Source organism: Bradyrhizobium niftali, from assembly GCF_004571025.1.
Lineage (GTDB): Bacteria > Pseudomonadota > Alphaproteobacteria > Rhizobiales > Xanthobacteraceae > Bradyrhizobium > Bradyrhizobium niftali.
The window spans coordinates 1-57,671 of record NZ_SPQT01000029.1; the positions used below are offsets into that span (position 1 = coordinate 1).

Sequence of the window (57,671 nt, forward strand, 5' to 3'; positions counted from 1 at the left end):
GACGGTCGCCTTTGTCGAGGCCTCGGCATTGCTGCCTTCATCTGGCGCGTCAAATCGTGCAGTCACGAGACGGCCTCCTTATGCAGCGGTAAGGCAAACTGGAACGTCGCGCCCGGTCCATTTTTGTGGACCATCGACAGTCGTCCTCCATGAGATTCCACGATCGACCGGCAGATCGAAAGACCCATTCCAAGGCCAGTCGATTTGGTGGTGAAGAAGGGATCCAAGACGCGGTCCGCGTCGTTCTCGGCGATGCCGACGCCACAATCGGTCACGGCAAGGTGGACGTGCCCCACATCGTCCTTCGATGATTGAATCAGCAGTTCGCGCGTCCTGTCTGTAACTGCATCCATGGCTTCAATTCCGTTCATCACCAGATTGATGATCACCTGTTGTAGCTGAATCCGATCGCCGAGGATCCTAGGCAGCCCTGCCGTCAACTCGGTTCGTAACGTCACTCGGTGGCTCACCAGCTCTCTTGTTACCAGCGCAATGACGTCCTTAACGACCTCATTGATATCGAGCAGCACCATCTCAATCTCGCCCTTCTTCGCGAGCGCGCGAATACGACGGATCACTTCGCTTGCCCGGATTGCGTCTTCGATGATCCACTCCACCGAAGAGCGCGCGGCGGAAAGATTAGGCGCTTCCCGGCCCATCCAACCGAGGCACGCATCGGCGTTGCTGATAATAGCGGCGAGTGGCTGGTTTATTTCGTGGGCGATGGAGGTTGTCAGCTCTCCTAAAGTCGTTACACGCGTCACATGCGCAAGCTCCGACTGTGCCTTTCGTAGTTCTTGTTCGGCTTGATCGGCGCGAATGGTAGCGGTGATGTCAGTGCTGACGCCACGGTAGCCGAGAAAATTGCCCTTTCCATCGAAAAAAGGCTTGCCACTCGTGCGGACGTAGATCGGAGAACCTGTCCGATTTACGGTGCGGTAGACGAGATCCCGAAACGGAAGATGGGCCTCCAATGTCGCCCGATGCTGCCGCCACTTCTCGGGTTCCTCTTCGACGTCGCACGCAATGTCCCAGCGAAGCAGGCCGGTCAATCCTGTCGCCAAAATTCCCGCAGCGCTGGTGTGCTCGGATAAGCGAGTGACCTGATGATCCGGCCCGGTCTCCCAGAGCCAGTCGGAAGCTGTTTCGGCGTAGTCGCGAAAGCGCTGTTCACTTTCGCGCAGCGCGGCAAGTGTGTTTTCCAGGCGTTCCCTAGCTGCGTGTTGCTCGGTCACATCCATATGTGTTCCGATCAGCTCGCTGACGTTGCCATCGCTGCCAACCACCACGTGCGCAACGGAGTGTATGCGTCTTATCCCGCCATCTGGTAGAAGGATACGAAAATCATGTTCGAACCGCCGCTCCTTGTGTTCAATCGCCTGGCGCTGCAGCTCCTGTAGCCGCGGCAAGTCCTCCGGATGGATGCGCGATCGAATGGTCTCGATCGATACCGGCTCTTGTGGACTAAAGCCAAACAGACGATCGACCTCGGCGGACCGATATATGAAATCTAGACGGTAGACGTCCCAGGACCAACTCCCCGTGTGACTGAGATGCTGGGCCTCGGCCAGATAGGCCTCGCTGCGGCGCAGCTGCTGCTCTGCTCGCCTCGCCGCCGTAATATCCGTAGCGGCCCCAACAAACTCGATGTCACCAGAGGCTTTTCTCGTCGCTCGTGCCTGCGCATGGATGTGCTTTACCGAGCCGTCCGGTAGCAGGAGCCGGTATTCGTGCTCGAAATCGCTCGGGTCTCGCATCGCGCGATCGATAATTTCTTTAACCGAAGCCCTATCATCCGGATGAGTGCGCTCAACGACAAGCTGCGGCCCCGGCGGCACTGTGTCAGGATCTAATTGGAAAATGCGAAATGTTTCCTTTGACCAGAAGGCCTCGCCCGTAGTGGGGTTCCAGCTGAAGCTGCCTGTGTGACTCAACTCCTGCGCCTGGGCCAAATGTGCTTCGCTCCGCTGCAGGGCGAGTTCGGTCCGCCTTCGCTGCGTGATATCTTCGCAGGCGATAAGGACAATGGGCTGCTCATCGCCCCAGAGCATGGCTTTGGCGTTTTCACGTACCCACAACACCGAGCCGTCCTTCCTGACTTTCCGGACGTCCCACGTGCGCGTTTGTCCGACATCCTCAAGGCACGTCCGAACGCATTCGCGAACGAAAGCGCGATCCTCCTCGAGAAATACGTCCAGCACTGATCGAGCGACCAGTTCAGCACGAGCATAGCCGAGTCGTGTCGCGCCGAGCGTATTGACGTTGAGGACAATGCCGGCTTCATCGACCATGAAGTACATGGCCGGATTGTGCTCGAAGATGGCGCGCCAGCGTTTTTCGCGATCCTCCAAATCGGCCGCACTCTGCTGAAGCTTGGCCGCAACGACACGCGCAGCCTCTCTTTCCTGGCGGAGCTTTCCGATCAGGTGCGCTCCCACAATCGAGGCAATAAAGAATGCAACAACCACCGGCAGATCTTGGGGGTCATCGATACGCAGGCTGAACGCCGGCGGCGCAAAGTAGTAAGCGAGAGCAGCTATGGCTATGATGCAAAGCGCGGACGACGCGATGAAGCTGCCCATCAACGAAAACAGCAATACCACCAACAAATAGGCGAACGCCGTCGCGGCGAAATGGGCGTGAAGGTACAAGCCAGCCAGTGTTACCACGGCCAGCGCTATGCCGCCGAAGGTAAACTGAAGGGCCGAACGTTCTAAACTGCTGATCGGGCTACGCATTCTGATACCATCCGGCTGTTCTCCGGCGGGAGAGCTATAACATTTTAGGGCGCGTACTCATAAAGCCACGACAATACCGGGCCTCAGGTCAGTTGTCCGCGCAGTTCTGGTTGAGGTGATCAAGCGGGTTTGTGGCGCAACCATCCCTTCATTTTGAGACCGTCCCGCATGTTGAGAGCAAGAAGTGTAATGTTTGTTGCGCCCGCGACGAGCTCGATCACCTGCACAGCATAGAACGTGGCATCGAATTCTGCCGCCTGAGCCTTGGACGCAAGGAAGAGCGCAGACGGAATAAGAATCAGGATGCCGTTTCCTGCAATGAATGGCATGCGCTTGAATTTGGCCCCGATCAGTCCGGCCCGGCGCGCCTTTGCCAAGATGACACCTGTACCACCGGTCGCAGCGAGCGCCGGAATCAGCAACAAGAAGCCCCACGGTATGGTGCTCTTAACCGCCGCAACTGTGGCATGGGACGCGAACAGCTCGCTGAGTACCGTCGACAGCCAAAATGTGCCGATCGTTCCGATAGCCAAGGCGCCAGCGACAGGGTGGATCAACTTGATCATGAGTATCTTCCCTTCCTAAAAAGAGCAGGCCTAGGCAACGCAGATGCCGGGCACGGCAATTTTCTGGAACAGATGAGGGGAGGCTATCGCGGAGGCCGGATAGCTGGCGATTTTTGCTAGAAAGTCAGGATGGGTGAAGGCCGCGCGGAAGTGTGCGGTGGATTCCCAGACGGCGTAGTTCAGATAGGTCGAGCTGTCGCCGAGAGCTCTGTGCAGCTGAGTGGAAATGAAGCCCGGCTGTCGCTTCATGAACGCTGCGTCGTCCTGCCAGGTCTTGAGAAAAGCCGCCTCATCGGCTTTGTCGAGTGTGAATGGGTTCACCAGGACGACCGAATTTGCCTCAATAGCGATCTGGCGGTCGATCGGGAAAGAAGGGTCAAGTGGGCGTAGCAGCGACATGAGTGCCTCATTTGCTATTTGATATGTGATGTCTAATTGGTATTATGATGACATAACACTTTGACATCATGATGTCAATAGAAAACAATGGTGACAAATGAAAAGAGCCAAGCGAACTCCGGAGGGTGACGCCCTGACCGACCTTGTTCTCGATCTATTCAGGCTCGACAGCCTATTTCTGACGGCCGGCGACCGTCTGGTCGCCCCGCTTGGCCTAACAAGCGCACGCTGGCAGGTGCTTGGCGCCATTGTGTCCGCCGAACGTCCCCAACCGGTTGCTTGGCTCGCACGTGACCTCGGCGGCAATCGTCAAAACGTGCAGCGGATTATCAATGATCTGCACAGAGAGGGCCTCGTATCTTTTGAGGTCAACCCGCATCACCGACGGGCGCAACTCGTCGTGCTCACTAAGAATGGACAGCACGCCTTCGAAGCCGCAATGGAGTTGCAGGCTCCCTGGATCAACGATCTTTCAGAAGGGCTGTCGGTCAAGGATATACGGATTGTCCATCGCGTGATCACGGCCTTGCGAGATAAGCTTGAGGGCAGCCGTGAGGACAAGTCGGCCTGACATGGCAAAAGCATTGTGATTGGCCGGGCGCCCGTGATTCAAGCTCCCAAACTGGGGCGAATCAGGCGCCATGAACTAACGGACTACGAATGGGCAGCTATCGAGTCTATGCTACCAAACAAGCTGCGTGGAGCCCCTCGGGTAAAACGACCGACGCGTCCTCAATAGTATCTTCTGGATGCGGCGATCTGGTGTATGGTGGATTTAATGAGTCTCAACCTTAGTACGCGGTTCGCGCGCCGGTTGCCCTCAAGCCGCACGACCTCATCGCGCAGAACCGTCCTCGGGATATCGTGCGGACTTCGAGTGTACAAAGCATCTAACACTGATCTTGTTAAATCATGATTATCGAGAATTAGTGGGAGGTGTTTTGCTGCCGACCTAAGGTTGGCAGTTCATCTAGGAGCTGCCGAGTGCATCTTCCAGAATAGCCTGAAGCCGCGCGGCTCCCTTTACCAGCTCGCGATCCAGGTCCGCTTTGATGGCTACGGCATAATCGTTGCCGAACTCTACGGCGTGGCCCGAATCGTTGTGGTCCAGCGTTCCTGGGGCAGGAGCTGATAGGCTCTTATACCCAGGGCGTGCGTATCGTTCGCGCAAGCAGCAACTCGTGCTTCATCATAGGGCGGGGCTTCGACTGTCGGCAGCAGATCGGCATCCAGCGCATCAGTTTAACTCCCCCACGAATACGCCTGGAGATCGACGAGAGAGTCCTCACATATGCTGTGGAATGTCGGCGCGCGCGTATATGACGTGCCGTCGGATCGCTTTGCGTGCAAGATGACATGCAGTTTGTTACCGCCTTGATCGCCGTTATGTTCGCTTGCGTGCAACGCTGCTCCAGGGTCCCCAGCCAGATGGACAACGAGCTTTAGCGCGCGCAACCTTCTTCCTCAGAGCGCGAATTGTCTTTGAGGATCGCAATCGCCGCCGGAAGACCTTCGAGGATGCAAGTTCCCTGGTCGTGTTCATCCTTGCAATCAAGAGCGTCGTCATATGTCGGCCGATCGATGTCGATGTCGATGAAATGCCAGCGGTAGGTGTCCTTTCCTTCTGGCGTTGAATTTACAGTCGTCCGCCCAGTTTGAGATGGCGGCCAACGAAGTGTGCCGATCGGCTCCTTGAGCTTGGGCCTGCGCTGCCGGACTTAAGTGCCGCTACGCCAGTTCCGCAATGACAGAATGGCGTGGCTGTCCCCACACTAGGGCGGAAGATGTGCTGCCAACAGCAGCGGTGCAGATCGCAAGTATGGATCTGACTGGTTGCCCAATATTGATGAACTGCGTCAAGTCGTTTGCGGACAGAGGCAGGTGCCTGGGTTACGGCACGTCGACCGGGGGCATGGATGCCGTCGGGCGTGGCACGAAGCCATTTTGGTGCCGGTCACGTGCCGCCAACATGATCGTAAAAGCCGCGAGGAGGATTAGGAGAGCGCGCATACAACAAGGATTACTCGAAACGATATATCGGAATTATGAAACGACTCACACCGCGGGCCTTGGTGGAGGGGCGGCTCTTACGGGGCATCGACGGCCTATTGGCCAGCAAACACCCCACAAATCTTTGATACTCGTTCGTTCTCGCCGGCAGCCGCCGAACAGTGGGAGGATTGCGCTTAAAAAATGCTTCTTTCCCTTGAAGACTGCAGGAATAGTGCAGCAAAATTTGAGTAGGAATCCGGTGATTGGCTATTCACCACGAAAGCAGCCGCCCCCTCGTGCTGCTTCCGGGCGCCATGAAGGACGGTTCATGCGCATCATGACATTGTGTCCGGCAGCCTGTTGGCGCTGACCGCGGCTGGGCTTGCGCTGCTTTGCTCTAGCCTGCTCGCATTTGCTTTCATTTTGATCCCGCAGCCGACCTTGGTCGCGCTAGGATCCCTGCGAGACCTCACGCAAGATGGTACGCAGCTGGACAGGGACGCTGGTATGTTTTCCACGTATGGAGGCCCGGCGCTTGCAGATGATCAGCTCAGGCATCCGTAGGGATCCGCTTCCTCGGTTCGCGTCGTTTTCGCATGTAGTGCCCTTCTTTCTGAACGGCCGACCTGATCTCCTGGCTGGCCTTCGTGCAGTTGCCCACTAACAACGCAATTCCCCTCCATCGAACGATATAGTTAGTCTTATGATTGCGCTCGCATCACGCGTTTGTTGCGTGTGTTGCGCAGCATTTTTGCGCCAACTCAACTTCGACGCTACGACAACGGATCCTCGAACAATCAGGCACAGGACCGCTGGAAGCCTCACCTAGCAAATCCCCGACTCGCATTGCCTTTCGGTGAGGCGGCCCTCTCAAGAGCACAGGTATGAATGTGCTTCACGGGTAATCCCCTCTACCGGCCCTCATTATTTACCTCACCACCCGCAGCGCAGTGCGTTGCTCGCAAAAACCCTGATGCGATCAAGACCCGGCTTTGGGGACAACATTGCTGAAAACGATGCAGCGGGGGGTGCGGCTTGCGGCAGCTCTTGACCATCTTCTGCTATCGCGGCAACGAGAACAACGAAAGCAGATCGAGATGATGAGAGCGGGGTGTGGCTGTGACGGATCAATCCCAAGCATCGGAGTTGCCGCCGGTCCTGCAGAGACCGTCGAAAGGCTTTCGGCGGAGCTTTGCTCTTCTAGCCTTATTGCTCGTTCTTTGCGCCGGAGGAGCCTATTTTTTGACGAATATGAATATCGAAATGTTTGCCGAGGCGCCGTCGGCTCATGAAATCGTGCCTCCTACGTTTGGCTTGTCACCTGAGGATAGGGACGTCCTTTTAGGTATCCAATCAGGGCAGCAGAAGACGGCCGATGAAGTTGCCAAGCTCAATCGCAACGTCGACGCGCAGCAAGCCGAGCTAAAGCGGATCTCGGATCAGATCACAGCCCTGACCCAAAGATTCGAGGAGCTGCACAATCCGGCGCTTGTTGCCTCTCCTGCTCCTGCTGCTTCTTTCCCACCCGTGCGCACCACATCCAAGCCGGCCAAGAGAGACGTCCGGCCCTCGAAGCCGCAAGGTCCGGTTTCCGTCGGAGGCGCGCCGCTGACTGCGGAGCCGAGCACCGAACAGCGCTGATTGCCACAAAATGCCTGCCATATGACGCTGCGTCTTTCAACCAAGTCAGAAACCAACCGTCCACCATCTTGATGCGCAGGCCGAGCCTCTCATTGCTCCGCGCGGTTTCGGAAATCCTCCGTGAGTCGCAAGAAGTTCATAAGCAGGACGTGCCCCTGTGAGGTAAGTATCGACTCAGGATGGAACTGGACCCCATAGGTGGGATAATAGCCGTGCGTGAGGGCCATGATCTCGCCTTCCTCCGAACGCGCTGTCACTATGAGGTTCTGCGCACATGACTGATCAAGCTCGACGATAAGAGAATGGTAGCGTCCGACGTCAAGCGGGGTTGGCAGCCCCTTGAATAACCCTCGGCCGTCATGCGCAACGTATGAGCCCTGACCGTGCATGGGCCGATGCGCACGCGCCACCCGTCCTCCGAAAGCGCTCGCAATACACTGATGTCCAAGGCAGATGCCGAGAATTGGTACGCGTCCCGAAAGTTCGCGAACCACTGCTGTCGATATTCCTGCCTCAGTTGGAGTGCAGGGGCCGGGCGATATGACCACCGCGCGGGGCTTGAGACCAACGAGCTCGCCGATGCTGATAGCGTCGTTTCGGATCACTTCCGTTGCTTCACTGAGCTTGTGGAAATAGCGGGCAATGTTGAACACGAAGGAATCGTAATTATCGATGATGACAATCAAAATGCACCAGCTGGTTCAGAACCGAATGCATCAAAGATTCGCTCTGCCTTGGCGAGCGTTTCCTCGTATTCGGCCTCGGGCTCCGACAGGGCCGTTATACCGCCGCCCGCATGAAACACAGCCAGGTCACCGTCGATGGTGACGGTGCGGATCGCAATACTTGTGTCCATGTGCCCGTTGAAGCCGATGAAGCCGATCGCCCCACAATAGACCTCTCGCGCTATGCGCTCGATTTCTGTAATAATTTCCATCGACCGCAGCTTTGGCGCTCCCGTAATGGAGCCCCCGGGAAAGCAAGCTCGGAGCAGGCTAACGGCGTCTTCCCCTCCGGCCAGTTCCCCCGTAACGATCGACACGAGATGGTGCACCGAGGCATAGGACTCGAGACTGCACAGAGCCGGAACCTCGACCGAATGCGCAGTGCAAACGCGTGACAGATCGTTTCGCAAAAGGTCGACAATCATCGTATTCTCGGCATGATCCTTTTCGGAAGCGAGGAGAACAGCCGCACGGCGGTGGTCTTCATTGAAATCAGGCGAACGCGCGATCGTGCCCTTGATGGGTCGTGTCTCGACTTGTTGCTCGTTAAGCTTCAGGAATCGTTCCGGCGAACTTGATGCAATGGTCAGCTTTCCCCATCGCAGCAGGGCCGCAAAAGGCGCCGGATTCAATGATCGTAGCTGGCAATAGAAGGCGAGCGGATCAAACGAGGTCGGCAGGCGGGTGCTGAAACGCTGCGCAATATTCGTCTGGAACACGTCACCCGCCAGGATCAAGTCGATCACGCGTTGTACCGCCGCAATGTAGCCCTCGCGGCTGAAGTTCGAGCTCCAAGCGCCTGCTTTGCTGGCACAACCATTCTGTGGCGCCATTGGACGGTCAAGGAATGCTGCAAACTCGTCAGCTCGACGACGCGCTCGTTCGCTCCGTCGCGCGCGATCCTGCTCCGGCCATCCGGTCGAGACAATCCAGCATTTGTTATCCCGATGGTCGAAGCTGATGACCACGTCATAGAAATGCAGGATGGATTGGGGCAAACCCAGACCGACAATTGCCGGCGCAGACAATCGCTCCAATGTCCTGTTCATGTCGTAGGCAAGGTAGCCTGCCGCTCCTCCCTGGAACGGCGGGAGATCGGGACGATGCTCTTGCGGGTGCTTCGCGAGTAGCGTGCGAAGGACCTTCCATGGATCGGCCTCGAGAGTCAGACCGTTCCAACTGGCTTGGCCGTTCGCGACCCTATAGGTGCTGAACGGGTCACACGTTACATATGAGTAGCGCCCAAGCAGCTCGTGCCTTGCTGCGCTATCGAGAAACGTGAGATGCGGTCGATGCCCAAGACGTCGCATCGCTGTGACAGGTTCAATCCACTGCAACTCGCGAACGTACATCGGGTTATAGGTCACCGGCCGCTGACGTCGTGAAAGTGTCGTTCCATCTGTTGCCCCACCCGATGAGAGCGACGCCTGTCTGCGATGGCATGAAACTTGAGGCCATTGCCAAACTAACCCGGCGGTGGACTTTTTGCTGCCACAGCACCTCGATCATCCTGCCGTTGAGGCGAAAGGGGTATCTATTGATACATCGTAGTCGGCCGCGAACCGCAGCTCGCGGAGCGGTCGGACCCGTTTGATCGATTCCTGGTAGAGATGGTGCGCTTTGTACGCTGCGAGCTCCGTCTCGCTGTCGAACTCACCATAGACCACGATGTCAATATCATTGCCGAGCTGATCGGTCTTGCGGTTGCGGGCAACCTCAAGCCGGCGCGCATGTGGTATCGCGGTGAGACGCGAAAGACCGTCGATGATCTGGTCGATATGCGCCTTGTCCTTGGCGCTGAAGAAGACGATGTGACGAATCATGGCCGTCCGGAGATGTCGCTAGCGGGGGCATAACTAGCTGGGAATAGAACCCGTTGCAATGAGGCTAGTCACTTGCTGCATGCTCGTCGCTTGCGATCGTCAGCGATCCGCAATGAAGCTTGCCAGAGTTGCTCAGGACGCGGGAAGGGTAAGGCGCTCAATGGTTTGAATGTGCCGCGTCAGCAGATTACAGGCTTGATCGATATTGCGCGTTCGCAAGGCTTGCAGAATCAGGCGGTGATCTTGATTGGAGCGCGGTCGCCAGCCCACCGATCGCGCCATCGCGAATACCAATCGAGAATTGGCAAGCTGCAGTCCATCGAGGCTCGCGAGCAGACGCGGCATTCCGCACGGCGCGACCAAGGCTTGGTGAAAGGCGCGGTTGGCCATCTCAAACTCCTCGATCGTCTTTGCACTGTCTCCTTCGATCACGGTGAGCTCGATCCGAGCCAAATGAGCTGTTGTGAGCCTTGGCCCCGAATGGCGCAATGCCACCACTTCCAGCGCAGCGCGCATTTCGGCGATCTCCTTCACTGAATGGGTATCGAGCGGGGCAACCCGAACACCGCGGCGTGGCACAGCGACAACAAGATGTTGTGCCTGCAGCTGCCGAAAGGCCTCGCGCACCGGGACGTGGCTGGAATTGAATTCTCGTGCAACGTGATCCTGACGCAGTGGCGCGCCTGGCTCTAAGGCGCCGCTGATAATGCGCTCAGCGATTGAGTCCGCGATGCGCGCGACCATCGTCATGTTGTCAGCAGTGATCATAGATTATCTACCGCAATAACCGGTGCATTTGCGAGGCAGCTCGATTAGCATCTCTTCGAGAGCGGTGACTATAGATAATTCACACGATTATCTACAATTGAGCGGGATTGGATTATGGATGCTGCTGCGCAAGTCCGACGGAAGGGAGCAAGCAAAGGGGCGCAGGTTCGTCATCATTGGAACGTCGAACGGGCTAAGGCGCTCTACGACCTGCCTTTTGCCGACCTGATGTTTCAGGCGCAGCGCGCTCATCGCAAGAGCTTCGATCCAAACCACGTCGAAACCGCGAGCCTGCTCAGCATCAAGACCGGCGGCTGCCCGGAAGACTGCGGCTACTGCTCGCAAAGCGCGCATTACGAGACCGGCCTGAAAGCCACCCGTCTGATGCGTTGCCCAGATGTGATTGCGATTGCGCAGCGCGCGAAGGATGCCGGCGCCATGCGCTTCTGCATGGCCGCGGCCTGGCGCACGCCAAAAGATCGCGATCTTGATTCCGTCTGCCACATGGTCAACGCGGTCAAAGGACTCGGCATGGAAACGTGCGTCACGCTGGGCATGCTGACGCCGAAGCAGGCCGCGCGCCTCGCCGAGGCCGGCCTTGACTTCTACAATCACAACGTCGACACATCACCCGAGTTTTACAGCAAGATCATCACGACCCGTAGCCTGCAGGACCGCATCGATACGCTGGCGCATGTGCGCGATGCCGGCATCAAGATCTGCTGCGGCGGGATTATCGGGATGGGCGAGCACATCGAGGACCGCCTAGGTATGCTCGTGCTGCTCGCCAATCTTCCCAGCCATCCCGAAAGCGTGCCGATCAACCTATGGAACAAGATCGAAGGCGTGCCGGTGGAAGACACCGCGGAGCCTCCCGATCCGATCGCGCTGGTCCGCCTGGTGGCGACCGCGCGGATCATGATGCCAAGGAGTGTGGTTCGCTTGTCCGCCGGGCGGCAATACATGAGCGATGAATTGCAGGCGCTTTGCTTCTTGGCCGGCGCAAATTCGATCTTCATCGGCGACGTGCTCTTGACCACCAAAAACCCGAAAGTTGATCGCGATGCGGATCTCCTGGCCCGGCTCGGCATCACGTCCGGGCTCGCCTGACGAAAGCAGTGCGCGCAATATGTTGCCCCTACATCCAGCCTAGGTGAGAAATGCAGATAACTTTGATGAAGGGAAAAATCCATCGCGCCTCAGTGACCGAAGCTGATCTGCACTATGAAGGCTCGATCTCGATAGATCGTGCGCTCCTGGAGGCAGCGGGAATGGTGATCAACGAGCGCGTCGAAATCTACAATGTCGAAACAGGAACGCGCTTTGCCACCTACGTGATCGAGGCGCCGCCGAGGTCTGGCACGATAAGCCTGAACGGTGCGGCCGCACGGCTGGCGATGCCCGGAGACAAGATCATCATCGTTGCATATGCCTCATTCGACGAGGCCGAAGCAAAGATATTCAAGCCACGCATTGTGCGTGTGGACGGAGACAATCGCATCCTGGCAAGTTGAACCTAACGGGCCATCCTTCCTTCTTAAACGGCCAACGCATTTTCTGCGTAATTTGATGCGATCGGTGGGAGTTGTGAATGCGGTCAATTCAAACAGCTAGACTTAGTCCCTACGTCGCAGCGTTGAATGCCTTGAACGAAGATAAACGGCTGCGCTGCCTCAAGCCGCGCGTGGGGATCGATTTCGCATCAAACGACTATCTGGCGCTCGGGAGCGCCCCGCGCATCAAAAAGGCGATGGTCGCCGCGCTCGAGGCGGGCACTCCGGTTGGAGCCGGCGGGTCGCGGCTTCTGCGCGGCAATTGCGAGGAGCATGAACGGCTCGAAACGGAAGCTGCTCAGTTCTTTGGCGCGGAGGCAGCGCTTTTCTTTGGAGGTGGCTACATCGCAAATTTTGCCCTCCTGACAACGCTGCCGCAGCGCGGCGATCTGCTCGTTCTCGACTCGCTCGTGCACGCCAGTATTCACGAGGGGGCGCGAGCCGGCCGCGCAGAGTGCCGAATTCACGCGCACAATGATTCCCAGTCAATCGAAGACGCAATTCGCGACTGGCGAGCCAAAGGTGGAGCGGGCCGCGTCTGGATTGTGGCTGAAAGTCTCTACAGTATGGATGGCGACTTCGCTCCACTCGAAGAGCTGGTGGCAATCGCCGATCGCCATGATGCATTTCTGATCGTGGATGAGGCTCATGCCACAGGCGCTTACGGGCTTCAGGGACGAGGGCTCACAGCCCCTTATGACAGGCGCGACAATCTCATCGTCGTTCATACCTGCGGTAAAGCACTCGGTACGGCGGGTGCACTTGTTACGGCCTCCGGCATTCTGCGCGATTTCATGGTCAATCGCTGCCGTCCGTTTATCTTTGCCACGGCCCCATCACCATTGATGGCCGTTGCCGTTCGAGAGGCACTCCTCATCCTGCAGGAAGAGCCGGAGCGGCAGCAACGGCTGGCCAAACTTGTTTCGTTCGCGCATCGGCAGATCACCTCCCTTGGTTTGCACACGCCGTCGACCTCTCAGATCGTGCCGTACATAGTGGGTGACAATGCTCATGCAATGCGACTTGCCTCTGCTCTGCAGGCGCGCGGCTTCGACATCCGCGGAATTCGGCCGCCAACCGTCCCAGCAGGCACCGCGCGTTTGCGAATTTCGTTGACACTGAATGTTGGGGAAGCGGACGTGCGCGCAATGCTCGATGCGCTTGTTGAGGTGACAAGGGGCTCGTTTTGATGAATAAGCGGATCGTCGTGACCGGTACGGACACCGGGGTCGGCAAAACGGTATTTTCCGCAGGGCTCGCCGGCCTTCTCGGCGCGAATTACTGGAAGCCGGTCCAGGCTGGACTGGAACAAGAGACCGACTCCGCGTGCGTCCGCCGCCTCGGCGGCCTCTCGGCCGATCGGATTGTCCCGGAGCTCTATCAACTTCGGACGCCTGCGTCGCCCCATTACGCCGCGGAGATCGACGGCGTTCGCATAGACACAGAGACGCTTGGACTGCCGGACAGCGGCGAGCGGCAACTGGTGATCGAGGGCGCCGGCGGGCTCATGGTGCCGCTGACAGCGCGCACTCTTTACATCGACATCTTCGAACGCTGGCAGCTTCCCGTTGTGCTTTGCGCCAGGACGGGACTGGGCACAATCAATCACTCTCTGCTCTCCATAGAGGCTCTGCGGAAGCGTCAGATTCGAATCCTTGGAATTGCGTTCATTGGCGAAAGAAACGCGGAAACTGAAAGCGCGATTTGCGAGATCGGGAGAGTGCGTTGGTTGGGACGGCTCCCGTGGCTTGTTCCGCTCACGGACGAAAGGCTGCAGGCCGCTTTCAAAGACTCCTTTCTTGGCAGTGATTTCCTGAACCTATGAGGATAGCCAAGAGGTCGCCGATCTGGCACCCGTTCACGCAGCATGCTCTACAGCCGGACATGACGAAGGTGCTGCGGGGAGAGGGGGCTTATCTCTACACCGAAGATGGCCGACGCCTTATCGATGCAATCTCCTCCTGGTGGGTCGTGACCCACGGCCATTGCCATCCATGCATCGTGAACGCGATCCGAGAACAGGCAGGCAAGCTCAACCAGGTCATCTTCGCCGGATACACTCACGACCCGGCTGAGCAAGTTGCGACGGAACTATTGAAGCTCACCTGCCCGGCGCTCGAGCATGTGTTCTTCTCCGATAGCGGGTCAACCAGCGTCGAAGTCGCGCTGAAAATGGCGCTCGGCTACTGGCACAATACCGGAAGACAGCGAACCCAAATTGTGGTGATGCAGCACTCGTACCATGGCGACACGATCGGGGCGATGTCGGTAGGTAGCCGAGGCGTTTTCAATGCGGCCTACGGGGCGCTGATGTTCGAGGTGACCTCGATTCCGTTCCCGGCAAGAGATCGTGAGCAAATAGCGCTCGATGCGCTTGAAAACGCGTGTCGAAACGAACATCCGGCAGCCTTTATCGTGGAGCCCCTGATATTGGGTGCCGGTGGAATGCTGATGTATTCTCCCTCGGTGCTAAGAGAGATGAAGCGGATCTGCGAAGCCTTCGACGTCCTGTTCATTGCCGACGAGGTCATGACGGGCTGGGGCCGGACGGGTAGCTTGTTTGCGTGTGAGCAGGCCGATGTGACGCCCGATATTGCCTGCTATTCGAAAGGCCTCACGGCTGGGGCCCTGCCGCTCGCCGTCACACTCTGTCGTGCCGATATTTTCGATGCGCATTATTCTGAAGATCGCACGCGTACGTTTTTCCATTCGAGCTCATATACGGCCAATCCAGTGGCCTGCGCCGCCGCCAAGGCCAATCTGGACCTATGGCAGCAACAGGAATATCGCAGGCGGGTGGCATCCCTGGCCAGGATGCAAGAACAGGCACTCGCGCCATTTTGCGCCGATTCACGGTTCGCAAACGTCCGACGCACAGGAACAGTCACAGCGCTTGAACTCAACACGAGCGATGCCGGCTATCTGGCGGACATCGGGCCGAAGCTTTTGGCTTTCTTCCAAGCGCGGAATCTGCTGTTACGCCCACTCGGTAATACGATCTACGTGATGCCGCCTTACTGCGTTACGGCGGCCGACCTTGATGAAATCTATGCTGCCATCCGTGACGCTGCGGACTTGCTGATGTGAGGTGCCATAAAAGTTGCAATCGTCTGCAGTGACAGGATCTTGCAAGGCGAAAGTGTCCGTATTGCTGCCGTTTGATAGTGCAAGGAGGATGCTGCGCCTACGGCTAGCAGGCTAATCGTGCTTTAAGCACTTGCTTTAATCGTTCCTGATTCAACTCGCGCAGTAATCCTGCGGACTAGCTATGAAAGCGCAGCATTTAGCTGAAATGCCGGACGAATTGTCTCAATCACGATAGAGAAATCCACTATCTTGAGGAAATTCTCGGCGAAGCATTCTGCGGAAAGTACTGCTTCGCGAGGTAGCCGCACATCAGAGTCAAGGCTCTTTGATGGCTGCGAGACCAGGGAGACGGACCGCCGGGCGGCCGCACCGTTGGTGCGTGCGAGGTGCTGCCGTGAGGGGCAGCGGGGCTTCCCAAGTAGATGTTTGACAGGAGGCGAGAAATGCACGTTTGCTTCCGGAATTCCCTCGACGATTCAGCCGCATGCTGCGCGATATGCGGTGGAAAGTTTGGGCTGATCCGCCATTACTGGTGGCGAACGGCCCTTTGCTCCAAGAAATGCGTCAATCGCTTCAAGGCGCGACGGGAGGCCGATCAGAAATGGCTTCGATGGTTGCGAGCGGCTTAGGACTCGGCCGAGCTGTGCCGGTACCGCCCCGGTCAGACTTGTTGCGAATTCGAGTGGCCCTAGAGCGCGTGGAAATCAAGTGACAGAAGCATCGGCACAAATAATCGACTTCAGGGCCTACAGGGCCGGCAGGCTGGCTCGGTCTGAGCGCCTTCGCGACGACGTCTACTCGACCGCGGCTCTCGCTGCGTTCACAGCGGCCTGTCAGCTTTGGACGTTCCTGGCCTGCCATCCGTTCGCTTTGCTCGGCGCGCTAGCGCCGAAGCAGGAGCCTCACGAGTACCCCTAGGGGCAGGCACGGAGGTGGGCCCCCAAGACGGAGTCCCCACTGCGCGCATCTCCAGCTCGGTCCGGTCGAGCCGTCACCGTTTGGAGAGACTGCAATCAGCCCAGAAACGCGTGCAGATGGTGGCTCGTCGCGAGCGCCGCTCCTCGATCGCGGCTCCGGCCGGCATAGTCGCTGAAACTGTAGGGGAAGACGAGCCATCGGGTGGTGAAATCGCGATGAGGAAGGTCTTGGCTCATGGTTGCGCGACCATTGGACTGTTTTTGCGCTGTTCTCCAGTTTTAGAGAACTGGGATCTCCATCCTCAATGCCATTGACAGGCTTCTCCCGCCTTCTCTAGGAAGCGCCGACGGTGTGTGGGGAGCGGATTCAATATGAGCCACAGTTCAGAGCAGCCTCTAGAACGTGTCACGATTCCGGCACTGCAGCAGTGGAAGGATGAAGGACGTCGTGTCGTGATGACCACCGCCTACGATGCGGTTGCGGCGCGCATCGCGGATCCCATTGTCGATATCATCCTGGTCGGCGATAGCGTTGGAAACGTCTGTCTGGGATTCGACAACACGCTGCCCGTCAGCGTGGCCATGATGAATCATCACCTGGAGGCTGTTGCGCGCACGAGGCCTCATGCCCTGCTTGTGGCCGACATGCCCTTTCTGAGCTTTCATGTCGGTTCTGAGGATACGATTCGCAATGCAGGAGGTTTTCTGCAGCGTGGCGCCGATGCTGTGAAACTCGAGGGTGGTGCCAAACGCGTCGAGATGGTACGCGCCTTGGTCGATTGCGAAATTCCTGTGATGGGACATCTCGGTCTGACCCCGCAGAGCGTCAACGTCATGGGTGGATTCAGGGTGCAGGGAAGGACAACGGATACCGCCTTGCGGCTGCTCGATGACGCGCACCGTCTGCAGGAAGCCGGCTGTTTCGCTTTGGTCCTGGAGGGAATCCCTGCCGAGCTCGCGGCGCGAGCGACCCAATTTCTCACGATACCCACCATCGGGATCGGAGCAGGACCCGATTGCTCGGGCCAAGTGCTCGTGTTCCATGATGTTTTGGGGCTAACCGAAGGCCACCGCCCCAAATTCGTTCGTGCCTATACAAATGGATTCCAGCTGTTCCAGGAGGCGCTATCGCGCTGGGCTGCCGATATTCGCAAAGGTGCATTCCCGGGCTCAGAGGAGTGCTATCGGCTTCCTGATCAGCTTCGCGATGCCATCGCCAATTGGGTGCCCTCCAATTCAACCTGAAGCAAGGTAAGAAATGCAAGTAATTACGAAGCTCGCTGAGCTGCGTCGGGCCCTTGCAGACGTCCGCAACGCCGGTAAGCGCATTGGGTTCGTTCCGACGATGGGATACCTGCACGATGGCCACCTGTCCCTGATCTCGGCTAGCCGTGGGCACTGCGACGTCACTGTCGTTAGCATCTTCGTCAACCCCACTCAGTTCGGCCCAAATGAGGATCTCAGCAGGTACCCTCGCGACTTCGCGCGCGATGAAGCCTTGTGCCGTAATGCCGGCGTCTCCATCATCTTCGCGCCAGGTGCAGAGGAGATCTATCCGGCTCAGTTCGAGACCTTAGTCGAGCCGGGCGAACTCGCAAAACCGCTCTGCGGAGGTTTCAGGCCGGGACATTTTCGTGGTGTAGCGACTGTCGTCTGCAAGCTATTGAACATGGTGCAGCCGGACGTCGCGTACTTTGGACAGAAGGATTTTCAGCAATGCGCTGTGATACGCCGCATGACGGTTGATCTGAATCTTCCGGTCGAGATTGTCACCGTGCCAACCGTGCGGGAGCCGGACGGGCTGGCAATGAGCAGTCGCAACCGTTATCTCAGCCCGGAAGAGCGCGGTCGGAGCCTTGCGATCAGCCGTGGCTTGTTCGCCGCAGCGCAAGAGTTTGCCTCAGGGGAGCGCGACGCGGCAACGCTGATTGCGCTTGCAACAAAGCATTTGGAATTGGTCGATCGATTACAGTACCTTGAGCTTGTCGACGCTGGGACCCTCAGGATTGCCGAGAGCCCGCTGCGCTATCCGGCGGTGCTCTGTGTCGCAGCGTACGTCGGCTCGACTCGGTTGATCGACAATGTAGTCCTGAGCTAGCCCGTAGCCAGATCCGCAAGCGACTGCGCTCAGAAGCAGTCGAACCCGATCAGCTGGCCCTGAAATCCTCAACATCCTGAATAGAGCTCTCGAACACGATCCGAAACTGCTCCTTTGCGTCCTGAACGACTGCCCCACGCTCGAGCACCTGATGTCGGTTGATTGGCTCTGCCGCTGACAAGTGGAGCGTGACGGGGCCGCTCCACACTGCCGAGAGCAGCCAAGCGCGGGGTCGCTTTTCGTACTATGACTTCGGCGGCTCAACTAGACGTTCGGGGCCATTCTGACCGCTTTGCGCGCTTTCTACGACGTGGCGCAAAGCAATTTCAGAAAGTCGTACAACCAGCTGTTTGAGGCCCGCAATTTCCTTCCTGCAGCGCTCCAGCTCGTACTGTTCGGCCGTCATCACAGATGTTGTGCGACGTTGGCTGCTGCCAAGATGATTCATGTAGCTCCCTTTCCGATTCGACAAACACAGCAGAAAGTCTGAACAGCCCAGTCGCTTCTCTTCGCTGAACGTGGCGCCTCGCCGTCAGATCGAAGTTTTCACATGTAGCCCGCGGCGGGCTGGTTTGCTAGCTCACTCCCCTGCAAAGGGCTCACGCCCAGATCGCTGATGCGACCGCACTTTCGGCGACGCCATCTCGCTGGCTCATGCTCAGTTGCAGTAATGGCTCAAAATGTGGCCGTGGAATGTGCCGCCCTTCGGCTGCGTGTGATCGCTCTGGGCGGAACTGTAACAAAATCGCAATATCAAATAGTGCAAGGAGCCGCGCTCTCGCGATCAAATCCTGCATTACGGCGACGCCCCCGATGAATTTTCACACAACGTTCGCGTGCTCGTGCTGGGGTACTTCGGCTACACCAATGCGACTGCAAACGGGCATTGCCAAGGAGGCTCGCTCAAAATCGTGTGCTGCAACTACGTGCGATCAATCAATAGCCACACGCCCATGACCATGAGATTGCTGCACGATCGCGAAACGACCTCCCCAACCTGCATAAAGCCGAAGATCGCCAAGAGCGGCTAGGGGGCGAGTCACGGATCACTGTTCGTAGGTGTCGGATCTTGGCGCGATTTCGTCGTCAAACACGGGGCCGGCGCTGGTTTTTGGCGTGAAGATATGCGTCATCGCAACAATTGATCGCGATGTCCCTCTACAGTGCAAGAGGCGAAGCCTTCGGGCTTGGTTGGGCGCGGCGGGCGCGATAAGCGGCAAGAGGTCCGCAACCGAACTGGCAACCTACGAACACATTGGCCTGCCGCAGCCGGCCAACCAGTCCGGCGCCCAATAGAAGTCCCAGCACATCCTGCGTAATCGCAGGGCGTCGCGTTGGGGTCTGAGCTCTGCCAAACTTGTCTGTTAAGCCGGAGAGAAGCGACGAGAAGAGCAAAAGCAGGCCGATTAGGCGAGCTACCGCAATTGATTAGCGATCGCAGAGATGCTGGACATTGCACCGCCGTGAAAATCGGCTGACCCGCAGTCGCGAAGCCTCATACGATCTGATGTACTTGCGTTGCGGTCCAGCAAATGCCCATTATCTTCCTCGATGGGATGAGGGAGATCTCCCAATGCTCGACGGTGCCACGACCGCGCTCCTGCGCACGATCCTGGAGGAGGTTTGCGAGAGCGTCCCACCGTATGACGCCGGCGTCCGCGCCTACGTTGCCTCCAAAATCCTGGAGGCGGCCACCAGAGGTGAGACGCGCCCCGATCTGCTTAGACAGATCGGTCGGGAAGCTCTTTCCAAAGCGCCAACGATGTGGCGATACACCTAGGACCCGGCTTGTCATTGAGGTGAATTTACAAGTCGCAGTGCTGAAGATCCTGGCCCGTTCTCTAGTTTTCGCGCCGTCGCGCCGCCTGCGGCGTAGCGATCCGGCCAGCTCGCAGAGGTCTGTTGTGGTCGCAAATCGATGGCGGCCTACGTCACCCAAGACGCAGCGTCATCCGGTGGAGCATTGTCATGGCGCATCCTTTCGCGCGCAGCGGACGCGAACGGATCCGCGTATTGAAGTTCATTGTTCATGTCGTGGGCGACATTCACCAACCTGCGGCGGTCGGTTGCCGATTGAGAAACAGCGCGCGGTGTCCGTCAGCTGCGCGTCCAACGGAATCTTTGTACGATGGACACGGGCGCAGCGTCTCATCGTTGCGGTCGAGCGTTCCTGGCCGCAGGAGTTGATGCGCTCATATACACATCGCATGTGCAGGCTAGAACGATGACACGATCTGGCATCTCGAATGCTCTGCGCCAAATCAGACCTTTTTCCCCGCGAAGCGGTAAGCATCCGCTTGTTCAACGGTTAGATTGGCTGCTAAGCCGGTTCCGATCAACGCTGGCCGCTTGCGCTCTCGATCATAAACCATCCAACCGGTCCCGCCCTTCCGAACGAAGATCTGTTTTGCGAACAAGCACCGGCAGTCAATCTTAGTCCCCCGAGGTCGTTGCCACGATACGTCACGATCGGCCCATGCAAGTCGCCGCGCCGCATTTGCATATATGAATCGGTAGGCGGGTTGCTCCTGCGAGCGGCCAATCGTTTAAAGAGAGCAGCTCGCACAAAAGGCAGCGCATCCAAGCCTTGGCGCACGCATCCTTGCGCGCCACGATACCGGTGAGGCGTTGTGCTCATAACATTCATCCGCAAATGCGGGCGAAGTCAGTCTTCGGCGCCGGAGCGCCGTCAACTCACGCGAGCCGGTGCGCCGTTGCTGTTTACTCCTGTGGGAGCGCCGCAAGTGCCTTTTCGATCACTGTGATTTCTTGACTGACCTGAGCGATTGCTTCCTTCGGATCAATTCCGGTAACGCGGTTCAACTTCTGCAGTAGCTCCCGCCGATGTGTCAGAAGGTTCTCCAGCGCGCTGCGGTTGATTAGTTTCACATAGCCTTCCACAATCAATCCAATCGAAAGAGACATCCGAAACTCTCAAACAAACCTGTTCTCAACGAAGCTGCGTATAGCACATCGGCAGATGATGTTCAGCTCGCCGGGAGAGAATACTGACGGGCGAGCTTGTTGGCGACAAGCGTCCGCCACCGGCGGCTTGCCGACTATTCCTTGCGCCTTGCAGGCGTCCAGCTCTGTTTGAGGGACTAGCGGAGCAGAAAGACGGCGTATGGCGAGCCAAAAACGCTGCGGATCGTCGAAATGGAAATGCTAGGAGTGATATCACGAACTGCCATGCCGAACGGCGTGGAGATGCGATGACACGCGGCGCACTAACCGACGACATGCTCGCCTGAATATCTCTTTGTAGACATTGCGACGACGTCAGGAGCGTCCAGGATGCTCGATGAATACTTTGCCCGCATTCGTGCTCACCGCAACAATATCCACCGCTATCGTCGCCTGCTGAAGTCGAACCTGTCGGATGTCGAACGTCAGTTCATCGAAAAACGCCTCACCGAAGAGCAGACCGCGCTCGAGTCTCTTTCGGCCGAGACCTTCCCGCTCGCGTTTGGCCTTCGTAAAGGGGGCGGACATGCCGGCGAGCTAGGCGCGGAGCCGCGAACGACGTGCGCGTCTGGGACCCCGGGCGGTCTGATCTGCTGACCTGCGCGGGCGCGGTGGCACCCCAGTTCTGCTCGGGGATGCCCCAACTTTTCCGACGAAATCTGATTAAAGATCAAGATGTTAGTTAGAGTCGTTTCTGGGACGCGCACGCGACTCATCGAAGCAAAATGGCCGCGCGAGCGGCCATTTGTCCCTGTCGTCGCGACGAGCGGGCTGGCCAGGGGATAGCCTGGCTCAGCAGGTTGAGCGTGCGCATTCCGTCCGCGTTCAAACAGAACGCCACCGATTGAAGACGTGCAGGGGTCGCGGTAGGCTCGTGCAGGTGGTGATCAGCAGAGTCCTATCATGCCGCAAGGATCTATTCTTCTCGTGCACGGCACTGGTGTTCGCCTCGGCAATTACGAGACGAGCTTCGAGGTCGCCGTGAAAACGGCCAGCGAGTGCAGCTTGGGACGGAATTTGTTCCCCTGTGCTTGGGGAGACCCGCTCGGGGTTGAATTCGAAGGTCTTTCTCTTCCGGATGTTCGGACTGCGGAAGTCGAGCGCAAGGCGAAAGAGGATCTCACTCAGTGGATCTGGATTCTCGATGATCCGCTTGTCGAACTTTCCTTGCTCGGAATTTTCGATGGAAGCGCTGCAGATGCAGGCGTTCCGAATCCGGAAGGACCAACTGGGAGCCCGCCCGAACCTGGATTTTATCCGATAAGGTCACCGAGCGCGCATTTGCGGCGTCCGCGCATGAACCTCAAGAAGCGTTCCGCGCGCTCGCCCGAGCTTTGGTGGCGCAGCTGCATGTGGAAGCCGTCTCGCGCTCGCGCCCCGCTCTGTCTGCCGTTCACCGCGAGAAGCTGGTGCAGCGGCTCTTGATTGACTGGAAGCAACAGGTGTTCGGGATAAACGACCGATTTCTCAAATGTGTGGCGCGCGCCGGGACGAGATACGTCAGAGATCGTCGCAACGCGCTCAATGCGGTCGCGGCTCTCCCGCTCGGAGACGTCCTGCTTTATCAGACCAACGGAGCCAAGATCCGCTCGTTCATCAAGAGTAAGATTGAGTCCTGTCCTGCGCCAGCGACCATCGTCGCACATAGCCTCGGCGGCATCGCCTGCGTGGATCTGCTGGCTTTGGGCGATATTCCGAAGGTCGATGGTCTCGTGACCCTCGGCTCGGCTCTGCTCGACCGGTTCTCGCTCTGAGGACCTGTTTGTATTCGGCCAATACCTCGCCAGTTTGTTAGATTGGCTACACGCCCAGCCAAATCGTTCTAATCGCTAGCCAGCTGAGACAGCCACAACTTTTATCTTTCCTCGGTCTGCTATCGCGGCATGACATTTGCTCTCCTAGCTGAGACGTTGGGGAACCGTATTCGCGGCGACAGGCACAGCAAGGAAGGAAACGACTTGCCAAATCTGCGACTGGAGACAGTTCATGTCGCCGGCATTATCTCCAGCAGCATTCTGGGAAATACAAAGGTAAGCGGTACCGCGCGAAAGGTGGAACATCAAGCTGGTACGCGCCGATCGGGGCGGCTGCGAAATACCCTCGCGCCTATAGTTTTAATAGTCGATGTGGGGCAAATGGCAGGGCGTTTGCGTGTAGCCAATCCCCTGGGATTACTGCACGGGTTCTCAGCATCCGGCGGCGGGGTTTTTCGACGGAGATCCCAGTCGGCCGCGCGACAGGGGAGGTCGCAGTTCCGGGGCAGAACAAGCGCCTCCAGCCTTTGGATCAATCACTTCAATCTGCACGGGGCAATCTAACACTATGATTGTGCGTAGTCTGCACGACGTTGAAGCAACCGATCACTTCGTCGATTGGGGCAATGGTACTAGCCACCGCCTTCTGACGGATAAGGACGGCATGGGTTTTAGCATCTGCCACACCGTCGTGCGCGCCAACACCGTTTCCCTTCTGCAATACCGGAATCATCTCGAAGCCTGCTACTGCATCGGCGGAGAGGGCGAGGTCGAGGACATGGACGGCAATGTCTTTCCCATTCGCCGGGGCGACATGTATGTGCTTGACAAGCATGACAAGCATTTCCTGCGCGGGGGACGGGGCAAGGACTTGATCCTCGTTAGCATCTTCAACCCGCCCCTCACCGGAACCGAGCGCCACAAGCTCGACGACCCGGCAGGCTCCACATATTGAGCGATGCGAAGAAACACCAATCCAATATGAACTGCCGCTAATTGCCAGAAACGTTTACTCGAGCCATCCAGCATTGCCCCGTACCGCACGCGCGGACCTCAGAAAAACTCTTTGTCCCGGTTTTGCGAAAGGCGGACGCGATGCGGTTCGGCTGAGCCGACAAATTACTTTGGGAGTCCAGGCTTGTCCGGAAGACCAGGCGGTGGATGCTTATGCCGATTAATGGCGCGCTCAGTTGTACGATGTCGGGCGACGCTGTTGAAGAACTGACATAGCACCGCTGTGACGATCGCAGTGATTGCACTCGATTTCCCCGTTGGCACGATACATGCGTAATCCTCTAAAGAGCGCCATAGAGGAGGAGTCATTCGATGAGAACGCTTACCAGAAACGCTGACGCGGTTGAGTGGCAGCTGCCATACTGCCGACACCATATTTGGTGATGCGGAATGAGCGATGAACAGGTGCAGTGCATATCTGGCGCACATGAGCTGCTGACGCGCGGGGAGGAGTTTTGGCGGCGGCGCCTCGAGCAGTTTAGAAGATTGCATCCTCCTTTCGTGTCATCGTCCGTCGCTGCGGCGCCTTCCCGATGGCAGTCGAGTTTGTGGGTTAGCCCAAGCGCTTTGGCTAAACTTTCCCCACAAGATCGCTCGGAATATTTGGTAACGGCTTGGCTGATCTATCTCGCTCGGATCACGGGGCAAAAAGAGTTTCAACTGGGATGGAAGCCTGCATGGGACGGATTGCAAACTGACTGCAAACTCGTCGAGATGTTGATCGCCTCCGTCGTTCCGATGGATGTTTGCATTGAGCTTTCTCATGATTTTGAAGAAGTGCGCACAACCGTAGCAACCGAAGTCGCTCAGCTGAGGACGCACGCTACCTATGCCCGGGATCTTATCGCGCGCTGCCCGACATTGCGAAGTGTGGAGGCGTTACAGTCGCGCCAGCCTTGGCCGATTGGCATTGCCATCACGACAGAGAGCTGTTCCGTCGCCGACGATCTGTCGACGAGCCATAAGGCGGCCCGAGCCTTATGCGGCGATTTGCTGACGTTTGAGGTTTGCGCTCTGGATGGGAGCTTCCGCTGGCATTTTGATGCCGCTCGATTAGCGCCGAACCAGATTGACCGCATGACGCATCATTTGCAAGCTTTGTTACGCGGCGTGATGGACGATGCGGGGCAGTCTGTCGGCCGAATCGGCGTTCTGCCAACCGACGAACGCACGTATCTACTTGAAGATTTGAATCGAACGGCGGCGCCCTTTTCGTTTCAGCGATGTATCCATGAGTTGTTCGAGGCGCAGGTGCAAAAGGCGCCGAATGCGGTGGCGGTGGTCCATAATAATGAGAAACTAAGCTATGGCGAACTCAATGCGCGCGCCAACCGGCTGGCGCATCATCTGATCGAGCTCGGCGTCAAGCCGGATCAGCCGGTGGCGATCTGCCTGGGACGCAGCCTAGCGATGGTGGTTGGTGTCTTGGCGATCATGAAGGCCGGAGGCGCCTATCTGCCGCTAGATCCGGCGTATCCCTCAGCGCGGCTGCGGCAAATCGTCGACGATGCAAAACCGAAACTGCTGCTTTGCGATGTCGCCGGCCAAACCGCATTGGGCGCCGAAGCCGTGGCCGATGCGACGGTGGTCGAGCTGGAGACGGCGGCCCCGCCTTGGGCCGAGCGGCCGCCTTCGAACCCGGACCCAGTCACGCTTGGCCTCACATCGCGGCATCTCGCCTATGTCATCTATACCTCCGGCTCAACCGGAATCGCCAAGGGCGTTGAAATGTCCCACGGCGGACTCGTGAATTCGCTTGCGGGGATCGGCGCGTCAAAACTGCGCACACTTCAATTTGCGACCCTGAACTTCGATGTGTCCTGTCAGGAGTTGTTCATCTGTTGGAAGGACGGCGGAGCGCTTGTGCTCGTGCGGGAAGAGACCCGGAGGCGCTTCTCCGACCTGCTGGAATTTGTACAGCGGGAGGCAATCGAGCGGCTTTTCCTCCCTTTCGTAGCATTGAATCATTTTGCGGAAGTCTGGAGCAGGCAGCGCGTACAGCTGCCCTCTTTAAGAGAGCTTTATACAGCCGGCGAGCGATTGCACGCCACTCCACTGCTTAGGGCGTTCTTCGAAGCACACCCGAACGCGAGATTGATCAATCAATATGGGTCCACAGAAATCAGCGTCATTTCCGAGCACCGCCTTGCAGCTGATCCGTCATGTTGGTCCGAGATGCCTCACATCGGGCGTCCAATCGCCAACACGCGGGTGTACCTGCTGGACGGCCATGGCGCGCCCGTGCCGTTCGGTGCGGTGGGCGAGCTTTACATTGGCGGGGCGGGGGTGGCTCGGGGCTATTTGAATCGCCCTGAACTGACAGCCGAGCGGTTCATCGCCAGTCCCTTTGTCGAGGGCGATCGGCTGTACCGGACCGGCGACCTGGCACGCTACCTGCCGGACGGCAATCTTGAGTTCCTGGGCCGCAACGACGATCAGGTGAAGATCCGCGGCTACCGCATCGAGCCGGGCGAGATCGTAGCAAAGCTTTGCGAACACGCCTGGGTGCGCGAGGCGGTGGTGGTGGCGCGCCAGAACGGCCCCAGTGACAAGCATCTGATCGCCTATGTGGTCTGCGCGCCCGAGGCCGGCTCGGACGAGGGCGATGCAGGCGGGCTTGCGGGCGCTTTGCGCGAGCACTTGAGTGCGCGGCTGCCGGATTACATGGTGCCGAGCGCGTTTGTGCGGCTGGCAGCGCTTCCGCTCACGGTGAACGGCAAGCTCGATCGCAACGCGCTGCCGGCCCCTCGCGATCAGGCCTATGCACTGGCGGCCTATGAGGCGCCGCAAGGCGCGGTCGAGACCGCGCTGGCGCAGATCTGGGCCGAGCTCCTTGGTGTCGAGCGCATCGGGCGCAACGACCACTTCTTCGAACTGGGCGGCCACTCCCTCTTGGCCGTGCAGATGTCGAGCCGGCTGTCACAGGCGGTCGGAGTCGACCTGCCGCTGTCGACGCTGTTCGCAAGGCCAGTGCTGACTGACCTGGCGGCAAGCATCGTCGAGCTGTTGAGCCGCTCCGGTCCGCAACAGCTGCCGTCGATTGCAGCCGTGTCGCGCCATGAGCCGCTTGTGCTGTCATTTGCGCAGCAGCGGCTATGGTTTTTGGCGCAGCTGAACGAAGGCAGCACGAACTATCACATTCCGCTGACCCTGCGACTGCGCGGGGTGCTCGACCGCACCGCCTGGCAGCGCAGCCTTGACCGTCTGTTTGCGCGTCATGAGGCGCTGCGCAGTGTCTTTGTCGCAACGCAAGGTAAGCCCCGGGTTGAGGTTCTGCCGCCGGATGCGGGACTGCCGATAGTTGACCACGATCTGCGGGAGAGATCGGATGCGCAAGCGGCACTTTTGGATCTGTGCCATGAAGAGGGCCGCACGCCGTTCGATCTTGCGCGCGGTCCGCTGATCCGCGGGCATCTGGTGCGGATGTCGGACGAGGAGCACATCTTCCTGCTGACCCAGCATCACATCGTCTCGGACGGCTGGTCGATGGGCGTGCTGCTGCGTGAACTTAGCCAGCTTTACCGGGCGTTCGAGGCTGGGCAGGACGATCCTCTGCCGCCGCTTGCGCTCCAGTATCCGGATTACGCCGCCTGGCAACGCCACTGGCTGTCGGGGCAACGGCTGCAGAAGCAGGCGCAGTATTGGCGCAGCGCCCTGGCAGGCACGACCCGTCTTGTCTTGCCGACGGACCGCGCGCGGCCTGGCCAGCAGTCGTTTGCCGCGGCCACGATCCCGGTCGTCATCGATGCGGATCTGACGCGGGAGCTGAAGCGGCTGAGCCTGCAGCATGGCACGACGTTGTTCATGACGGTGCTGGCGGCCTGGGCGGCGGTGCTGTCGCGTCTGTCGGGGCAGGACGATCTTGTGATTGGCGTGCCGAGCGCCAATCGGGGGCACCGCGAGATCGAAGAGCTGATCGGATTCTTCGTCAACACCCTGGCGCTACGGCTGGACCTGTCGGGCAAGCCGCGCGTGTCGGAGCTTCTGGAGCGGACGCGCCGCACGCTGCTGGCTGCGCAAGAGCATCAGGACCTGCCGTTCGAGCAGGTGGTGGAGATCGTGCAGCCGCCCCGGGCTCTTGATCACACGCCGTTATTCCAGGTGATGCTGGCCTGGGAGAACAATGAGGTTGGGTCATTGGAGCTGCCGGGGCTGAGTGTCGAAGCTGCCAGGGAGGAGATTGATCAGCTCAAGTTCGATCTGGAGCTGAGCCTTGGCGAGCATGGCGAGGAGATCGCCGGAACGCTGGCTTATGCCACGGCGCTATTTGATCAGGCGACGATCGAGCGGCAGCGTGGTTATCTGCTGGCGCTGCTGCGGGCGATGGCTGCCGATGCGCAGCAAGAGGTCCACCGGATTGAGCTGCTGTCGACCGCCGAGCGCACGTATCTGCTGGAGGAGCTGAATCGGACGGCGGCGCCATATCCTGCGGAGCGGTGCATCCACGAGCTGTTCGAGGCGCAGGTGCGCAAGGCGCCGGATGCGGTGGCGGTGGTCTGCGGTGATGAGCGGCTGAGCTATGGCGAGCTCAATGCGCGGGCCAACCGCCTGGCACATCACCTGATCGCTCTCGGGGTCAGGCCGGACCAGCCGGTTGCGATCTGCGTCGAGCGCAGTCCGATGATGGTTGTTGGGCTTTTGGCGATCATGAAGGCCGGTGGGGCGTATGTGCCGTTGGATCCGGCCTATCCCTCGGCGCGGCTGCATCAGGTGCTCGACGATGCGGCGCCGCGGCTGCTGCTGGCCGATGTGGCCGGCCGTGCCGCCTTCGGCGCAGATGTGCCGGCCAATATGAGCGTGGTGGAGCTCGATGCTGCGGCGCCGGCCTGGGCCAGCCTGTCGGAAGCGGATCCTGACCCGCGCGCGCTCAGCCTGACCTCCCGCAATCTCGCCTATGTGATCTACACCTCGGGATCCACGGGCATGCCCAAAGGGGCACAGAATGAGCATCGGGCTATCGTCAATCGCCTGATCTGGATGCAGAGCGCCTATGATCTGAAGGCAACAGACGTCGTGTTGCAGAAGACGCCATTTAGCTTCGATGTCTCGGCCTGGGAGTTCTTTTGGACTTTGCTTGAAGGGGCAACGCTGGTGGTGGCGCCGCCCGGTGCGCACAGAGATCCCGATGCATTGGTCGGCTTGATCGTCAGCCAGCGCATCACCACGGTTCACTTCGTGCCATCCATGCTGGTCAGCTTTTTGGATGCGAAGAGTGTTGAGCGCTGCATATCGCTGCGGCGGGTTTTATGCAGCGGCGAGGCGCTCCCTGCCGCCAGTGTGCATAGAGTTCGGCACGTATTGCCCTGGACGGCCCTGCACAATCTCTACGGTCCGACTGAGGCCGCGATCGACGTTACATCCTGGAGCTGCCCGGCTGAGTTTGATAACGCTATCGTTCCGATTGGCCGTCCAATCGCCAACACGCGGGTCTACTTGCTGGATGGTCATGGCGGGTTAGTCCCCTTCGGTGCGGTCGGCGAGCTTTACATTGGCGGGGCGGGGGTGGCACGGGGCTATCTGAACCGCCCTGAACTGACGGCCGAACGGTTCATCGCCAGTCCCTTTGTCGAGGGCGATCGGCTGTACCGGACTGGCGACCTGGCACGCTACCTGCCGGACGGCAATCTTGAGTTCCTGGGCCGCAACGACGATCAGGTGAAGATCCGCGGCTACCGCATCGAGCCGGGCGAGATCGTAGCAAAGCTTTGCGAGCACGCCTGGGTGCGCGAGGCGGTGGTGGTGGCGCGCCAGAACGGCCCCAGTGACAAGCATCTGATCGCCTATGTGGTCTGCGCGCCCGAGGCCGGCTCTGACGAGGGCGATGCAGGCGGGCTTGCGGGCGCTTTGCGCGCGCACTTGAGTGCGCGGCTGCCGGACTACATGGTGCCGAGTGCGTTCGTGCGGCTGCCGGCGCTTCCGTTGACGCTGAACGGCAAGCTCGATCGCAAGGCGCTGCCGGCCCCTCGCGACGAGGCTTATGTGCGCCGGACCTATGCACCGCCACAGGGCGAGATGGAGGCGGTTCTGGCCCAGATCTGGGCCGAGCTGCTCGGGCTGAAGCGGGTCGGACGAGACGACAACTTCTTCGAACTGGGAGGGCACTCGCTCTTGGCGGTGCAGATGATCGAGCGTCTACGGCGGCGGTCACTGCGCATCGAGGTGCGCACCTTGTTCGTCAAGCCGGTGCTGGCGGATCTGGCTGCAAGCCTGGGTCGTCATTACGAGGCGGCGGTCCCGGCCAACTTGATCACCGAGCGGACTGCGGCGATCATGCCGCAGATGTTGCCGCTGATCGAGCTGACGCAGCGCGACATCGACCGGATCATCGCCACGGTACCCGGCGGGGTTTGCAACATCCAGGACATTTACGGTCTGTCGCCGCTGCAGGATGGCATCCTGTTCCATCATTTGCTAGCGGCAAAGGGCGATCCATACCTACTGCTGTCGCAGATGGCGTTTGCCGAGCGTGGGCTGCTCGATCGCTATCTTGCCGCGGTCCAGCGGGTGGTGGATCGCCATGACATCCTGCGTACCTCGTTTGTCTGGGAGGGGTTGTCGCGGCCAGCCCAGGTGGTGTGGCGGCAGGCGCGACTGGAGGTGATCGAGATTCAGCTGGATGGCGCTCACGGCACTGGCGCCGAGCAGCTCAAGGAGCGGTTTGATCCACGTCGGCACCGCATCGAGCTTGGCCGCGCGCCACTGCTGCGGTTTGTGATTGCGCGCGAGCCCGGTAGCGCGCGCTGGCTGCTGCTGGAGCTGCAGCATCATCTCATCGGGGATCACACGACGCGCGACGTGATGCATGCTGAGGTCCGGGCGGAGCTGGAGGAGCGTGTGCATGAGCTGACGGCGCCGCAGCCATTCCGTAATTTGGTGGCACAGGCGCATCTACGTGGTGATGCCAAGTCCGATGAAGCGTTCTTCCGGGAGCTGCTGGCCGACATCGACGAGCCGACCACGCCCTTCGGCTTGAGCGAGGTGCGCGGCGACGGTGGCGGGGTTCGAGAGGCTCATCGGATGCTGCCGCCAGCGCTCCATGCGCAGCTACGCGAACAGGCGCGTCGGCTGGGGGTGAGTCTGGCGAGCCTGTGCCATCTGGCGTGGGGACAGGTGGTGGCGCGCAGCAGCGGCCGCGAGCAGGTGGTGTTCGGCACGGTGCTGTTAGGCCGGCTGCAGGGCAGTGCTGGCGCCGACCGCGCCATGGGGCTGTTCATCAACACCCTGCCGCTGCGACTTGATCTCGATGGGACCGCCGTCGAGGCGAGCGTGCGGATGACGCACGCCCGGCTGGCCGACCTGCTGGCACATGAGCATGCTTCGCTGGCATTGGCACAGCGCTGCAGCGCTGTTGCGGCGTCGGCGCCGCTGTTCAGCACGCTGTTGAACTACCGTCACAACACGGCGCCGGCTGTGCCGGGCTCCGGGACGGATAATGTCTTGTCGGGCATGGAATGGCTGGGTGGGGAGGAACGCACCAACTATCCCCTGACCCTGTCGGTGGAGGACTTTGGCGAGGCGCTGGGCCTCACTGCGCAGGTGGCGGAGCCAGTCTCGGCGGATCGGATCTGCGGCTACATGCAGCGCGCGCTCGAGCAACTGGCAGAGGCGCTCGAGCATGCCCCGGATACGCCGGTACGTGACCTCGACATCCTGCCGGCCGAGGAGCGTACCTATCTGCTGGAGGATCTGAACCGGACGGCGAGGGCCTATCCATCGGACCTGTGCGTCCATGAGCTGTTCGAGGCGCAGGTGCAAAAGGCGCCGGAGGCGGTGGCGCTGGTCTGCGATGATGAGCGGCTGAGCTATGGCGAGCTCAATGCGCGGGCCAACCGCCTGGCACATCACCTGATCGAGCTTGGGGTCAAGCCGGACCAGCCGGTTGCGATCTGCCTCGAACGCAGTCCGGCGATGGTGGTTGGTGTCTTGGCGATCCTGAAGGCGGGCGGTGCCTATCTGCCGCTGGACCCAGCCTATCCCAGCCAGCGGCTGCATGAGGTTGTCGACGATGCCGCGCCGCGGCTGCTGCTTTGCGACGGCGTTGGTCGCGCAGCACTCCGCCCTGAGCTGCTGACCGATGTGACAGTCATCGATCTGGAGACGGCCACACCCGCCTGGGCCGAACGGGCGGCTTCAAACCCTGACCGGCGCACGCTTGGCCTCACATCGGACCATCTCGCTTATGTAATCTACACCTCAGGCTCAACCGGAATCCCAAAGGGGGTCATGGTCCAGCATCAGGGGTTGGTCAATCTGCTGTCGGCCCAGGTCGGCCTCTTTGGCGCTTCTTCCAACAGCCGCGTCGTGCAGTTCGCCTCCATTGCTTTTGATGCAAGCGCTTGGGAGCTTGTTATGGCGTTTGGCTCCGGAGCCGCTTTGCATTTGCCTGCGGAAGAGATCCGTCAAGCGAGTAGCAAGCTATCGGATTATCTCCAAAGCGAAGCCATCACTCACGCGACATTACCGCCCGCGTTGCTTCAGACCAGCAAGGATCCGGACGGTTTGGCTGTGCAAGTTCTCATTCTTGCTGGAGAGCTACCGAAGCCAGAACTCATCCGAAGTCTGGCCCCAGCATCAATTGTCAATGCTTACGGCCCGACCGAGGCAACCGTCTGCGCGACGATCTGGACTTGCCCGGCTGATTTTAATGGGTCGTTGGTCCCGATCGGGCGTCCAATCGCCAACACGCGGGTGTACCTGCTGGACGGCCATGGCGCGCCCGTGCCGTTCGGTGCGGTGGGCGAGCTTTACATTGGCGGGGCGGGGGTGGCTCGGGGCTATTTGAATCGCCCTGAACTGACAGCCGAGCGGTTCATCGCCAGTCCCTTTGTCGAGGGCGACCGGCTGTACCGGACTGGCGACCTGGCACGCTACCTGCCGGACGGCAATCTTGAGTTCCTGGGCCGCAACGACGATCAGGTGAAGATCCGCGGCTACCGCATCGAGCCGGGCGAGATCGTAGCAAAGCTTTGCGAGCACGCCTTCGTGCGCGAGGCGGTGGTGGTGGCGCGCCAGAACGGCGCCGGTGACAAGCATCTGATCGCCTATGTGGTCTGCGCGCCCGAGGCCGGCTCGGACGAGGGCGATGCAGGCGGGCTTGCGGGCGCTTTGCGCGAGCACTTGAGTGCGCGGCTGCCGGATTACATGGTGCCGAGCGCGTTTGTGCGGCTGGCAGCGCTTCCGCTCACCGTGAACGGCAAGCTCGATCGCAACGCGCTGCCGGCCCCTCGCGATCAGGCCTATGCACTGGCGGCCTATGAGGCGCCGCAAGGCGCGGTCGAGACCGCGCTGGCGCAGATCTGGGCCGAGCTCCTTGGTGTCGAGCGCATCGGGCGCAACGACCACTTCTTCGAACTGGGCGGCCACTCCCTCTTGGCCGTGCAGATGCTCAGTCGAGCATTAAATCTTGGGCTAAGTTTTAGCGCCATCGACATCTTCCGAGTCCCTATTCTGAAGGAGCTTGCATCGAAGATTCGTTTGCAGGTGCAGCCCAGTAACAGGGCGGTGATTCCCGTTCGACCGACCGGATCACAGCCACCTCTCTTCTTTGTCCCCACAGGTTTTGGGGATTGTTCGTATGTCCTCGGTTTGGCAGCGGAACTGGATGCAGACTGCCCGGTCTACGCTCTGCCATGGCCCCCGTTCGATGACGTTCGTCCACCGACTCTCGAGGCGATGGCCGCAGAGGTGATCCTTGCGATCAAACAAATCCAACCACGTGGCCCATACCGCTTTGCTGGATACTCATCAGGTGCAATCCTGGCTTATGCAATTGCCGAGCAGTTACTGAGTGGTGATGAAGTTGTGTCATTCATGGCGTTCATTGATGTTAGTCTACCTGCGGCTTCTTCAAACGGATCACTAAAGAATTTGGCGCGAGAATATGTTTTGGATCGTTGCGGAATCTTGCGCGATGCGTATCACGAGGTTTTGGAACGCGACACCGAACAATCTTCCATCTCTGAGTTGCTTGAAAAGGCGCAGCAAATAGGAGCGCTAGCTCCAGATCATGATCTTCACAATGACGTTTCGATGTATCAAAAGGTCGACACATTTCACCGCGCGCTACAATCGTATCGCGTTCCGTCGCTCGCGATTGAAATACATCAGTTCTATGCGAATGAGCCTCTCATCAGTCGTCGGGTCCCACCTGACGAACAACCCAGTAGCGACTTGCCAAACCAGGGCTGGGACCGGGTCGTGAATGCTGAGGCTATTCGTGCCGTACCGGTTCCAGGCAACCACGCAACAATGGTGAGCAATCCGGAAAACCGCCGAGTTTTGGCTCGAGCCATTTCAAAAGCCCTGATCGCGGCTGTAGAATAGACCAAGAGAACTTTCTCCGAGGCCCCCGACCTTTTAAAGTGTCTGGCTTATACATGGCAGTATGCGCAAGCTGACATGAGGATCGACGAGGTCGTCGATCACATCGATGGAGATACTTTCTCAGCCGATCAAGCTCTCTTCTCCCGAGCAGGCTGGCGCTGAGGATCATCAAATATCCTCGAATGTGTCGTCTTCACTGTCCGTCTGAAGGATGGTTTGCGACAGGAGCGCGGCGGCTCTTTGAAGCGGAGGAATGAAGCGATCCAGCTCTGTGAAGCTCACTCGCGCTACGGGCACCGATACGCCAAGGCAGGCGATCAGTTCCCGGTCCGGGGAAACGATGGGGACCGCGCAGCCGACGACGCCCTTCACGTATTCCTCATTGGTTTTGGCCCATCCGCGACGGCGGGTTTCCTCGAGAAGCTTCAGGAGGGTTTCGAGATCCACGACGGTGTTGTCGGTGTACCGCGTCAAAGCGAGCGAGCGGCATAACTGCTCGCGCGCCCTCTCGGGTAACCGGCTCATGTAGATCTTGCCAGTCGAGGTGCAGTGAAGTGGAGCAGCCTCGCCGGGATTGAATTGAAGTCCCTGCGGCTGAGACACCCGTACGCTGTCGACGTAAGCGACAACATTGTCGCGCACGACGCCAATTTCGCACTGTTCGCCGATCTCGCTGGCGACTGCGCGCAGCACCGCATGTCGCCGGGCCAGGATGCCATCGTCCGCCTCATCGGCGCGATCCTGCTCGAAAAGAACGACGAATGGGCCGTCCAGCGCGCTCGCTACATGACACTGGAAACCATCGCGCCATTGAGCGATGATCCGACCGTCAGCCTTCAGGCTATCGCCAGCTGACCAGCCCGGCTCTCGCCGGCGAACGCGGTGACCCGCAGCCAGCTACACCACGCTAGGGGACACGATCCTGACTCGCTTTGGTCTACGGGTCTTCGCATCAGGTAAGTGAATGAATCCGCGGCTACTCGAGTGGGCTATTCGAGCCGAAAGCCTAAACCTCATCAGCGTTGCCAAGCGCATTAGCGGATCGACCCGCGGGCGCGTCGACGCCATGCTAGTCCAAGCGGGCGCCGTTAGCCACATGTCTAAGGGCACTGGCCCGAGTCGCGAAAACCGAATTGCACCTGTACTAGCCAAGTCGAGAGTTAATTCTCCGCCACCCCGGTAGAGATCTGGCTCAAGCCGTCGAACTTCTCGACAATCGCCGACCCGCTGCCCGGGACGATTCATGGCGCTGATCTACGATCAGGGGACGTACGAAATATCGTCTCCAGATCGTGGCGCTTTGCAAGACGGACTGTGATGAACTGGTCCGGGAGTTTAGGTTTGTCAACTGCTAAAGGTCCGTGTGCACGAGGTGTGACCAGGATATAGAACATCGGAGATACGATATGACGGGCAATTGGCCGAGCTGGCATATCGCACGTTGGGGCTGCAGGATTAAGCAGTTCGAGCCTGGAGCCCGGGCTTGTCCGAGAGGAACGCAGTCAATCCTCCGACGCCGTCGTGGAGGGGATGCGCTCCGCCTCAAGATAGAGCCGCGGCGCTTACCAACCCGCCACCGACTTCGGATGTGGGGGCGCCAACGGGGGACGAAATCAACGCAGCAAAGCGAAAATTGGGGAGCCTCCTTGAGGAGCTTGAAACTTGTCGTCGAGCGGCCAGGCACGCCCGGGACTTGCCCGAGGCGCAAGAGCTGATCGACCAAGTCGTCAGGCAGGCTTAGCAGTTCTGGACTACTACGCCGATCTGCACCCAAACTTGGCGCGTCGCATTCTGCCCAACGATGGGGCCCACCGGCTTAGCTCATCCCGGACTTTCGGATCATCTCAATGCGCGCGACATCAAGCCCTTCTCGCCGCCGCAGTGCGCTACAGCAAGCAGTTCCGCAGCGCAGCTTCTCATTTCCGAGCCAACCTGAAACGTTGCGGCGTTTCCTCAACTTGGGGCGCTTGCATTGAAACTATTGTTCAAGAGCGAAGTGAAAGCGCTGACACTTACATCTATTCTCATGAGACGATCGAAGGAGTTGTAAAATCCTCAAGGAAGGCCGGGGGGGTGGGTGAAATCGTGTCGGCGCTGAGGCTTTCGGGGGGCCGGAAGGGACTTGAGAGGCGTGGGGGCTCGCACCAGCTGGCGCTCATTCTTTGCAACCAAGCTGAGCTCTGCTCCGAGGTGCTTCACCATCATTACCGGCGACGTCGGCGTCGCTGTTTGGCGCCGACGTCGATGCTTACGAGCAGGCCTGGATGGATCCAGAAGTAGTCTCGAGCTGGCCAAGATCAAGTCTTTGAATCGAATCTGTATGAGGCCTGAAAGAACGTACCCCAGCGCTCCATGCTGTACTTCGCAAATGAGGGCGAGTGCTTGATGCAGCCGTTACCGCAGTGCATGGATCCGGCGTCCTCTTTGGTCCACATGGCCCAATAGCGGCCACCAACGCCAACGCTAATGTTGTCGGTGAGGAGGTAGGACAGCACGCCTTCAAGCTGGACTCCGCCGCCACCACTGCCGCGTTGTTCAGAAAAGGTGGTCTTTGGGCGCAGGAGGTGATTGTCCCGCCCGATGAAATCGGTCCAGGGCAGATAAGCGACATCAGCGTTCAGGCGCCAGCGCTCGGTCAGCATGGTTTCGGCGCTCAGGCCGATCCGAGGCGCATTCCATTGCGTATCCTCGCTGCCAACAATCCTGTTGTCACCCGGGTTAAGACATCGATTCCACGGATTTGCGAACTCAACGCAACCGGTCGAGTCCGAGCTCTGCCCGTAATAAGTCCAGCCTAGAAATCCACCAACCTTGTAGTTCGTGCCGCGCAGGAAATCGTATCCGACATCGGCCGTGTAATATGTGAACTTTCCGTTTGCCTCATCCGAAAGGGTGTTCTGGTAGGACCGTCCCTCGTCGGGCAACCAGTCTTCATCATTCGACTTCCCTTTGTTGAACTTCCCGAGGCCAATATTGCTCTTCAGGAACACTCCCCAGGGACTGTCAACACGACCGAATAACTCCCCAGAGAATCCATCCAGTCCCTGATACGTGAGCCGTGATATCAGCAAGCCGGGATCTTGGCGTTCGTCCGCTGCGCTGTGATCCCACTGGAATTTCCCCCGGCTAAGCCAGAGCCGCGAGCCGCCTTCGAACGACCAACCAATTGCGTCGGGAATGGGCTGCACGCTCGCGGGCGCCTTCGTGTACAGCGGAGCATTAGACCATTGTGCGGCCTTTGAGTCGGCGTCGAAATGGTAGTTAAGGCCAATCTTTCCGATGTGATAGTTGCTGGACAGGCTGGTTGTGTTCGCCGGCAAAATCGCAAACGGCGGAAACTGCACTGTCGAAGCGGTCGCCATGCCCGGTCCGCCAAAGTGCAGATAGTCATACTCGACGTTCACCGACCATGCAGGGGTTAGGGCTTGCTCGATGCCCAGCCCGATGATGCCACCGACCCGGCCATAGTCGAAATGGGTTTTCTCCTGTGGCCAGCCGCCTTCAAAGTTGTTGACGACATCGCCCCGATTGTTTTGCCAGGCTAGGCCTGCCTTGAGATAGGCTAGCGTGTGTCCGAGCGCGCCAAAGGCGTAACCGACGCGACCGGTCCCGGAGGCAAAGAGGCTCGGACCTGCCTTGCAATTTGCGCTCACAACTAAGCCCGAAGCGGCGAGGCATGTATTTGTGCCGTCGGAGACAGCACCGCTGGCATCCAGCTCGATGCCAAACACCCAGCTGCTGTTCTGCCAGTTGTAACCGATCTGGCCACCTGCAAGGAACGCCGGGGTATCGACGATGCCGCCATAGATTGATGGACCGTATGGATTGCTGAAGGAGGTTCGGCCGTATCCACCGCCGACGTGTCCGCCGATATAACCACCCGACCAGTTCCATACGACCAGCGGCAGCTTCGGTTCTTGTTCAAGGCGCGCGTTGGCCGCTCCGCTCGCTATAGCCGCAATCGTCGTGACTCCAAACAAAATTACTCTCGACTTCATCAAAGATCCTGCACTTTCCCGGTCCACACCGGCTTTCCTAAGATATCGCCGCACGGCAAATCGTCGGAGCAGAGATGACATTTGCGGCAATGCGCGCCAGATCCGCTCCGAAATCACCGTACTGCGATTGGTGATGATGCCCGAATGGAGCAATGCATGTGCCAAACTGAATTCGCATGTTTTGCAGGCGTTTCGGAAGAGTTTGTCGCGTCAACTTGCCGACGTTGTCTCAAATGTGACGATCGGAGCTTCCGACAATCTCTCCACAGCCGACATTTGCGAGGGCAGATCCAATATGAACCTTTATAATTGCGTTGGAATAGTTGCGCGCCAAAGCGCCGCCAAACGGAAACAACCAGGGCTTGGGAGTGAGTGGCGATTGTAACCCCGGATCCTCCATAGCAACACACACGATGGAGTGGCAGCCGAAATGGAAGAACACAGGACTTTCCCGAGACTGATTGCCTAGGTGATTTCAAAAGGCAGGCGCCCACTTGAGGATCAAAAAGGGTCAATGCCGATTGCACGAGGCCTGCGCAAGCTCGGTGCCAATGACAAAATCGCACAACTGGGTTTGTGACGATCCGGTCGCGGCGTTTCCTGCTGTAGGGTCGCGCGCGCCGTGGTGGTGGAAGGCGCAGCCGTCAGACTTTTATCTCACGCATGCCGGCTTGCTCGGAGGCGTCGCAATTGGCGTCGCGCCCGCTACGTAGAGGGCGATAGCGGCACATATGGAATCGCCCTGATGACGGTGCCTTCCCCAATGGCGGACGATTCTTGCCGTCGTGGGTGCCATTGCCGTCAGCATCACAGCGTTCATCCGCTTCACTGGAATGGCCGCCCCCGAACCTGCCGGACAATGGTAGCGCCAACTGAAGGCGTCGCGTCGACGGGCGGGACTGGACCAGATGTCGGGGATCCTCACGGCCCTCATCGTCGAAATTCGAACGAGAGCGGGCTGGCCGTTGAAGCTCCGATCGTCGAGCTTCCGCCCCGGACTCGTGGCGGTGATCATGGAGGCATGGGCCAAGCGGTCGCATCTCGAGGCTGCGGCCGACAATAAACGTGAACGGGCCGCGCGACCGACGCGTAATCACGATGCCAAATCCGTCCGCTGCTGAAGAGGGAGGGCGCGTGTCACCATCGAACTCAGTCGCCGGCCTGTCTGTGCGGTCGAACTCGCCACATTCTCCTTGACGCCGATTCTTAGGCCGGGCGCACCAACGGCCATCTTCGATGGATTGGTCTGCCCGAAGGACGGCTGCGCCTCGACCGCTAAGGCGCAACAGCGGCGTCACAACTTTTTCCCCTGTCGGCTGCGCCGTCATTCCTCGCGCGAGCCAAGAAAGTTGCTCCTTTGCTGTCAGGCCCCTTCGGGGTGCACTGTCGATCGCCTCCGGCCTGTCGATCACCATCGAGGCCGCAAGGTGCGAGCTCGACATACAGAGATCAAGGAGAACTACAATGGCGACCATCGGCACCTTCAAGAAGACCGGCAACATCGAGCTCACCGGCGCGATCGTCACCCTCTCGCTCCAGGCAAGGAACGTCCGGATTGTCCCCGACCAACCGCTCCGGCGACAACGCACCGAGCCACCGGGTCTATGTCGGCCGTGTGGAGATCGGGGCTGCCTGGTCGAAGCGCTCCAACGAAGCTCGACGATCGGAGCTTCACCGCTGCGATCTTCGCCAAGCTCTTCCGACGAAGAAGGTGAGCGCTTCAGCCTGATCTGCCCGGTCCCAACCGTCGCAACGGCGACTGACCCGGCCCACATTGCCTCGCCGGCTGGTCCGGGGGGCATTACCTTGCGCAGGAGCCGGCCGCGATCTTGCGGCAGCGTCGCACCCCGACCATGCGAGCTTTGCAGGACGAACGCAACGATTCCCTTTAGGAGCTCTAGTCGTAAGTAACCGAGGGCGCGTCGTTGTGCTTGAGGTGTCGCTTTCGGACATTGTAACTCACCAGCCAAATCACGCCGACCGCGATCGGCACGAAGGCTGCGGTCAGGAACGAGGGCTCTACTCGCAGTCCGACATCATGCGCGCCCTTGGCAAGATAGCTAAATAGGCTGACCACATAATATCCTATCGCCCCGACCGACAATCCTTCGACCGTGCACTGCAGCCGAAGTTGCTGTCTCGCGCGCTCGTTGATAGCCTGCAACAGGTCACGATTCTGTCGTTCGATTTCGACGTCGACCCGGGTTCGCAACAGATCGGCGGCACGCGCGAGCTTGACCGACAGAGTCGCCTGACGATCCTCCACAGTTGCGCAGGTTCGCATCGCCGGCGCCATGCGCCGTGCCAGAAACGACGACCAGGTCGGATAGCCCGAGACATCGTTGCCTTCAATGATGGACAGTCGCGATTGGACCAGCTCGTTATAGGCCCTGCTGGCGCCGAAGCGAAACAGGCTGCCGGTCGCGCCTCTTTCGAAGGATGCGGCCAGCGCCGTCAGCTCAGCAAGTAGGTGGTTGTTGAACTGCAGCCCCTCACCGCTTTGCATTTTCTCGAGCGCCTCAACAAGACGACGGTCAATGCGATCAACAGATGGTGCAAGCTCAAGGGCCGCCGACAGGCCAAGCAGCGCCAATGGACGGTAGGTCTCGATTTCGAGGAGCCGCTGCACCAGCGCTCCGAGATCGTGCGACGTCAACCCGAGGTCGCAGACGAGGATTTTCGTGAAGCCCTTTTCGTCTACGCGGAAGTCTGAGGCGGCAACGCCTGCGCCACTGTTTGTGACAACCATGGCCAGGCTGTCCTCGTCAAAAATCTGTTCGGCCCGCCTGGTCGGCGAGGCATCCCGCTCCACTTCTAGCCTGATCGCGACCAGCAACTGTCCGGTCTGACGCAACGCGCGGATCAGCGATCGGACGGTGCCATCAACTTTGTCAAATTGGTCTGCGGCAGAACAATTTGCATTAGTCCAGATCCAGGTAAATGTTGTAAACTCCGAATGCTGCTCCCAGCGTAGCGTAGCGGGACCGATGACAATCTGATGAAGTTTCGCCGATTGCTCAGGCGGCGTAAGATTGCGCTCGAGGCAAAAATCGATAAAACGGCAGCGATCGCTTGTGGCCGCTTCGCCCTGTGCCAGAAAAGCGAAGTGGATCACGCTGAACGGCGAAACAAGGCGCGTGAAGGGGCGCGCGTGCACTTCGCGGAGCACAGCGTCGCGTTGCGGATGTGGCGTGAAGGTTCGCAGATCCAGTTCATCGACCATGTATTGACGCCTCGCTTCAGGTGAGCAGGCAACCGTCAGCCTTGACGCGGGAGGCAAGGGCGGTGCTGGTAAACGGTTGCGCGCGGCTAGGTTGCTGATGAAGTCATGTCGACGATCACTACCGAGGCCGCCTTGAACTCGGGAAAGAGGTCTTGCGGGAGGAGCGTCAGGCCAGGCAGATTGAGACGGAGCCGCCCCATCCAGCTTTCGAATGACGGCATCAACGTATGGTCCGGTGTTCACGGCGAAATGTCGGCATTGCCGCTCAATAGGTGTAGCGGTGCGCGCGTGACCTTGGCGGTGGCGCGCGGCACCGTTCGAGGAATGCCTAGATTTACGTGGACATGGTTGTCTGGCCGTCCCTCAGGTGCGGCCGCGTGTCCGCCGATGAGCACCTCGGCTTGTGGCTTGGATTTGCCGACGTCGAGAGGGGTGCCGGGCGGAAGCTCCTTCGCGGCCGTGACCCAAAGCTCCTGCTCGCCCTGCAAACGATCTGCGCGCGGGTTGGCGAGGTCGAACATCGCGAAGACCGAAATTATGAGGTTCGCCCCTGGAGGACGACGCTCGCATTTGGTCAACAGACCGAGTGTGCGGGGCTTTACAAGAACGGGCATGAAGCCTGCCAAGACGTTTTTCGTTCCCACCAATATCTCTCGAGCGTGACAGACTTTCGGTCGCACGGTGCAAACGCGTCTTTATGTCCCATACCAAATTTGGTAGGCAGCCGTTTAGCTCCGCGTTGCGTAAACTGTCGTTCCCGCGGCGAAGGTTGATATTCGGAGCAGGCGCAATTTGCTCCAGCAGAATCATCGACTCCCAAAGCCGCTCCGCCGCAGCTTACCGCGATGCGCGACTAGAGCACTTCGACGCCGGCACAAAGGCCGGTACAGCGATCAACCTCCAAGGCTGAGATCGTCAAGGCGAATCGAAGATGACGAAGTTGCCTTTGTGTTTGACGGTCAGCCCTTCAGCCTTGAACCCGCAGTTGCTGACGTGGCCTGATGGCGGCGAAGATTCATTCGCCCCGATTGGTGAAGACCTTGACAAAGACGAAGACTGCCTGCGCGGCTGGAAAACTCTGACAAGTTTGAGGCTTGTAGCATCGCTGTTCTAAGTTGACTGGGGTGCGTCGCGCCCCGCAAGTTGCCGAATTCGAGGAATTGATCGCGGCCGTCAGCTTTTGGTCAGGGGACGGCGTTAGTCAGCAGTGCCCGAAAGGTGCCTGGGCAGGCCCCACGAATTCCTTCGGTCATGCTCGATCAGGTGGGGGGGGGAAATGTCGTAGCGTTTGATGAACACGTATCGCGCTTCGCGCGCGACGTTTGATGATCGGCAACGCAGACAAATTACATATCTAGGGTGTCCAAAATGCCGCATGAATATCGCAGCCTTAATGTTATCGTTCGGTCCTCGTCGGGCGCGAAGGGCGATACCGGCGAGATAGCCGGAAGGACAATACAAGGGTCGAAGATGGATACGTACTTCTTAACAATTCAAAGATAGTGGCGCTGCGTACAGGCCGCCCTTGGCAACGACGATGATCCCACCACTATCGCGAAACGACACTTAAAATCCTGGTGGCAGACGCAGGATGTTTGCGGGAACCTGCAGCCGCCTAAGCGGATTCTTGAGCCTATATTGGCGCGTCACAAATACGGCATCTCGAAACACATGGGCGCACTCCATCATGCGCGATCCGCGATGGCCGCTGTTCCTGAAGGAGCTGTAATGACCCAATATGCCGTCACGGCAGACGATGCCGATGTCTATCTGTCATTCGCCGCCGAGCTCGCGGATTCGGTCAGGCCCATAGTGCTGTCCTATTTCCGCACGCCGCTGGATGTCGTTGCCAAGTCCGATGCCAGCCCGGTGACGATCGCCGATCGAGCCGTCGAGTTGCGTCTTAGGGAAAGCATCGAGGCGCGCTTTCCGGAGCATGGCATCATCGGCGAGGAGATCGGAGCCAAGCCCGGCGGAGCGTTCACCTGGATCGTCGACCCAATCGATGGCACCAAGAGCTTTATCAGCGGCTTTCCCTTGTTCGGCACGCTGATCGCGTTGAGCTATCAGCAGCAGCCGTTCTGCGGCCTTATCGACATCCCCTTTACGGGCGAACGATGGATGGCGAAGCCCAGCGTGGCGCGGTTTGGCGATGGATTGGCTCGGACCAGCGCATGCGAGAGCGTCGCCGACGCGAGCTTCTACACCACATCGCCTGACATGTTCCGCAAAGGCGAGATGGAGCCATTCGAGCGTCTGTCGCGCGTTGCGCGGATGCGCCGATTCGGCGGCGATTGCTACATCTATGGCCTGCTTGCGTCGGGACACTGCGACATCATTCTCGAAACGGGGCTTCAGCCATATGACTACATGGCGCTGGTTCCGATCGTGCAGGGCGCCGGCGGCTGCATCACCGATTGGGAGGGATGCCCGCTTTCGATTCACTCGCAAGGGCGCATCTTGGCAACCGCTACGCCGCGGCTTCATGCCGAAGCGCTCGCCTTGATCAAGAGATAACCACCAATCATGCCCTCCGGAGGGACGGGTGTCCGCTTTGCTGACCTCAGGGATCCGATGACCAAGGTGATGTCCGAGCGGACGGGCGATCAGCTCGTCGGCATCGCTGCTGACGGTCTGGAAGAGCGGCTTGCGGCCAGATGGCGCTCGCAGATCTGCCGCTCAAGGCCTGGCCGAAGAACTGATTCCGGCCGTACTGACGACGTCTCTCGCCTGATCTTGGATCGACATGATCCGGCGGCCTTTGCGATCGTCTCATCGCTCACCGTCGGCGAATTGCTGATTCCGCTCAATGTCGCCCACCATTCCGGAATGATCTCGCCCACCGTTCCGATTTGATGTCGCCCACCATTCCGGGATGATGTCGCCCGGGGTGACGAGGCCTCTTCTGGCTCCGCTACGGTCCCGCCTTTCGGCTTTGCGAAGGGGACCTGGATGCCGACGGAGAGGTTTGCGATGCGCCATGTGCGCGATGTAATCAGATTGAAGTCGGCCGCGATGCCGACTCGCAAGATTGTGCGGCGGGTCGGAACGGCACCTTCGACGGTGCGGTTGACGATCCGCCGGTTCGAGGCGGCGGGCTGACCTGGCCTTTGCCAGACGACGTCACCGACACGGTGCTGGAGGCCGGGCTGTTCGCCAGTGCCGGAGCCGGTCCGGGCACCCGGCGGGGCCATCGGCGGTAGGCGGAGCCGGACTGGCCGGCGGCGCATCGCGAGCTCAACCGCAAGCACGTGACGCTGTCGGTCCCCTGGGACATCGCGGGCGAACCCGGCGGGTATCGCTATTCGCGGTTCTGCGAGCTGTACCGGGCCTGGGAAGGCCGGCTGTCGGTGACGATGCGTCAGTCGCATGCAGCCGGCGACAAGCTGTTCGTCGACTATGCCGGCGACGGCGTGCCGGTGGTGATCGACCGGTTCACCGACGAGCGGCGCGCCGCGCAGATCTTCGTCGCGGTGCTCGGCGCATCGAGCTTCACCTACGCGCAGGCGATCTGGACGCAGGGGCTCGCCGACTGGATCAGCGGCCACGTCGGCGCCTTCGAGGCGACCGGCGGCATGCCGGCGCTCTTGGTGTCGGACAACACCAAGGTCGCGGTGATCAAGGCCTGCCTCTACGATCCGCAGATCAACCGCAGCTACACCGACATGGCGGCGCATTACGGCACCGCCATTCTGCCGGCCAGGCCACGGCGGCACATTGATGGTCGAACGCTGGCTGCTCGGGCGGCTGCGCCACCGCATCTTCCACAGCCTCGCCGAGGTCAACGTGGCGATCGCCGAGTTAATGACCCGGCTCAACGAGGAGCGGCCGATCCGGCGGCTCGGCATCACCCGCCGCAAGCTATTGGAGGAGATCGACCGGCTGGCACTGAAGGCCTTGCCGGAGAGCCCTTACGTGTTCGCCGAGTGGCGGATCTGCGGGTCAGCATCGACTATCACGTCGACGTCGAGGCGCATCACTACAGCGTCCCGCATCGCTTCGCCCGCGCCGAGGTCGAGGTCCGCTTCACCGCCCGCACCGTGGAGTTTTTCCACAAGGGTGAGCGGATCGCCGCGCATCAGCGCATGAGCGGCAACCACAAACATACGACCGTGCCGGAACACATGGCGTCCAGTCATCGGCGCTACGCCGGCTGGACCATCGAGCGCATCCGCAAGGACGCCGCCGCGATCGGACCGGCCACCGCGGCGCTGTGCGACCTGATGGCGGACGCTCTTCTCAGGCAATTGCTTGTGACGCCTGCTGAGCTGAATCGTTAGGTCGGCGTCAACTGAGCTGGTGACAATCGGCGCGGGGCTTAGGTCCGCGCCTTGAGGACAACAGCCGATATTCAGCCCTCTCCGTGCTCGGCGCGCTCGTTTCCCGCGTGAAAGGCTTCGTTTTCGTCCAAAACGTACGGAGTTTTCGGTGGAGGTCTGCCGCAACGATTCGTAATTGCGCGGATCAATGCGAGCAAATGGGGCGAGGCTTTGGGGCTTAAATCAATTCGAGCGGCACTGCTGGGCGTGCTGGTCTCGGCAGGTTCGCTCGCCGTCCTGGCGCACGGTCTACTTGGCGCAGGTTCGCTGGTGACTGGAGTGTTGTTCGCCGGGCCCGTGGTGCTGTTGGTCGTGCTCGGCGAATGGCGCGGGTTGTCGCCAAACATCTGCGACGGGTTGTTTGGTCTGTTCGTGCTGTCCGCAGGCGCATCCATGCTGGTGAACGGCTTTGGCGGTGACGTTAAGGAAGCGGCACTATTCGCCATCACACTCGGCAGTTATGCGGCCGGGCGCCTGATGGGTCCGGACGATATCCGCACTGGCGTGATCACGGTCGGTTCGATCACTGTGGCGGCAGGGACGCTGGCGACGCTTATTGCGCTGATCGAGCAGTGGTCCTGGCGACACGGCAAGCCGCTGGTGTTCGGCGAGTTCGATGCGGCGCCGGCGCAGTTCGCGATGCTGCTCGGTCTCGTCGTCCTGGCCGTCCCGACAAGCGTGTGCAGCTCGCGGCGCCTGATCGCTATCATCGTGGTCGCTGCTGTGCCGGCAGCGATCTTTGCCGCCTCAATGGTGCGCTTTACCTTCATTGCGCTGGCACTAGGACTGGCCGTCGAGGCAATGCTGGGGCCGCGGCTATTGAACCACAAAGCGGCAACGGGGCTGGCCGCCGTGGTTCTCTGCGCGATTTTAGCCGCGCTTGCGCTGCGCTGGCAAACAACGCGGACCTTCGTCGATCACTCTTGGAATGCCGCGGGCGCCTGGTCGATCCCGTGCGAGGCGGTCGACCACGACAACTCGATCGAGATTCGCCAGCAGCTCTATCTCGACGCCCTGCGCATGCTGCCCGCCGGTGGGCCGTTCGGAATCGGGCTCGACGGCTTCACCGTCCGCGGCTGTATCAAAGGCGTCGGCGTGCACAATACCTTCCTGCAAGCGGCGCTCGAGTTCGGCTGGGTTGCTGGTGCCGCGCTGATCATGCTCGTTCTATGCGCCTGGCGCGACCTCCGTCCGATCGCGCGGATCTCGGCGGAGTATCGCTTCATCGCTGCCGCGCTGGTCTTTGTGGCGACGGTCTCGATGATGCATGGACGGATCAGTCGCGAGTGCGCGCTATTCGTCCTGCTCGGCTACGCAGCCCGGCTGCGCGGGCTGGCAATGGAGACCGCCGCCAAACGGATGCTGCGTCCTGTCGGCTTTGAGAGACCAGCAGACTGCAGCTCCCGCAGCGGTTGAGTACGGCATCGGGGCCGAGAAATGCATAGTACGCACTTGTTGTGCGTGGGCACACTTGCGGCGCTCGCGCTTTATTTTTTGATTTGACCGATTTGGGGGGCTCAATTCCCGATCGAGATTTGGTTCACCGAATCGTGGATCGCCTTCCATCAGGACGCTGCAGCGGCGAGATTGCCGCTGTATCCGAGCGCCGATCAGCTTATCGTTAACAACTACCCGCCGCTCTCATTCTTCGTCGTGGGTGCGCTCGGACGTCTTTTCCGAGATAGTCTCTTCGTCGGACGGGCGCTTTCGATTATTGGGCTTCTCACGCTCGCGGTAGAGATCGCGTTGTCCGTGAGGATCCTGGCCGGCCCACTGCTGGCGGGTGTCGTCGGCGGCCTGTGGTTCGTCGCGATCATGGCGCGCACAATGCGACGCGCTGCGTGGGCGCGAACGATCCGCAAATTGCCGGGCAAGCGATCGCGCGGGATTCGTTTGGTTCCTCGCGCGCGAGCGGTCGGGGCCCTCTCCTGTGTCGGCTTTGTTGGTGATGGTCCTAGCAGGCTTCTGGAAGCACAACATTATCGGGTTGCCTGCAACCGCGGTTCTGTGGCTTTTGCTGCGCGACTGGCGCGCTGGGGCAAGGGCTGTGCTCATCAGTGCGCTCGCCGCGGCGGCTGGCCTGTTCGCCTGCGGCATGATCTTCGGGACGGCGTTCTACACCAATCTTCTGACGAGCCGGGCTTACTCCGTGGCCATCTCGTGAGTCAGATCGGGACGTTGGCGAACGACAAGGGCGCGGGGCTCCGGTCCCGCGGACTCCGCCACCGCAGATCTAGCACCTCAACCGCGACGATAATCAGCGTTGATGACCCCATCTCCCGCCGCGTTCCTGCGCGATCAGTACAACTTCCGAAGAACGTTCTATGTTTTGCCATTTCGGCGGAAGCCTATTGATCTCGCGCACTGGTTGAGATTGGATGCGGCGGTTTTTAGGGGGATACCATGCGTAATTTCATCGTAGCCGCGCTTGCTGTTGCGCTTGCCGGCTGCGCCTCATCTGCAGCGGGACAACAGCTCGCGCTTGAGGCTCAGGCTGTCTCGGCAAGAGCCGCGGCGCTATCCGGCGCGCAAGACAGTCAACGCACGAAGAACGCACTGGCCACCACCGCGGCTGTAGTCATTTTTTGGCCAGCAGCGTTCTTTGTTGGAGGCGACAAGCAAACGGCCGCGGAGCTCGCGCAGATGAAAGGCCAGATGGTCGCGCTCGAGCAGGCCTCCATTGCAAAGAAGTGCAACATTCAGTTTCAGGAAAAATCATATGGCTAGATGCACAGCACCAAAAGAGGGCCATCGCTCAGCGAGCGCTGCAGCGGCCTGCCCTGCATGTCGTGGCAGCTGGGGTCGCCGTTACGGCGGCTACAGCTCTTACTCATCCCGGTCCTACTCGTCTCCGTCCTACTACTCGTCAGAGAGCAGCGGGGGCAGTCGGAGCAGCAGCGGGTCTGGCAGCCGCGTAAGGGCGCGATGGTCGCGACCCGGTTCGACCGTGATGTACACGCCGACCGAGGTGCGGGAGCTCACGCCGGTCCGCGAGGCCGTCGAGAAGCAAGCGACGCTTGACCTTCGGGACGTCTTTCTTTGCCACGCATGGGACGACCGGCAGGGGGCAGCCAAACAATTGCACGATCTGCTGGAGGCACGCGGTGTTAAGGTGTGGTTCAGCGAAAAGGACGTTGGCCTCGGCGTGCCATTACTCCGCGCCATCGACAGGGGGCTGGCGAACTCGCGGATTGGGATCGTGCTGGTGACCCCTGCGCTGCTGCGCCGCCTCCCAAAAGAAGGCATTGCCGACAAAGAACTTTCGGTGCTCCTCGCCGGTGCGCGTCTCGTTCCCGTCGTGCATCAGACGACGTATGAAGCGCTCCGGGACGTCAGCCCTATGCTCGCCTCGCGAACCGGCCTCGACACAGCGGAAGAGTCAATGGCTGAGGTCGCAGCCAAGCTCGCCGAACTGGTCGCCCTTTAGCCCTATTGCGCGGGGTGGCCGACCCCACGTCGCACAAGCGGTCCGGGCGTGCGGCAGCCACCGGGCCGCCGCGATGCCGGCGGCTCGCACCGGTCCTCGTCACCCGATACGGCGCTACCCATCGCACAACATCCCATCGGCCTTCCAATAGGTGATTCTCAGACGACATCCCGCGTCGAATCGGCGCTCCACCATTTTAACGGAGCGCTGCGATTACGGAACCCGCCTCGTCGCGCGCGGCTGCACGTGCGCCAGCCAGTCGGGCTTTAGGAAGTTCGGCGAGGCCAAGCATAGCGAAACGAAAAATCTGGCTAACAGCATCTGTTACCCACCAGAACAGAGGTTCTAAAAGGTGGGTACGGTCCTCGGCATCATCTGCGTCATCCGGGTGCTCGCCCCCGATGATTAGGGCCGGAATGTATGGATTGGCTCGGTGCTGTTCGCGATCGCGACGGCGGTTCTATTCTTCTACATCTGATGGTGGATCGAAGAAGCGAGGCCCGGCAACGGAGGCGAATCCTAACCGAGCCTCGCGACCGCCGATCACCTCGCGGGATAGACCGGCGAGCAGGAAGGATGTCGCATGGCAGGCTGCCATTGTACGCGATAAGCGCTTTTTGACGCGAGATTACTGCAGTCCGATCGGTCAGCGGACAGCTTTCCTGCGCAGCGCATGCCCGCGCCGTGGATAACTGCCTGCTCCTTCGGTGCCGGCAGACCCCGGGGCGATGCGCAGGCATGACACCTCCCTGGACCTCCACCCCCGTCATCTGGAGGCGAAAGGGCCCCGGGTGGGGGGCTTTTTTTGTGCCCGGACTTTGTGGGCACCGCTAGCGGATTGAAATGAAAGAGGCCGCCAACTGAGGGCGGCCTCTGGGTTTGATCTAATTGCAGGTATCAATTGGATATTGATTAGAGCCGCCGATTCCGACGAAGTATTTGTTGCCGGCCTTGCAACGCGCTCTGCATTTAGGAAGTTCTTCACGGCATATCCCCATAGCGGCGCTTTGCCTTACCGCGTCAGGAACGTTTGCTTTCGCCCAACTCACGCACAACGCTCCTTGCTCGGTGCAGGAGCGAGCCGAGACGGTTTCAACCGAAGCTAAGCCGATTATGCCGATCAACAAAAACATGAAAAATCGCATTTCTATGTCCCTCTTTTTTCAATTTCCAATATGCCGACGCCGCTGCGCCATGCCGATCTCATCGATCGCATCCGCCAGCCCTTCTAAGAACGCTCGGTGCCACGCATCATCATCGGGCAGCTCCCATTCCCGCAGGCCGGCGACGTATCTGGTCAGAGCGATCACGCCCGCGATCGTGGCTGGCTTCGAACGGATGAGCACATTTGCATGCTCCGTGAGAGCCAGGTTCGTTTGGTCGGTGACTTCGTCGGCGGCAGCAAATTCGGCACCATCCTCGAGCTTAGCCGAAACCGACGCCGCCGCATCGTAGTGCGCGGACAGCTCGCGATGACGCTCGATTACTACGAAGATCAGATCCCGATCGGCTGCAGCAACCGACGGCGTGTAAATTTCTTGCGATGACAATGTTGGCCCCGAGCAAATTGAGGCCGATGTTAACAGCGCTGTCATGACTAAAGTCGGCCCACGTTACTTGGTATGCGCTGGTTTTCTGCGCAGCCAAGCGCCTGCGTCGGTTGACTCCGTGCCTGCGACACAATGGACGGCTTTGGTGAGATTTAGCCTTGTTGATTCCTGGGCGATTTCGGGCGCCTTCAATTTTCCCGTTCAAAGGATTGGCATGGCGGCCCTCACGCTCGATCTGAAATTCCGTGTAGTGCCTGCGCCCCGCAAGGACCGACCGGCTACCTTCGACTGCCGACAATCAAAGATGCCGCCGAAGCCGCCTCAGCAACGGGCGCAATTCTCAGCGGGGTGGCGTCGGGCCAGATCAGGCCTGGCGAAGCTGCAGAAGTGGCCACATTGCTCGAGACGTTCGTGAAGGCAAGACCGCGGATTGAGCGCGCGTATTGATCGGTTCGAAGGGATGACGAACCAATGAACTCAGGAACGGATTGCTCTCCTCGAGGCGGAGCGGAAGCCAGGATTTTCAGGTGATCATCCGAACAATCTACGAAGGTCGTACCGGCGTCATCGCCGAGATGCTAGCGTGGCACGAGAGTGGTTCGTCTTCGGGGCAACCGTGTCCTTACAAAACCAAGCCTGGCCGGCTACCTTCCGACATACCATCCGGTTTACAGGCCGGCCAATTCCTACACGCCCACTCTATACGCATGTCATAGGCGACGATCGGAAAAGCTACTACTCGGAAAAGAGGAGAATAAGCGCGACCCGGCCAAGGCCTTAAGAGCAATGCAGTGGTGGCATAGCCTCGACAGTCCGCCGTCGGGCGAAGATCGGACGATCGTCGAACGGGCGCCTATTCTCCGCGATCTGCTTTCGCGCGACCGAATCCCTGAATTGAGCGCGCCCAAATTCGAGGAGATCTGCATGCGCGTGTGGTCCATCCAGGATCATGCTCGTCGTTTGTCGAATTTCCATTGAACTTGCCGGGTGGCGAGAGGCACGACAAGTGCAAGAAGACAAGGTCGCTTGCGAAATTCCTCTGCAGCCGCCATTCAAAGAATGGATCGTCCGTTCTAGAAGCCATCTACAACGTTCTCCATGGCGTGCGGATGAACGCTTCCGCTTAGATTGTGGGAGGCGACCACCGATGCTCCCTGGCGCATTGAACATCCTCGGCGTCAGCGCACTAGGTGTTTAGTCCCAAGCTTTGATGGTGCATTCTTATCGCACGATTCGAAGGATGCGCTATGGGACCGGTTTTGCACGGCTGCGCCACCACGACGGAGGCAGTCCGTCGAGCAATACAAAATAGTCAAGAGAGCCTGAGAGGTCTCGCCAAGCGCTACGGGATCAACCAGAAGACTGTTGCGTAGTGGAAGCAGTGCGAGACCGTCGCCGATCGTTCGACTGGCCCTAAGGAAGCCAAGTCGACCATCGCGCACGCGACTTGGCGACTCAAACCGCCGGAGTGTCCCACGCTCTTCATCGCTGCTGCTTTAATGGAATTCCAGGACGGTCGAATGCGAGCTCCAGTCAGGTAAGGACCAGCACACGAGTCAAGTGCGGATTGAGCCCTCCGGCAGCGGACGACGCGGCTTCAAGCTGATATTCGATCGATCCGTCGGGGGGGGGCACAGTCGAAAGACGAAACGGCAGAGTCTTCGAAATATCTTTTTTGGTTGGGGCCTCGCGGCACGGTTCTCACCGCGGAACTGTTATGGGCCATTCTGCGCGCGAATCCTGCGGGTATGAGTAGCAAACTGCAGAATTTATGCCTCGGGTTATTGCTGCTACGCTGCAGAGTGCGTGGCCATCTCTCGACTATTCGCGCATGTATGATTCAGATGACAACCGAGTTCAATCTTATGTAACCAATCAAAACTAGGGGTTTCGCGAAACGATCTCATATCTAATTGGAAGTCTGATGACCGCCCCTACAATCGCGAAACGGTTCCCATCAACGGTCCTTCGTCGGTTTCGACCGAGCCTACGCACTCAGATTGTTTTTTTGGGGATCGCGGGCGTGCTTGTCACTGGCGCGACTTGCGTCGCCGGACTCAATTATCTCGCGACGGCTCAGAGTGAGGTAAACGAGAGCGCCAATCTTCGCGCCCATCTGACGTCTGTTTCTGAGGCCTTTCTTGAATCGCAGCAGCTGGCGTTGGAGTTTTTGCGCAAGCACGACGAAGCCGTGGTCGCGCGGCAAGCCGAGGGCCTCAATAACGCACTGGCGGACCTTGGCCAAATCGAAGAGCGGGCCGCTTCCGCGCCCGAGGGCGATCCCCTGAGAGACGTGAAGTTCCTTCGCGCCGGAATCAACCTTTATGCGACTCGTTTTAATAACGTCGTCTCCGCGCAGCGGGTGCTCGGGCTCACGGAAAATGATGGACTCCAAGGTAAGGTTCGCGAAGCCGTGCATCAGGCAGAAGCGCGACTTGCACATTTCAATGAGCCGCACCTAACGATGTTGATGTTGATGATGCGACGGCATGAAAAGGATTTCATGCTACGTCATGAGGAGAGATATGGCGATGAGCTGGAAAAGCACGTCGTCGAATTCGAGGCCGCACTTGCTGCTTCAGAACTTGCCCCGGAATCCAAGAGTGAGCTGAAGAAGCTTGTTGCTTCTTATCGATCGAGCTTTCTTGCGTTTCTTGTATCGCAGCAGGCGCTGGACGACCAAGTTGACGATCTCGTCCAAATCTACGGTCGGAATCGTCCCTTTCTTTTGAAAGCGATAGCAGGCGCGGACGCTCGTGCTAGCTCTGCTGAAGAACGTGCGTCGCGCCTCCGAGAGGCTTTGGGGTGGGCAATCGGGCTTGCCACTCTCGGGATCGGCTTCGTTGCGGTGCTTGTTGGTCAGAAGCTGGCAAGGCTTATTAGTCGGATGAGCGAGGCGATGCGTCAACTTGCGGCCGGGCAGTTCGATGTCACGCTGCCGGGTCTTGGGCGTTCAGACGAGATCGGCGATATGGCTCAGGCCATGGAAGCGTTTAAGGTGAGATCGAGGGAAAAATTGCAAGAGGAACTTGCGGCGAATCAAGAGCAGGATCGCGTAGCCGCGAAGCGGCGCAAGGCGGAGCTTGGCGAGCTGGCCGGCACATTTGAACGCGCCGTTAGCAGCGTCATTGATACGATGTCTTCCGCATCGACCGAACTGGAGGCTTCCGCTCGGGAGCTGACAGAGACGGCACAGCTTACTCGGGAGATCTCTGATAACGTTGCGTCGGCATCGGAGGAGGCGTCAGCCAATGTTCAGCTGGTTGCTGCGGCAACGGAAGAGATGATGGCGTCCGCTTCCGAGATCGGCCGGCAGGTTGCGCGATCAACGGAGATCGCCCACGAAGCCGTGCGCCAGGCTGAAGAAACGGATCGCCGGATGAAGCGGCTATCGGCTGCTGCAACAAAAGTCGGTGGGGTGGTTGACCTAATTGCAGCGATCGCCAGGCAAACCAACCTTCTGGCGCTCAATGCAACAATCGAGGCCGCGCGTGCCGGCGGCGCCGGCCGCGGCTTTGCAGTTGTGGCGCTCGAGGTGAAGTCGTTAGCAACTCAGACGGCGAACGCGACCGTTGAAATCGGACAGCAGATTGCTGACATTCAGGCAGCGACACTGGAGTCGGCCCGCGCCATCACAAACATCGGAAACAGCATTAGCAGAATCTCACAAATTGCATCAGCGATTGCCGCGGCGACCGACCAACAGGGCGCAGTCACGAAAGATATTGCCCAAAATATTCAGCATGCGGCCGCGATGTCGACGACTGTCGCGGGCAACATCCGGCAGGTCGCGCAGAAGGCGTTTATCACAGGTGCATCATCGTCGCAGGTGTTGAGGTCTGCCAACGTGCTTGCCCGAACCAGCCATCACCTTAAAAGCGAAGCCGATCACTTTCTCACCGGGATCCGATCATGATCCCTCGTCGAGATGCCATGCAAGGCTCGGGGAAGGCGCTCCAACACCGCCTGGCGCTCGCCGGGCTCCTGTTAGAGGCATTCTCCCCCACAGCGCCGTGCTCGCATCCTTTGCTGGCCAAAGTCGGCTTTCCGCCACCCAATGTTGCCGTATTGCGTTTTGCGAAGCACGACGGCCCCGCCATGGGCGCGAGATTCTGAAAGTGTCCCCATATTCTGCCGCCTTGCATCGACACAGCTGCATCGAAGTAAATCAAATCCTTATCAGGGAGACTCTCGCGCCGACAATATTTGAGTGCCGCTCGACACAAATGGGCCGCCGTCGTCATCCGCGCGCTCTCACTATACCACGAACAGTTCCTTATGACTTCCGATAGGTGTTTAAGCTCCACAGAAACGGGATCACACTTGAGACTGCGCATCAACAGCAGCTGAGCCTACAGCATGTAGTTCGCCGTCGGTTCCTCGGCTGAGCTTGCTTGCAATTCATCGCGGGGAGCGGACGTCCTCGCCGCCGAGTTGCGCGATAACCCAATTTGCAAAGGCTCGTACCGCCGATCTTTGTCGGCTCGCGCATGCTCCCCTTCTTCTTAGTTTGCAGCCAGCGTTGATGGTTGTCCGTCAGGCAGCTTTCCTTTTGTTAGGCTCGTTCTTTTTGAGCTTGCTCAGTGTTCTATTGACTATGCCATCGATGATGCGAGCGTCATCGGGATAAGGATGATACGGATCCTGCTTCCTTTGGGGCTCGGCGCCAAAGCGGAGCCGAATCCGATCGGATAACCTGACCTCGTCAGCTTATCGACAGCTGAGCTTCCTAGCATGCGAACGTCTCGATCTAACCGATAGAGCCGCCTTATCGGCTGAGACCAAACATGTCACGAAGTTCAATGAATACAGAACGGGCCCAGACTCGCGCTGGCATACCCTCCGAATCCGAAAGCGCCGAGCCAACGTCTGGGGTCGCCGGGCAGTCCCCCTCGTGCCTAACCCAGTGGGCGTCAGCCCTGACGCGGTGGGCCACAGGAGCGGCCGCCGCCGACCTCGTCTCATCGCAGGACAGCGCCCTGGCGAGCTGGGCAGCGGAAGAGGGACAGGGCGAAGGCGAGAATAGGCAGGAGGGGGTCCGCCGGACGAGGGCATGGCGGGACGAGGGTGATGTCAGAGACGAGCTGAATTTGTCGTCATTGTCCCTGACTGCCTTGCCAGCCTCACTCCTGCCCAGGCTCCGGACCCTCAATGTCATCGGTAACCAGTTGAGCAGCCTGCCGGCCCAGCTTCCGGGCGGACTCCGGGACCTCTACGCTTCTGACAACCGGCTGACAAGTCTGCCCGCCCTTCCGAGCAGGCTCCGGCACCTCCACCTCATGGCCAACGAGTTGGCCAGCCTGCCGGCAGCGCTGCCGTCCAGGCTCCGCAGCTTGACTGTCGATGGCAACCAACTGACCGATCTGCCCGCCCTTCCGGCAACGATCGAGGAGTTCTCCGCCTGCAATAACCAGCTGACCAGTCTGCCCGAGCTTCCAGCCAGGCTCCGGCGCCTGGATGTCAGCGAAAATCAGCTGACGAGCCTGCCCGATCTTCCAGCCAGACTGCGCTACCTGGACGCAAGCGACAACCAGCTGACAAGCCTGCCCGCCATTCCGGCCAGACTTGGATACCTGGACGTCAGCGAAAATCAGCTGACCAATCTGCCCGAGACACTCCCCGTCAGCCTTGAAATGCTCGGCGCCAGCAATAATCAGCTGACCGGCCTGCCCGCGACCGTGCTGACGCAGCTCGGCAGCGTGTCCAGCATCGACCTGCGGTCTAATCCGATACCGGCTCCGGTGCTGGCCGATTTGGCGTCAGCCACGCGTGGCGCGGATTATGCCGGACCGCAGGTCTTGCTGTCGATGCCGCTACAACCGGTGGAAGATCAGCCGCGGCTCCTGCACGAGGTTGTCGCGGACTGGCTCGCGGACCAGCCTGGCGCAGTGGACGCGTGGCAGGGCTTCGCCGCAGAGCCGGGTGGGCAGGACTTCGCTCTGTTTCTCGAAAGACTCGCGGGCACCGTTAACTATGGCCATCAGGCGTTCCGCGACCAGGTGGCCGAGAATCTGCTACAGGCCGCGATGAGGCCGCGACTGCGCAAGCAGTTTTTCGAGCTGGCCAATGGAGCGACTGCCTCCTGCGAGGATCGCATCACTTTGACCTGGAACGGCATGCAGACCGCACGCCTGAACGCTGATGTCAAGGATGGGCTCTATGATAATCGGCTCGACCAACTGCTCCAACATGGCCGTGTCATGTTTCGTTTGGGGGCGCTTGACGACATCGCACGCGAGAGGGTCAGCTCGCTCCGGCGTGCCGACCCGCAGGCCAATATCGACGAGATCGAGGTCTATCTTGCCTATCAGACCCAGCTACGGGATCGGCTGGAGCTGCGCCACATCGCCCCGGATATGCGCTTCTTGAATCTCTCTGACGTCACGCCGGAGGACGTTGCCAGGGCTGAGACGTCGGTGCGGGAACAGGAAGCGACGGGTTTCGAGAATTTTCTAGCAACGCGCTGGGAACCTTGGGATACGGTGGTGAGGCGAATCGCCCCCGATGATCATGCCGCGATGCGGGACCGGCTTGCCGATGCGCTGGAAGATGAGTTTCCGACGCGCTTGAACGAGCGGCTCGCGGAGCATGGCCTGACGGATGATGTCGATGCCCGGCGGGTGGTCGGAGCACAGATCCTCAGCGAAATCGCACGTGAGATCAAGGGCGAGCTGATGCACAAGGTTCTCCGGGAGCACGGCCTCGAGCCCTGATCGATGCGATAGCCGGAAGCCGTCATGCCTATGGGCGCTATGATCCCGGTTTGTTCTCTCGGTAATACCTCAAGGGTAT

At 59.5% G+C, this 57,671-nt stretch carries 38 protein-coding genes and 5 pseudogenes; 27 read left to right on the forward strand and 16 right to left on the reverse strand.

Annotated features, from left to right (window positions below):
* Positions 1-62 precede the first annotated feature (62 nt).
* From E4K65_RS36055 to E4K65_RS36065, 3 genes are all read right to left on the reverse strand, one after another.
* On the reverse strand, positions 63-2,738 hold the full coding sequence (locus E4K65_RS36055) for a PAS domain S-box protein (protein WP_135178149.1): 2,676 nt from the start codon (positions 2,736-2,738) through the stop codon (positions 63-65).
* A 119-nt stretch (positions 2,739-2,857) separates the two neighbouring features.
* Positions 2,858-3,304, reverse strand: a complete 447-nt coding sequence (locus tag E4K65_RS36060; RefSeq protein ID WP_135178150.1) for a hypothetical protein — start codon at positions 3,302-3,304, stop codon at positions 2,858-2,860.
* Between the two features lie 30 nt (positions 3,305-3,334).
* A complete protein-coding gene (locus E4K65_RS36065; protein ID WP_135178151.1) occupies positions 3,335-3,703 on the reverse strand; it encodes an antibiotic biosynthesis monooxygenase family protein in 369 nt (122 codons plus the stop codon).
* A 97-nt stretch (positions 3,704-3,800) separates the two neighbouring features.
* On the opposite strand from E4K65_RS36065, the gene E4K65_RS36070 reads away from it, so the two are divergent.
* Positions 3,801-4,274, forward strand: a complete 474-nt coding sequence (locus tag E4K65_RS36070) for a MarR family winged helix-turn-helix transcriptional regulator (RefSeq protein ID WP_135178152.1) — start codon at positions 3,801-3,803, stop codon at positions 4,272-4,274.
* Between the two features lie 2,663 nt (positions 4,275-6,937).
* Complete coding sequence (locus E4K65_RS36085; protein ID WP_235885873.1) at positions 6,938-7,336, forward strand: hypothetical protein; 399 nt, start codon at positions 6,938-6,940, stop codon at positions 7,334-7,336.
* Between the two features lie 89 nt (positions 7,337-7,425).
* Here E4K65_RS36085 and E4K65_RS36090 read toward each other — a convergent pair whose 3' ends face one another.
* The 4 genes from E4K65_RS36090 to E4K65_RS36105 form a co-directional block, all read right to left on the reverse strand.
* Complete coding sequence (locus E4K65_RS36090; RefSeq protein ID WP_167771427.1) at positions 7,426-8,022, reverse strand: anthranilate synthase component II; 597 nt, start codon at positions 8,020-8,022, stop codon at positions 7,426-7,428.
* Entirely contained in the window at positions 8,019-9,428 is a 1,410-nt protein-coding gene (pabB, locus tag E4K65_RS36095) for an aminodeoxychorismate synthase component I (RefSeq protein WP_135178154.1), read from the reverse strand. Before pabB ends, E4K65_RS36090 begins: the two co-directional genes overlap by 4 nt.
* A 138-nt stretch (positions 9,429-9,566) precedes the next feature.
* Positions 9,567-9,884 carry a Dabb family protein gene (locus E4K65_RS36100; protein WP_135178155.1) on the reverse strand — a complete coding sequence of 106 codons (318 nt, stop codon included), beginning with the start codon at positions 9,882-9,884 and terminating at the stop codon, positions 9,567-9,569.
* A 132-nt stretch (positions 9,885-10,016) separates the two neighbouring features.
* The gene (locus E4K65_RS36105) at positions 10,017-10,652 is read right to left on the reverse strand and encodes a GntR family transcriptional regulator (RefSeq protein WP_135178156.1); all 636 of its coding nucleotides are present in this window, start codon (positions 10,650-10,652) and stop codon (positions 10,017-10,019) included.
* A gap of 114 nt (positions 10,653-10,766) precedes the next feature.
* On the opposite strand from E4K65_RS36105, the gene bioB reads away from it, so the two are divergent.
* The 7 genes from bioB (at position 10,767) to panC (ending at position 18,307) form a co-directional block, all read left to right on the forward strand.
* Entirely contained in the window at positions 10,767-11,762 is a 996-nt protein-coding gene (bioB, locus tag E4K65_RS36110) for a biotin synthase BioB (protein WP_135178157.1), read from the forward strand.
* A 50-nt stretch (positions 11,763-11,812) separates the two neighbouring features.
* Positions 11,813-12,166, forward strand: coding sequence for an aspartate 1-decarboxylase (gene panD / locus E4K65_RS36115; protein ID WP_135178158.1), 354 nt, complete (start codon positions 11,813-11,815; stop codon positions 12,164-12,166).
* 77 nt (positions 12,167-12,243) lie between these two features.
* Positions 12,244-13,395 carry an 8-amino-7-oxononanoate synthase gene (locus E4K65_RS36120; protein ID WP_135178159.1) on the forward strand — a complete coding sequence of 384 codons (1,152 nt, stop codon included), beginning with the start codon at positions 12,244-12,246 and terminating at the stop codon, positions 13,393-13,395.
* Positions 13,395-14,030, forward strand: coding sequence for a dethiobiotin synthase (gene bioD, locus E4K65_RS36125; RefSeq protein ID WP_135178160.1), 636 nt, complete (start codon positions 13,395-13,397; stop codon positions 14,028-14,030). The genes E4K65_RS36120 and bioD overlap by 1 nt, the downstream gene beginning before the upstream one ends.
* Positions 14,027-15,292 carry an adenosylmethionine--8-amino-7-oxononanoate transaminase gene (locus E4K65_RS36130; RefSeq protein WP_126262152.1) on the forward strand — a complete coding sequence of 422 codons (1,266 nt, stop codon included), beginning with the start codon at positions 14,027-14,029 and terminating at the stop codon, positions 15,290-15,292. The genes bioD and E4K65_RS36130 overlap by 4 nt, the downstream gene beginning before the upstream one ends.
* Before the next feature lie 1,289 nt (positions 15,293-16,581).
* Positions 16,582-17,454, forward strand: coding sequence for a 3-methyl-2-oxobutanoate hydroxymethyltransferase (gene panB, locus E4K65_RS36145; protein ID WP_167771428.1), 873 nt, complete (start codon positions 16,582-16,584; stop codon positions 17,452-17,454).
* A 13-nt stretch (positions 17,455-17,467) separates the two neighbouring features.
* Positions 17,468-18,307, forward strand: coding sequence for a pantoate--beta-alanine ligase (gene panC / locus E4K65_RS36150; protein WP_135178162.1), 840 nt, complete (start codon positions 17,468-17,470; stop codon positions 18,305-18,307).
* A gap of 244 nt (positions 18,308-18,551) precedes the next feature.
* On the opposite strand, the gene E4K65_RS36155 is transcribed toward panC, so the two are convergent.
* Positions 18,552-18,755: a hypothetical protein gene (locus E4K65_RS36155; protein WP_135178163.1), complete on the reverse strand. Its 204-nt coding sequence runs from the start codon at positions 18,753-18,755 to the stop codon at positions 18,552-18,554.
* Between the two features lie 1,125 nt (positions 18,756-19,880).
* Between E4K65_RS36155 and E4K65_RS47815 the strand changes: the two genes are divergently transcribed.
* A complete protein-coding gene (locus E4K65_RS47815) occupies positions 19,881-20,087 on the forward strand; it encodes a hypothetical protein (RefSeq protein ID WP_167771429.1) in 207 nt (68 codons plus the stop codon).
* Positions 20,088-21,028: 941 nt separating this feature from the next.
* On the opposite strand, the gene E4K65_RS36165 is transcribed toward E4K65_RS47815, so the two are convergent.
* A complete protein-coding gene (locus E4K65_RS36165; RefSeq protein WP_135178164.1) occupies positions 21,029-21,232 on the reverse strand; it encodes a hypothetical protein in 204 nt (67 codons plus the stop codon).
* A gap of 369 nt (positions 21,233-21,601) precedes the next feature.
* Between E4K65_RS36165 and E4K65_RS36170 the strand changes: the two genes are divergently transcribed.
* The 4 genes from E4K65_RS36170 to E4K65_RS36190 all read left to right on the forward strand — a co-directional run bounded on the left by E4K65_RS36170 (position 21,602) and on the right by E4K65_RS36190 (position 34,362).
* Entirely contained in the window at positions 21,602-21,868 is a 267-nt protein-coding gene (locus E4K65_RS36170; protein ID WP_235884962.1) for a DUF4349 domain-containing protein, read from the forward strand.
* 740 nt (positions 21,869-22,608) lie between these two features.
* Positions 22,609-23,025: a lipase family protein gene (locus tag E4K65_RS36175; protein ID WP_135178165.1), complete on the forward strand. Its 417-nt coding sequence runs from the start codon at positions 22,609-22,611 to the stop codon at positions 23,023-23,025.
* Between the two features lie 568 nt (positions 23,026-23,593).
* The gene (locus tag E4K65_RS36180) at positions 23,594-23,980 is read left to right on the forward strand and encodes an ectoine synthase (RefSeq protein WP_126262194.1); all 387 of its coding nucleotides are present in this window, start codon (positions 23,594-23,596) and stop codon (positions 23,978-23,980) included.
* Between the two features lie 449 nt (positions 23,981-24,429).
* Entirely contained in the window at positions 24,430-34,362 is a 9,933-nt protein-coding gene (locus E4K65_RS36190; protein ID WP_135178167.1) for a non-ribosomal peptide synthetase, read from the forward strand.
* A 168-nt stretch (positions 34,363-34,530) separates the two neighbouring features.
* Here E4K65_RS36190 and E4K65_RS36195 read toward each other — a convergent pair.
* Positions 34,531-35,070 (reverse strand): annotated as a pseudogene (locus E4K65_RS36195) (IclR family transcriptional regulator); the annotation flags it as partial.
* Here E4K65_RS36195 and E4K65_RS36200 point away from each other — a divergent pair.
* Positions 35,065-35,217 (forward strand): annotated as a pseudogene (locus tag E4K65_RS36200) (IS256 family transposase); the annotation flags it as partial. The pseudogenes E4K65_RS36195 and E4K65_RS36200 overlap by 6 nt on opposite strands.
* Positions 35,218-36,659: 1,442 nt before the next feature.
* Here E4K65_RS36200 and E4K65_RS36210 read toward each other — a convergent pair.
* Positions 36,660-38,525: an outer membrane beta-barrel protein gene (locus tag E4K65_RS36210; protein ID WP_235885875.1), complete on the reverse strand. Its 1,866-nt coding sequence runs from the start codon at positions 38,523-38,525 to the stop codon at positions 36,660-36,662.
* A gap of 743 nt (positions 38,526-39,268) precedes the next feature.
* On the opposite strand from E4K65_RS36210, the gene E4K65_RS47820 reads away from it, so the two are divergent.
* Positions 39,269-39,481, forward strand: a complete 213-nt coding sequence (locus tag E4K65_RS47820; RefSeq protein WP_167771430.1) for a hypothetical protein — start codon at positions 39,269-39,271, stop codon at positions 39,479-39,481.
* Between the two features lie 343 nt (positions 39,482-39,824).
* Positions 39,825-40,123, forward strand: a pseudogene (locus E4K65_RS49010) (DUF736 domain-containing protein).
* A gap of 134 nt (positions 40,124-40,257) precedes the next feature.
* Here the strand turns inward: E4K65_RS49010 and E4K65_RS36225 are convergent.
* Both E4K65_RS36225 and E4K65_RS36230 read right to left on the reverse strand, forming a co-directional pair.
* Positions 40,258-41,583 (reverse strand): DUF3422 family protein, encoded by a 1,326-nt coding sequence (locus E4K65_RS36225; protein ID WP_135178168.1) that lies wholly within the window; start codon positions 41,581-41,583, stop codon positions 40,258-40,260.
* Between the two features lie 239 nt (positions 41,584-41,822).
* Complete coding sequence (locus E4K65_RS36230; RefSeq protein ID WP_135178169.1) at positions 41,823-42,227, reverse strand: DUF2169 domain-containing protein; 405 nt, start codon at positions 42,225-42,227, stop codon at positions 41,823-41,825.
* A 287-nt stretch (positions 42,228-42,514) separates the two neighbouring features.
* Between E4K65_RS36230 and E4K65_RS36235 the strand changes: the two genes are divergently transcribed.
* From E4K65_RS36235 to E4K65_RS36260, 5 genes and pseudogenes are all read left to right on the forward strand, one after another.
* Entirely contained in the window at positions 42,515-42,697 is a 183-nt protein-coding gene (locus tag E4K65_RS36235) for a hypothetical protein (protein ID WP_135178170.1), read from the forward strand.
* 614 nt (positions 42,698-43,311) lie between these two features.
* Entirely contained in the window at positions 43,312-44,100 is a 789-nt protein-coding gene (gene hisN / locus E4K65_RS36240) for a histidinol-phosphatase (RefSeq protein ID WP_135178171.1), read from the forward strand.
* A gap of 57 nt (positions 44,101-44,157) precedes the next feature.
* Complete coding sequence (gene eutB, locus E4K65_RS36245) at positions 44,158-44,439, forward strand: ethanolamine ammonia-lyase subunit EutB (protein WP_167771431.1); 282 nt, start codon at positions 44,158-44,160, stop codon at positions 44,437-44,439.
* A 117-nt stretch (positions 44,440-44,556) separates the two neighbouring features.
* Positions 44,557-45,815: pseudogene (gene istA, locus E4K65_RS36255) on the forward strand (IS21 family transposase); the annotation flags it as partial.
* 258 nt (positions 45,816-46,073) lie between these two features.
* Entirely contained in the window at positions 46,074-47,318 is a 1,245-nt protein-coding gene (locus E4K65_RS36260; protein WP_135178173.1) for a hypothetical protein, read from the forward strand.
* 225 nt (positions 47,319-47,543) lie between these two features.
* Here E4K65_RS36260 and E4K65_RS36265 read toward each other — a convergent pair whose 3' ends face one another.
* Complete coding sequence (locus E4K65_RS36265; protein ID WP_135178174.1) at positions 47,544-47,957, reverse strand: hypothetical protein; 414 nt, start codon at positions 47,955-47,957, stop codon at positions 47,544-47,546.
* 348 nt (positions 47,958-48,305) lie between these two features.
* On the opposite strand from E4K65_RS36265, the gene E4K65_RS36270 reads away from it, so the two are divergent.
* Together E4K65_RS36270 and E4K65_RS36275 are read left to right on the forward strand one after the other, a co-directional pair.
* Positions 48,306-48,629 (forward strand): hypothetical protein, encoded by a 324-nt coding sequence (locus tag E4K65_RS36270; RefSeq protein WP_135178175.1) that lies wholly within the window; start codon positions 48,306-48,308, stop codon positions 48,627-48,629.
* Between the two features lie 223 nt (positions 48,630-48,852).
* Positions 48,853-49,329 carry a toll/interleukin-1 receptor domain-containing protein gene (locus E4K65_RS36275; RefSeq protein ID WP_430649048.1) on the forward strand — a complete coding sequence of 159 codons (477 nt, stop codon included), beginning with the start codon at positions 48,853-48,855 and terminating at the stop codon, positions 49,327-49,329.
* 884 nt (positions 49,330-50,213) lie between these two features.
* Here E4K65_RS36275 and E4K65_RS36280 read toward each other — a convergent pair.
* Positions 50,214-50,474 carry a hypothetical protein gene (locus E4K65_RS36280; RefSeq protein WP_135178177.1) on the reverse strand — a complete coding sequence of 87 codons (261 nt, stop codon included), beginning with the start codon at positions 50,472-50,474 and terminating at the stop codon, positions 50,214-50,216.
* A gap of 18 nt (positions 50,475-50,492) precedes the next feature.
* The gene (locus E4K65_RS36285; protein ID WP_235885876.1) at positions 50,493-50,924 is read right to left on the reverse strand and encodes a hypothetical protein; all 432 of its coding nucleotides are present in this window, start codon (positions 50,922-50,924) and stop codon (positions 50,493-50,495) included.
* A 1,202-nt stretch (positions 50,925-52,126) separates the two neighbouring features.
* On the opposite strand from E4K65_RS36285, the pseudogene E4K65_RS36290 reads away from it, so the two are divergent.
* From E4K65_RS36290 to E4K65_RS36300, 3 genes and pseudogenes are all read left to right on the forward strand, one after another.
* Positions 52,127-52,315 (forward strand): annotated as a pseudogene (locus E4K65_RS36290) (helix-turn-helix domain-containing protein); the annotation flags it as partial.
* Positions 52,316-52,902: 587 nt separating this feature from the next.
* The gene (locus tag E4K65_RS36295; protein ID WP_167771432.1) at positions 52,903-54,795 is read left to right on the forward strand and encodes a methyl-accepting chemotaxis protein; all 1,893 of its coding nucleotides are present in this window, start codon (positions 52,903-52,905) and stop codon (positions 54,793-54,795) included.
* A gap of 1,363 nt (positions 54,796-56,158) precedes the next feature.
* Entirely contained in the window at positions 56,159-57,592 is a 1,434-nt protein-coding gene (locus E4K65_RS36300) for an NEL-type E3 ubiquitin ligase domain-containing protein (protein ID WP_235885877.1), read from the forward strand.
* The last annotated feature ends 79 nt before the right edge of the window (positions 57,593-57,671 follow it).

Coding starts and splice junctions, on each gene's coding strand:
- E4K65_RS36055 (WP_135178149.1), bottom strand. CDS start 2,738: ATGCGTAGCCCGATCAGCAGTTTAGAACGTTCGGCCCTTCAGTTTACC.
- E4K65_RS36060 (WP_135178150.1), bottom strand. CDS start 3,304: ATGATCAAGTTGATCCACCCTGTCGCTGGCGCCTTGGCTATCGGAACG.
- E4K65_RS36065 (WP_135178151.1), bottom strand. CDS start 3,703: ATGTCGCTGCTACGCCCACTTGACCCTTCTTTCCCGATCGACCGCCAG.
- E4K65_RS36070 (WP_135178152.1), top strand. CDS start 3,801: ATGAAAAGAGCCAAGCGAACTCCGGAGGGTGACGCCCTGACCGACCTT.
- E4K65_RS36100 (WP_135178155.1), bottom strand. CDS start 9,884: ATGATTCGTCACATCGTCTTCTTCAGCGCCAAGGACAAGGCGCATATC.
- E4K65_RS36105 (WP_135178156.1), bottom strand. CDS start 10,652: ATGATCACTGCTGACAACATGACGATGGTCGCGCGCATCGCGGACTCA.
- bioB (WP_135178157.1), top strand. CDS start 10,767: ATGGATGCTGCTGCGCAAGTCCGACGGAAGGGAGCAAGCAAAGGGGCG.
- panD (WP_135178158.1), top strand. CDS start 11,813: ATGCAGATAACTTTGATGAAGGGAAAAATCCATCGCGCCTCAGTGACC.
- E4K65_RS36120 (WP_135178159.1), top strand. CDS start 12,244: ATGCGGTCAATTCAAACAGCTAGACTTAGTCCCTACGTCGCAGCGTTG.
- bioD (WP_135178160.1), top strand. CDS start 13,395: ATGAATAAGCGGATCGTCGTGACCGGTACGGACACCGGGGTCGGCAAA.
- E4K65_RS36130 (WP_126262152.1), top strand. CDS start 14,027: ATGAGGATAGCCAAGAGGTCGCCGATCTGGCACCCGTTCACGCAGCAT.
- panB (WP_167771428.1), top strand. CDS start 16,582: ATGAGCCACAGTTCAGAGCAGCCTCTAGAACGTGTCACGATTCCGGCA.
- panC (WP_135178162.1), top strand. CDS start 17,468: ATGCAAGTAATTACGAAGCTCGCTGAGCTGCGTCGGGCCCTTGCAGAC.
- E4K65_RS36155 (WP_135178163.1), bottom strand. CDS start 18,755: ATGAATCATCTTGGCAGCAGCCAACGTCGCACAACATCTGTGATGACG.
- E4K65_RS47815 (WP_167771429.1), top strand. CDS start 19,881: ATGCTCGACGGTGCCACGACCGCGCTCCTGCGCACGATCCTGGAGGAG.
- E4K65_RS36165 (WP_135178164.1), bottom strand. CDS start 21,232: ATGTCTCTTTCGATTGGATTGATTGTGGAAGGCTATGTGAAACTAATC.
- E4K65_RS36170 (WP_235884962.1), top strand. CDS start 21,602: ATGCTCGATGAATACTTTGCCCGCATTCGTGCTCACCGCAACAATATC.
- E4K65_RS36180 (WP_126262194.1), top strand. CDS start 23,594: ATGATTGTGCGTAGTCTGCACGACGTTGAAGCAACCGATCACTTCGTC.
- E4K65_RS36190 (WP_135178167.1), top strand. CDS start 24,430: ATGAGCGATGAACAGGTGCAGTGCATATCTGGCGCACATGAGCTGCTG.
- E4K65_RS47820 (WP_167771430.1), top strand. CDS start 39,269: ATGTCGGGGATCCTCACGGCCCTCATCGTCGAAATTCGAACGAGAGCG.
- E4K65_RS36225 (WP_135178168.1), bottom strand. CDS start 41,583: ATGGTCGATGAACTGGATCTGCGAACCTTCACGCCACATCCGCAACGC.
- E4K65_RS36235 (WP_135178170.1), top strand. CDS start 42,515: ATGACGAAGTTGCCTTTGTGTTTGACGGTCAGCCCTTCAGCCTTGAAC.
- hisN (WP_135178171.1), top strand. CDS start 43,312: ATGACCCAATATGCCGTCACGGCAGACGATGCCGATGTCTATCTGTCA.
- eutB (WP_167771431.1), top strand. CDS start 44,158: ATGACCAAGGTGATGTCCGAGCGGACGGGCGATCAGCTCGTCGGCATC.
- E4K65_RS36265 (WP_135178174.1), bottom strand. CDS start 47,957: ATGAGCACAGCCCTTGCCCCAGCGCGCCAGTCGCGCAGCAAAAGCCAC.
- E4K65_RS36270 (WP_135178175.1), top strand. CDS start 48,306: ATGCGTAATTTCATCGTAGCCGCGCTTGCTGTTGCGCTTGCCGGCTGC.
- E4K65_RS36275 (WP_430649048.1), top strand. CDS start 48,853: ATGTACACGCCGACCGAGGTGCGGGAGCTCACGCCGGTCCGCGAGGCC.
- E4K65_RS36280 (WP_135178177.1), bottom strand. CDS start 50,474: ATGCGATTTTTCATGTTTTTGTTGATCGGCATAATCGGCTTAGCTTCG.
- E4K65_RS36285 (WP_235885876.1), bottom strand. CDS start 50,924: ATGACAGCGCTGTTAACATCGGCCTCAATTTGCTCGGGGCCAACATTG.
- E4K65_RS36300 (WP_235885877.1), top strand. CDS start 56,159: ATGGCCAACGAGTTGGCCAGCCTGCCGGCAGCGCTGCCGTCCAGGCTC.